48 protein-coding genes and 1 riboswitch (1 of these 49 only partly in view) are annotated in these 57671 nt (G+C 38.7%); of the genes, 39 read left to right on the top strand and 9 right to left on the bottom strand.

The annotated features are described in order from the left end of the window. The first annotated feature begins 642 nt into the window (after window positions 1-642). Genes BM192_RS02675 through BM192_RS02665 form a run of 3 tightly spaced genes read left to right on the top strand, consistent with a single transcriptional unit; the run spans window position 643 to window position 6390 of the window. Window positions 643-3639: a SusC/RagA family TonB-linked outer membrane protein gene (locus BM192_RS02675; RefSeq protein WP_037444872.1), complete on the top strand. Its 2997-nt coding sequence runs from the start codon at window positions 643-645 to the stop codon at window positions 3637-3639. Between the two features lie 2 nt (window positions 3640-3641). Then, window positions 3642-5087, top strand: a complete 1446-nt coding sequence (locus BM192_RS02670) for a RagB/SusD family nutrient uptake outer membrane protein (protein ID WP_037444871.1) — start codon at window positions 3642-3644, stop codon at window positions 5085-5087. Next, window positions 5077-6390 (top strand): TlpA family protein disulfide reductase, encoded by a 1314-nt coding sequence (locus BM192_RS02665; RefSeq protein WP_037444869.1) that lies wholly within the window; start codon window positions 5077-5079, stop codon window positions 6388-6390. Before BM192_RS02670 ends, BM192_RS02665 begins: the two co-directional genes overlap by 11 nt. A gap of 31 nt (window positions 6391-6421) precedes the next feature. Here the strand turns inward: BM192_RS02665 and BM192_RS02660 are convergent, their stop codons facing one another. After that, window positions 6422-6733: a hypothetical protein gene (locus BM192_RS02660; protein ID WP_139218391.1), complete on the bottom strand. Its 312-nt coding sequence runs from the start codon at window positions 6731-6733 to the stop codon at window positions 6422-6424. 654 nt (window positions 6734-7387) lie between these two features. Between BM192_RS02660 and BM192_RS02655 the strand changes: the two genes are divergently transcribed. The 3 genes from BM192_RS02655 (at window position 7388) to BM192_RS02645 (ending at window position 10542) form a co-directional block, all read left to right on the top strand. Next, window positions 7388-8260, top strand: a complete 873-nt coding sequence (locus BM192_RS02655) for a helix-turn-helix transcriptional regulator (RefSeq protein ID WP_037445133.1) — start codon at window positions 7388-7390, stop codon at window positions 8258-8260. Between the two features lie 75 nt (window positions 8261-8335). Continuing rightward, window positions 8336-9451, top strand: coding sequence for an FAD-dependent monooxygenase (locus BM192_RS02650; RefSeq protein WP_037444861.1), 1116 nt, complete (start codon window positions 8336-8338; stop codon window positions 9449-9451). A gap of 194 nt (window positions 9452-9645) precedes the next feature. After that, a complete protein-coding gene (locus tag BM192_RS02645) occupies window positions 9646-10542 on the top strand; it encodes a LytR/AlgR family response regulator transcription factor (RefSeq protein WP_037444859.1) in 897 nt (298 codons plus the stop codon). A 61-nt stretch (window positions 10543-10603) separates the two neighbouring features. Here BM192_RS02645 and BM192_RS02640 read toward each other — a convergent pair whose 3' ends face one another. After that, window positions 10604-12976, bottom strand: a complete 2373-nt coding sequence (locus BM192_RS02640; RefSeq protein WP_037444856.1) for an ABC transporter permease — start codon at window positions 12974-12976, stop codon at window positions 10604-10606. Window positions 12977-13254: 278 nt separating this feature from the next. Between BM192_RS02640 and BM192_RS02635 the strand changes: the two genes are divergently transcribed. Beyond that, the gene (locus tag BM192_RS02635; RefSeq protein WP_201771435.1) at window positions 13255-14472 is read left to right on the top strand and encodes a GAF domain-containing sensor histidine kinase; all 1218 of its coding nucleotides are present in this window, start codon (window positions 13255-13257) and stop codon (window positions 14470-14472) included. Window positions 14473-14481: 9 nt separating this feature from the next. Here BM192_RS02635 and BM192_RS02630 read toward each other — a convergent pair whose 3' ends face one another. Together BM192_RS02630 and BM192_RS02625 are read right to left on the bottom strand one after the other, a co-directional pair. Continuing rightward, complete coding sequence (locus tag BM192_RS02630) at window positions 14482-14895, bottom strand: hypothetical protein (protein ID WP_037444850.1); 414 nt, start codon at window positions 14893-14895, stop codon at window positions 14482-14484. Next, window positions 14892-15449 (bottom strand): RNA polymerase sigma factor, encoded by a 558-nt coding sequence (locus BM192_RS02625; RefSeq protein ID WP_037444847.1) that lies wholly within the window; start codon window positions 15447-15449, stop codon window positions 14892-14894. Before BM192_RS02625 ends, BM192_RS02630 begins: the two co-directional genes overlap by 4 nt. A 126-nt stretch (window positions 15450-15575) precedes the next feature. Between BM192_RS02625 and BM192_RS02620 the strand changes: the two genes are divergently transcribed. From BM192_RS02620 to BM192_RS02605, 4 genes are all read left to right on the top strand, one after another. Next, window positions 15576-15923, top strand: a complete 348-nt coding sequence (locus BM192_RS02620; protein ID WP_139218390.1) for a hypothetical protein — start codon at window positions 15576-15578, stop codon at window positions 15921-15923. A gap of 102 nt (window positions 15924-16025) precedes the next feature. Next, window positions 16026-18245, top strand: a complete 2220-nt coding sequence (locus tag BM192_RS02615; RefSeq protein WP_051760295.1) for an outer membrane beta-barrel protein — start codon at window positions 16026-16028, stop codon at window positions 18243-18245. A 179-nt stretch (window positions 18246-18424) separates the two neighbouring features. Continuing rightward, complete coding sequence (locus tag BM192_RS02610) at window positions 18425-19246, top strand: universal stress protein (RefSeq protein ID WP_037444844.1); 822 nt, start codon at window positions 18425-18427, stop codon at window positions 19244-19246. Window positions 19247-19431: 185 nt separating this feature from the next. Further along, window positions 19432-19854, top strand: coding sequence for a cupin domain-containing protein (locus BM192_RS02605; RefSeq protein ID WP_037444841.1), 423 nt, complete (start codon window positions 19432-19434; stop codon window positions 19852-19854). A gap of 21 nt (window positions 19855-19875) precedes the next feature. On the opposite strand, the gene BM192_RS02600 is transcribed toward BM192_RS02605, so the two are convergent. Continuing rightward, the gene (locus tag BM192_RS02600; protein WP_037444840.1) at window positions 19876-21081 is read right to left on the bottom strand and encodes an FAD-dependent monooxygenase; all 1206 of its coding nucleotides are present in this window, start codon (window positions 21079-21081) and stop codon (window positions 19876-19878) included. A 151-nt stretch (window positions 21082-21232) separates the two neighbouring features. Between BM192_RS02600 and BM192_RS02595 the strand changes: the two genes are divergently transcribed. Continuing rightward, window positions 21233-22507 (top strand): MFS transporter, encoded by a 1275-nt coding sequence (locus BM192_RS02595; protein ID WP_201771434.1) that lies wholly within the window; start codon window positions 21233-21235, stop codon window positions 22505-22507. Window positions 22508-22672: 165 nt separating this feature from the next. Here the strand turns inward: BM192_RS02595 and BM192_RS02590 are convergent, their stop codons facing one another. Continuing rightward, window positions 22673-23098 carry a lysozyme inhibitor LprI family protein gene (locus BM192_RS02590; protein WP_037444838.1) on the bottom strand — a complete coding sequence of 142 codons (426 nt, stop codon included), beginning with the start codon at window positions 23096-23098 and terminating at the stop codon, window positions 22673-22675. A gap of 366 nt (window positions 23099-23464) precedes the next feature. On the opposite strand from BM192_RS02590, the gene BM192_RS02585 reads away from it, so the two are divergent. The 8 genes from BM192_RS02585 to BM192_RS02550 all read left to right on the top strand — a co-directional run bounded on the left by BM192_RS02585 (window position 23465) and on the right by BM192_RS02550 (window position 31996). Further along, on the top strand, window positions 23465-25621 hold the full coding sequence (locus BM192_RS02585; protein WP_037444837.1) for a GH92 family glycosyl hydrolase: 2157 nt from the start codon (window positions 23465-23467) through the stop codon (window positions 25619-25621). A gap of 128 nt (window positions 25622-25749) precedes the next feature. Then, window positions 25750-26868 carry a Gfo/Idh/MocA family protein gene (locus BM192_RS02580; RefSeq protein WP_037444835.1) on the top strand — a complete coding sequence of 373 codons (1119 nt, stop codon included), beginning with the start codon at window positions 25750-25752 and terminating at the stop codon, window positions 26866-26868. 8 nt (window positions 26869-26876) lie between these two features. After that, window positions 26877-27227 carry a DUF2200 domain-containing protein gene (locus BM192_RS02575; RefSeq protein WP_037444832.1) on the top strand — a complete coding sequence of 117 codons (351 nt, stop codon included), beginning with the start codon at window positions 26877-26879 and terminating at the stop codon, window positions 27225-27227. A gap of 182 nt (window positions 27228-27409) precedes the next feature. Continuing rightward, window positions 27410-27868: a MaoC family dehydratase gene (locus BM192_RS02570; protein ID WP_037444829.1), complete on the top strand. Its 459-nt coding sequence runs from the start codon at window positions 27410-27412 to the stop codon at window positions 27866-27868. A gap of 119 nt (window positions 27869-27987) precedes the next feature. Continuing rightward, window positions 27988-29526, top strand: a complete 1539-nt coding sequence (locus BM192_RS02565; protein ID WP_037444827.1) for a sensor histidine kinase — start codon at window positions 27988-27990, stop codon at window positions 29524-29526. Beyond that, window positions 29519-29875, top strand: coding sequence for a response regulator (locus BM192_RS02560; RefSeq protein WP_037444825.1), 357 nt, complete (start codon window positions 29519-29521; stop codon window positions 29873-29875). Before BM192_RS02565 ends, BM192_RS02560 begins: the two co-directional genes overlap by 8 nt. Before the next feature lie 39 nt (window positions 29876-29914). Continuing rightward, entirely contained in the window at window positions 29915-30976 is a 1062-nt protein-coding gene (locus BM192_RS02555) for a sensor histidine kinase (RefSeq protein ID WP_051760293.1), read from the top strand. Window positions 30977-31066: 90 nt separating this feature from the next. Beyond that, entirely contained in the window at window positions 31067-31996 is a 930-nt protein-coding gene (locus BM192_RS02550; protein ID WP_037444819.1) for a DUF5996 family protein, read from the top strand. 14 nt (window positions 31997-32010) lie between these two features. On the opposite strand, the gene BM192_RS02545 is transcribed toward BM192_RS02550, so the two are convergent. Next, window positions 32011-32487, bottom strand: coding sequence for a universal stress protein (locus BM192_RS02545; RefSeq protein ID WP_037444816.1), 477 nt, complete (start codon window positions 32485-32487; stop codon window positions 32011-32013). Between the two features lie 138 nt (window positions 32488-32625). After that, window positions 32626-32817, top strand: a riboswitch (cobalamin riboswitch). 125 nt (window positions 32818-32942) lie between these two features. Here BM192_RS02545 and BM192_RS02540 point away from each other — a divergent pair. The 3 genes from BM192_RS02540 (at window position 32943) to BM192_RS02530 (ending at window position 36157) form a co-directional block, all read left to right on the top strand. After that, on the top strand, window positions 32943-33884 hold the full coding sequence (locus BM192_RS02540) for a hypothetical protein (RefSeq protein ID WP_037444811.1): 942 nt from the start codon (window positions 32943-32945) through the stop codon (window positions 33882-33884). A gap of 15 nt (window positions 33885-33899) precedes the next feature. Further along, on the top strand, window positions 33900-35003 hold the full coding sequence (locus BM192_RS02535) for a DUF5074 domain-containing protein (protein WP_037444808.1): 1104 nt from the start codon (window positions 33900-33902) through the stop codon (window positions 35001-35003). A gap of 260 nt (window positions 35004-35263) precedes the next feature. Beyond that, a complete protein-coding gene (locus BM192_RS02530; protein WP_074963873.1) occupies window positions 35264-36157 on the top strand; it encodes a bestrophin family protein in 894 nt (297 codons plus the stop codon). Between the two features lie 25 nt (window positions 36158-36182). Here BM192_RS02530 and BM192_RS02525 read toward each other — a convergent pair whose 3' ends face one another. Continuing rightward, on the bottom strand, window positions 36183-37025 hold the full coding sequence (locus BM192_RS02525) for a hypothetical protein (RefSeq protein WP_037444805.1): 843 nt from the start codon (window positions 37023-37025) through the stop codon (window positions 36183-36185). Window positions 37026-37397: 372 nt separating this feature from the next. Continuing rightward, window positions 37398-40601 carry a TonB-dependent receptor gene (locus tag BM192_RS02520; protein ID WP_081857579.1) on the bottom strand — a complete coding sequence of 1068 codons (3204 nt, stop codon included), beginning with the start codon at window positions 40599-40601 and terminating at the stop codon, window positions 37398-37400. 554 nt (window positions 40602-41155) lie between these two features. Between BM192_RS02520 and BM192_RS02515 the strand changes: the two genes are divergently transcribed. From BM192_RS02515 to BM192_RS02440, 16 genes are all read left to right on the top strand, one after another. Beyond that, on the top strand, window positions 41156-41338 hold the full coding sequence (locus BM192_RS02515; protein WP_037445124.1) for a hypothetical protein: 183 nt from the start codon (window positions 41156-41158) through the stop codon (window positions 41336-41338). A gap of 30 nt (window positions 41339-41368) precedes the next feature. Next, complete coding sequence (locus BM192_RS02510; protein ID WP_037444800.1) at window positions 41369-43072, top strand: fimbrillin family protein; 1704 nt, start codon at window positions 41369-41371, stop codon at window positions 43070-43072. A gap of 214 nt (window positions 43073-43286) precedes the next feature. After that, window positions 43287-44675: a S41 family peptidase gene (locus BM192_RS02505; RefSeq protein WP_157282960.1), complete on the top strand. Its 1389-nt coding sequence runs from the start codon at window positions 43287-43289 to the stop codon at window positions 44673-44675. Between the two features lie 46 nt (window positions 44676-44721). Then, window positions 44722-45648: a DUF5106 domain-containing protein gene (locus BM192_RS02500; protein WP_051760291.1), complete on the top strand. Its 927-nt coding sequence runs from the start codon at window positions 44722-44724 to the stop codon at window positions 45646-45648. A 54-nt stretch (window positions 45649-45702) separates the two neighbouring features. After that, window positions 45703-46863 (top strand): MraY family glycosyltransferase, encoded by a 1161-nt coding sequence (locus BM192_RS02495; RefSeq protein ID WP_037444798.1) that lies wholly within the window; start codon window positions 45703-45705, stop codon window positions 46861-46863. A 21-nt stretch (window positions 46864-46884) separates the two neighbouring features. Beyond that, a complete protein-coding gene (locus tag BM192_RS02490; protein WP_037444796.1) occupies window positions 46885-47844 on the top strand; it encodes an NAD-dependent epimerase/dehydratase family protein in 960 nt (319 codons plus the stop codon). A gap of 4 nt (window positions 47845-47848) precedes the next feature. Next, window positions 47849-49378, top strand: a complete 1530-nt coding sequence (locus tag BM192_RS02485) for a lipopolysaccharide biosynthesis protein (RefSeq protein ID WP_037444794.1) — start codon at window positions 47849-47851, stop codon at window positions 49376-49378. 7 nt (window positions 49379-49385) lie between these two features. Next, the gene (locus BM192_RS02480; RefSeq protein WP_051760290.1) at window positions 49386-50267 is read left to right on the top strand and encodes a polysaccharide pyruvyl transferase family protein; all 882 of its coding nucleotides are present in this window, start codon (window positions 49386-49388) and stop codon (window positions 50265-50267) included. A 21-nt stretch (window positions 50268-50288) separates the two neighbouring features. After that, window positions 50289-51212 carry a glycosyltransferase family 2 protein gene (locus BM192_RS02475; RefSeq protein WP_051760289.1) on the top strand — a complete coding sequence of 308 codons (924 nt, stop codon included), beginning with the start codon at window positions 50289-50291 and terminating at the stop codon, window positions 51210-51212. A 78-nt stretch (window positions 51213-51290) separates the two neighbouring features. Then, entirely contained in the window at window positions 51291-52235 is a 945-nt protein-coding gene (locus tag BM192_RS02470) for a glycosyltransferase family 8 protein (protein WP_088776011.1), read from the top strand. Between the two features lies 1 nt (window position 52236). Further along, a complete protein-coding gene (locus BM192_RS02465; protein ID WP_037444792.1) occupies window positions 52237-53094 on the top strand; it encodes a beta-1,6-N-acetylglucosaminyltransferase in 858 nt (285 codons plus the stop codon). Continuing rightward, window positions 53091-53963 carry a beta-1,6-N-acetylglucosaminyltransferase gene (locus tag BM192_RS02460; protein ID WP_037444790.1) on the top strand — a complete coding sequence of 291 codons (873 nt, stop codon included), beginning with the start codon at window positions 53091-53093 and terminating at the stop codon, window positions 53961-53963. Before BM192_RS02465 ends, BM192_RS02460 begins: the two co-directional genes overlap by 4 nt. Then, window positions 53956-55053, top strand: a complete 1098-nt coding sequence (locus BM192_RS02455) for an acyltransferase family protein (RefSeq protein WP_037444788.1) — start codon at window positions 53956-53958, stop codon at window positions 55051-55053. The genes BM192_RS02460 and BM192_RS02455 overlap by 8 nt, the downstream gene beginning before the upstream one ends. Before the next feature lie 5 nt (window positions 55054-55058). Beyond that, complete coding sequence (locus BM192_RS02450) at window positions 55059-56054, top strand: glycosyltransferase family 2 protein (RefSeq protein WP_037444785.1); 996 nt, start codon at window positions 55059-55061, stop codon at window positions 56052-56054. Between the two features lie 5 nt (window positions 56055-56059). Continuing rightward, complete coding sequence (locus BM192_RS02445; RefSeq protein ID WP_037444783.1) at window positions 56060-57343, top strand: hypothetical protein; 1284 nt, start codon at window positions 56060-56062, stop codon at window positions 57341-57343. Beyond that, window positions 57309-57671 carry the beginning of a glycosyltransferase family 4 protein gene (locus tag BM192_RS02440; protein ID WP_037444780.1) on the top strand. The gene runs 795 nt beyond the window's last position, so 363 of the gene's 1158 nt are visible here — the first part of the coding sequence; it begins with the start codon at window positions 57309-57311; its stop codon lies beyond the right edge, outside the window. Before BM192_RS02445 ends, BM192_RS02440 begins: the two co-directional genes overlap by 35 nt.

Genomic DNA, 57671 nt, shown 5'->3' with positions numbered 1-57671 from the left:
ACGTTCCAGTGTACATGTACGAATTTTTCTCTCAATGACCCAATCAATTTTCTGTAAAACTATGATTTATAACTATTGATATTAATGAGATCACAATAATCTTGGTTTCGGCCCGTCCAAATGTTTGCGATGCAATTAATACAGGCCAGGTTGAGGACCTATCTGGCTATATTAAACGCATAACTCAACTCGTTTTCCAAGCGTTCAATAAGTGCTAGACTTATATTTGAATTAGAAAAAATTGTTATAAATAAGAGTTTTGCAGATTCATATCTCACGCCGCTGATGCAAAACAGTAGATTTATTCCCACTTCTTGTGGTAGAATTGTACATAGCATATCTAGATAAGAGTTGGTTTCTACTGTAAATCCGTGTCAGCAATAAGGCGTGAGAACCAAATTGAATCTACGGTATGTGGGAACCCACTTTTGTCCTTAGGCTATATCCTGCAAAACTCGTATAAACCCATACGAGAAATGAACATAGAATTTCCATACCCATTCACTCACAAAACATCATTGCTGATCTGCCCACCTGGATAAAACTATTCAATGGCAAATCAATTTTGATATCGCCCTATAATCTTTCCTGTCTATTCCATCCAGGTTAACGTCTTCTTAAACCAAAACAACACAAGTAATCATGAAAAAAACGATAAAAATAATCGTAATGGCTGTGCTATGCCTGAATTTTCAGGTAATGTCGCAGTCGGTTCCCATACAGATTACGGGGACAGTCCTCGACAAATTGGGAAAGCCAATAGCGGGAGCTAACGTCGGTATTCCATTGAGCAAAGCATTCGCTGCTACAGATAGTTATGGAAAGTTCACTATTAGAGCCGATCAGTCAACTGGAGAGTTAATGGTAAGTAGTATCGGCTACAAAACAACCAAAATAGCTTACGGTCCTAAACCTAATCTTCAAATCATTCTGGAAGAAAGTACAGGAAGCTTGGATGAAGTGGTTGTGATTGCGTATGGTAAAACAACCAGGCGTCTCAATACTGGTTCTGTCGGTCAGGTAAGTGCTGCTGAGATAGCGTTACAACCAGTCTCTAATCCACTGAGCGCTTTACAAGGGCGTGTCGCTGGTCTAAGCATAACTCAGAACAGTGGAATTAATGGCGCCGGTGTGAAAGTACAGATCCGTGGGCAAGCATCGTTGATGCAAGGTTCAGACCCTCTATTCATCATTGATGGCGTTCCATTCGCATCGGGAAATAGCTCCATAAATTCCGTGACCAATGCAACAGGAACGGCTGGTATAAGTCCATTTAGTACAGTAAATCCCGCAGATATAGAAAGCGTGGAGGTTCTTAAGGATGCAGATGCAACTTCTATTTATGGAAGCAGGGGCGCTAATGGAGTAATCTTAATTACCACTAAAAAAGGCGTATCTGGAAAAACCAGATTTAGCCTTAATGGTTACAGTGGATTTAGTCAGGTTACCCGTACAATGGATATGCTGAATACGCAGGATTATCTTATGATGCGTAAAGAGGCATTTAAGAACGATGGCGCAGCAATGACCAATGCTAATGCACCTGACCTGTTACTCTGGGACCAAAACCGTTATACAGATTTCAAAAAACTACTTGTAGGTGGGACTGCCAAAACTAATGACTGGCAAGCCTCTGTGAGTGGAGGAAATGAAAACACAAGGTTTCTCTTTTCTAGCGGTTACCATGGTGAAACGTCTGTATTTCCTGGCGAACAACGCGATGATAAGATATCAGGCAGATTAAGCCTGAACCACCGTTCAAAAGACGAAAGGTTTACGTTGGATCTAAGTACAAGCTATTCGTATAATAAGAATAAAATGAGCGCGGGCGACTTGACTGGTTTTATTAATATGCCACCACATATGTCTCTTTATAAGCCGGGTGGAACTTTAAACTGGGAAGATAGCGGGGTATTCTTCGACGGGGCACTTACTAACCCGTTGGCGGCTACTAATAAAAGGTATACAGGGAAGTTTAATAACGCCAACACCAGCCTTAACCTATCTTATATGATTTTATTGGGGCTTAAAGCAAAAATAAATATGGGTTACAACAGCGTGAACGGTGAGGATCAGGCACTGAATCCATCCACCTCAATTAATCCAAATTCTGGTAACCTTCCATATGCAAATTTTGGCCGGTCTGCATTGAACAGCTGGATAGTTGAGCCCCAAGCTGAATTTAACAAAACTGTAGGAAGAGGTAAAATCAATATTCTACTGGGGGGAACGTTACAGAACATTAGTAGCAATAGTTTGAATATAATCGCTCAGAACTATAGAAACGATATGCTGCTTTCTTCAATCGCGGCAGCTGGTAACGTAATAACGAGAAATAGTGATTTTGCCTATCGTTATTCCGCGCTTTACGGCAGAATCGGTTATAATCTTAAGGACCGATATCTAGTAAATCTAACAGGAAGGAGGGATGGTTCAAGCAGATTCGGTCCAGGCAAACAATTTGCAGCATTTGGAGCAATTGGGGTTGCCTGGATTTTTTCTAGCGAGTCTTTTATTGCATCTACTTTACCGTGGTTAAGTTTTGGAAAGTTAAGGGGAAGTTACGGAAGCTCTGGTAATGACCAGATTGGAAACTATAGGTTTCTTGACACATGGACCAGTACTAACCAACCTTATCAAGGCGGTGCAGGACTACAGCCTTCCAGCCTTTATAATGCTGATCTTTCCTGGGAAATTAGTCGAAAGGCAGAGTTGGCTATCGAGCTAGGTGTATTGGACAATAGGTTTCTACTGACTACGGCATATTTCAGAAACCGTAGCAGTAACCAGTTAATCAACTATAAATTGCCATCACAAACTGGGTTTAGCTCAATTTTACGCAACTTCGGCGCACTTATCCAGAATTCTGGATTAGAACTGGGTCTTGAAAGTAAGTTCATCACCACCAGAGATTTTTCATGGTCCAGTGTAATTAATTTTTCGCTGCCACAAAACAAATTGGTGAAGTTTCCCGGTTTAGAAACATCGAGTTACGCGACCGTATATTTTCTTGGAAAATCACTTTCCACACAAAAAACTCTTGAATATCTTGGTGTGGACCCCGCGACAGGGATTTATACTTTTCGGGATGTCAATGGTGATGGACAATATGATTCTAAAGATCGTACTCAACTAATAAATACCTTACCCAAATTTTACGGTGGGTTGCAAAATAGTTTCACCTATAAGGGGCTGAAATTAGATGTTTTCTTAGAGTTCAAAAAACAGTTGGGTTATAACTACCTGTACACTCAGTCGGTTTATATACCTGGTTATTATTATTTGAATCAGCCGAAAATTGTTCTGCAACGTTGGCAGTCTCCGGGTGACATCACAAACATTCAACGGTTCGCAGCTACGGGAGACAGTCCCGCTTTTCTACCAGCTGGTGATTATCTCGCTGATTCGGATGCAATATTCAGTGATGCTTCCTTTATTCGTGTAAAGAATATATCACTTGCTTATACCTTCTCAGGTAGTTGGATTAAGAAGATGAAACTTGAAAAATTAGGGTTGTATCTGCATGCCCAGAATCTCTTTACAATCACAGGTTATGAAGGTGCTGATCCAGAGTCCCAGAACCTATTTATTCTACCGCCATTAAAGACAATAACGATGGGTATTCAAATAACCTTATAATTATGAAATTCAAAAATCGAAAAAAGTTGCAATTACATTCTATCGTGGTGTCTGCTCTTGCCATAGTTTTACTATTGAGTTCGTCAGTTTTCTTTGGTGCCTGTAAAAAACTGGTGGATGTGCCGAAATCAAGTAACCTCGTCCTGAGTAAAGATGTTTTTGCAACTAATGAAAAAGCTACATCGGCCGTCCTCGGTCTATACAATAAAATGGTTGCTCTTAATCTGAGTATGAGTAATGGAGGTTTAACCATTTATTCTGCACTTTCAGCAGATGAGTTATATAATCCTGCACCCCACACGAATTATGACCCATTTTCGCTTAATAATATCCCCTCTAATAACGGGATTATCTATAACAATTTTTGGAATACAGGATATAAAAACATTTATCACGCTAATGCTATATTGGAAGGCCTAAATAATTCGACTACACTTAATAATGTGGTGAAAAATCAGTTAATAGGCGAAACATTGGTGATTCGAGCGTTGTATCTTTTCTATCTGACAAATCTTTATGGTGACGTACCATTAGTGATGACAACCAATTTTGAAAGGAATGCTTTAATGGCAAGAACAGCAAAGGAAGTTGTAACGGAACAATTAATCACTGATTTGAAGACGGCAATAGAATTATTGCCGTCCGCCTATGCTAGTGCGTTACGAGCCAGAGTTAATTCTTTTACGGCGAGGTCATTATTGGCTCGGGTGTATTTGTACAAACGGGACTGGAATAATGCAGAAATTGAATCTACTGGAGTAATATCCTCGGGAATATACAGCCTGGAAAGTGAACTGAACAAAACTTTTACAAGTTCATCAAAGGAGACTATTTGGCAAGTAGTTCGGGAGAATTTGAATACAGCGGAAGCGGCAGTGCTAATCCCGGTATCTGCAACAGTTTTACCCGGTCTAGCTTTGCGAGAAAATTTGTTAAATAGTTTTGAATTAGGTGACCAAAGAAAAAGTAGGTGGACAGCAGTCAATATAGTAAATAACCAGAGGTATTATTATCCCTATAAGTATAAGATCAGAAGCGGTAGTACAGTAGGAGAGTGCCTTATAGTGTTCCGGTTAGCAGAGCAGTATTTGATCCGTGCAGAGGCGAGAGCTGAACAAGGTGACCTTCGGGGAGCTGTCTTAGATTTGAATATATTGAGAACTCGGTCCAGAGCACCGGTAACGGCTGAAATATCCAATCCTTTACCAGACCTTTCTTTAGACTTGGTCAAGTCGTCGGTTCTTGATGCAGTTTATAAAGAACGTTCAAATGAACTTTTTTGCGAATGGGGACACCGATGGTTCGATCTAAAACGGACCGCGATGGCGAACGCAGTGCTTTCAAAGTTGAAACCGACCTGGAAAGCCTATGCGCAACTATATCCTATTCCTTTTGAGGAAACTCAAATCAATATTTTTCTAACTCAAAATTCTGGTTATGCAAACTAATTTCCGACTATTTAATTTGATTATTTTGCTTGTGTGCGCTTTTTATGTGCCGACGGTTCATGCGCAAATTGCATTAAAAAAAGGCGATAGAGTTCCCGAAATGATACTCAGAAATGTATTTAATACGCCGAAAAAAGAACTTAATCTTTCGACTATTAATTCTAAGCTGATTCTATTTGATTTCTGGAGTCCTAATTGTACGGCTTGCCTGATGTCTTTTCCAAAACTGGATTCATTGCAAAGCCTTTTTGGCGATGAAATCAGTATTATCTTAGTCAACCAACAAAGCCATGACTCCACAAAAAGATTTTTTGATCAAAGGAAATTTCTTTACAAGCCCAATCTTGCTTTTATAACCTCAGACACAGTACTTAATCTTATGTTTCCAAATCTTGGAAACCCAGCCTACGCTTGGTTGGATGGTAATGGTAAGTTTTATCAAATGAGCGATGAACTAACCGCTGACGGGATTCGAAATTTTATCTCACAGCAAAATACTGGATTGGCAGATTATCGTGTCAAAAGGAGATATGTCTCTTCGCTTTTCGATGCTGAGTTTCGCAATCATCTTTTGAGTTATTCTTACTTGACAAGGGCAATACCTGGACTGAATTTATCGGGAGAAATTGATAGGAGAGGTATCTCTAAATCTAATTATTCCATACTGGATTTATACAAGGAAGCCTACAGCGGACAGCTTCAGCAGGACTTTAATAAGCCATGGAAAATAGAGCTAATTGTTAAGGACAGTAGCAAATATATCGAACCTTCCAATAGTGATTCTGCGTACCGCTGGAGACAGGGAAATCTTTATACTTACTCGCTGCTACTCCCCGAAGAGAAAGCTGGGGAGAAATATAGTGTGATGCAAAAAGACCTAGACCGTTATCTTAGTTTGGAATCAAAGGTTGAAAGTAAAATGGTGCAATGCTTGGCTCTAATCCGCACTAGTACTAGGGATAAATTGAAAACCAACACTAAAAATAAGTCAAAAGATATCAGTCTTTTGAAATTTGGTATGTCTGACTTACGGACCTCTAAAATCGATGCGAAACGGGAACTTATTAATCGCCCATATCATTTGTTTTCAGAATTATTTGGGGCTTGGGTTGAGTTTCGACTGCAAAAACCTTTCCTTGACTTGACGGGATATATAGGAAATATTGATATTTCATTCAAAGGCGAGGTGGTAGATCGTTTTGATCTGATAGAAATCAGAAAGGCATTGAAGTTATATGATCTTGATTTAATCGAAAAAGAGTGCAGTATAGATGTATTAGTTTTGCGAGAAGCAAAACAATAGCAGTTTTGTGCTGCTATTGTTTGACCTTAATTTATCTGCTGAATCTTATACTATGATCGTTAGCGACTGAACTCGGTATACTTGTACCCAAGGTCTGCTCGCTGTCATAACCGATGATACAGACTTTAGGAGTCTCATCTTTACAATTAGTAAGCGAATTAGCTCCATTCTCCATCGAGTCGTCTTTAGTTTGTGGACTGGTGTTCAATTGAGCTTGCAAGGTATTAGTTGGACTAATTGAGTACCAATACAGACTTGGCTGTACCTTTTTCTCAACCGCAGGTTTTGCTGGTTTAAAAGCAAAAGTTAAACCTAAAACTGCTACAAGAACGAATGTGAACATAGCTCCAAGCCATGTTTTTCTATTAAATGATTTAGTATTCATAATGGTGATTTTTAAATTAATAATGCTAATAATGTTCGTCCTTCAGGTGGACATTTCCGAAAAAGGTTGTCCACTACGGACAGCCTTTTTCATTTTGGCCTCGCGGCTTTCTTCTGAACACTGCAAATTTGCAATGATGAGGAGCAGGGGTAGTACCATCGAAATGGAAAACCAAAGAATGACTAATCCGGATAGTTATCTTCAGAACCCGTTCAATCTGTATTGCTGTGTTTAAGATTTTCATAGCCTTATCTTAATTAATAGCTGTTAGTTTTTTTAAGCTGAATAGCATCTGTTTTAGGTGTCACCGCCACATATTTCTGTCCTCGCTAAAATTTGTTTTCCCGTCTTAGCATAAATTTGCTTAACTAAAGCTAGCGCTAGATTCTTCATAAAAACAACACGCTTTGCGACACTTTTTGCTGAATTGTACGTTTTCACCTATTGAACTGCTCGTTTTAAATGCGAAATGCCTTTATATGTAATTTAGAATGTAAGTTGATCAGTAGAGCGTCCAAATTGGATTGGATAGCCGGCGATATTTGCTTCTTAAAATTCGCATATGTTAATCAATTACCATATGCTATCTTTACATTAAGCGCCGATAGAACTGTGTCTAAGAAAACGAAATTTATTCCCGTAAACACAATTGCTGCAAGTTTCGATATAGGAATTGCTATTGAAAGAACTTATTTCGGTAATTCGGAAGCTATAAGTTCAGATTCTCCGAAGGAAACCAAACAGTCACATAGGGAAGACCGCCATTCATTTTTTATTCTTGAAAGTGGTACCATCGCCCTGGAAGTTGATTTTCAGGAGTATAAAATTGAGTCCTCATCGGTTATTTATATGCATCCGGATCAGATACACCGTGTTCTTGAATTCAAGGAAATGACAGTCACCAGTCTAGGAATAAATAATGAAAATCTGAATCCAGAATATATAAAACTGTTGGAAAAACTTATTCCCGCAAGACTTTTAGTGTTAAACCAGGAAGCCTTTAATTTAATTGCTGAAACTTCATCACTCTGCATCAAGTTTTTCGAGCGTAAAAACGATAAGCTCTACCAATCTTTACTTAAAGACTGTTGTAACACCTTGGTCGCGCTGATCGTGTCGGAATACTTAGCAGCTGTCAAATCAACAGAAGTACATTCCAGGTTTAAGGTAATATCAGATGCATTTAAATCCTTATTGGAAAGTAATTTCCTAAGCATTAAGAGTCCCTCTGGCTTTGCTCAGAAATTAAATATAACCACTCCTTACCTCAATGAGTGTGTCAGAAATTCGACTGGACACCCTGTTTCATATCATATACATCAACGTGTTATTTTAGAAGCTAAACGTTTGCTTTACCACTCCAATAAATCGGTCAAAGAAATTGCAGCAGAATTGGGATATGATGACTATCCTTATTTTTCACGTCTGTTTACAAAAGTTACCGGAATGACCGCTTCAACCTTTAGAAAGAAAAACCTCGAATAGTCCAATAGCTACTTCGGATCGAGATTAATTATTACAGCTATAGTATCTTTCTTTGCGTTAAGAAAATGGTTAAATATGGATTCGATAAAAAATAAAAAAGTACTGGTTTCTGGTGCAAGTATGGCAGGTCTTTCAACCGCACATTGCATGACTAAATTAGGTTACAAAGTAACGGTAGTTGAACTGGCAAATGAACCACGGACTGCTGGAGGGGCTATCGATATAAAGGGGGCTACTGTTGAGGTCGTTAAGCGTATGGGGATTTATGAAAATCTAAAGGCAAACGCTTTAGGAGTGGAAATGATAGATTTTAAAAATGCAGATGATATAACTGAAAATAGCTTTTCTGTAGCGGGCGAAGAAGGAAACCTTGACGAGGAAATAGAAATCGAACGGGATAAATTTGTCAATGTTATCATGGACCGGCTAAAAGATGATGTTGAGTTTATTTTCAACGATTGCATTACTGCGTTAAATGAAACAGATGACGAGATACGTGTTATTTTCAAGAGTGGCTTAGATCAATCTTTTGACTTAGTCGTTGGCTGTGATGGTATACATTCAGGTGTAAGAAAAATCTGGTTTGGTCATGAAACTGAATATTCCCATTTTCTAGGTGCTTATTCTTCTATTATTATTCTGAATAAATTGCTGATAAATAAAAATTGCCTGCAAATATATAACGAGCCAGATAAGGCCGTTATGCTCAACGCTTATAAAAATAAGACTGATATAATCTTTTGCTTCAATTCAGAAAAAGAGATTTCTTACAATTACCGCGATTTGGAAGAGCAAAGAAAAATAATTCTGGAACAGTTTTCAGACGTAAATTGGAGAACTCCGGAACTATTAGAGGAAATGAAACAGTCGGAAAATTTTTACTTCGATAAATTCTGTCAGATAAAAATGCCCTCATGGACAAAGGGCCGTGTAGCTCTGGTGGGCGATGCTGGCTATTGTGCTTCTCCCGCTGCAGGAATGGGTGCCTCGTTAGCGGTAAGCGGTGCCGGGGCACTAGCAGATGCTTTACAAAAATATAATGGACATTTTGAATTGGCATTTCAGGATTATAATAAAAAGCTGAGGCCATTAATAGAGGAGGTTCAAGCTGAAGCCGTAAAGAATTTGCGGAATAATTATATCCCCAGAACTGAGGAGGCTATCCGCCGAAGAAACATTGAGGGCTTTTAGTATTTGAAAACTATTGTGTAGAGATTTAAATATTCCATAAGTCCTCTGATAAAAAACAATACGCAATGCGACCCTTTTTGCTGAATTGTACATATTTACATGCTGAAATGCTCATCTACAAACGTGAAATGTCTTTATAGTTAATTTATTATGTGGAAATATTTGTATTTTTAGAAAACTATTTAATTTCAAGAATGCAGAAATATAAAAACATAGACGATAAAACATTGCCTTATCTCGGTTTAGGGTGGTTTTTGCTGATTGCATGCTTTATTACGCTATGTTTAATTTGGCCAGCCGCCGATATTCATATCTGGAATATTTTGACCGAAGAATGGTTCCAGCGTGCATTTGTGAATACGCTGGTTGTCGTCATACTGATGATGAAAATAGTCGGCTATTCCGGCAGGTATCTCGATATGAAAAATCCCTGGGAGGAAAACCCCTGGGAAAGGTTATTGATGCAGCTGATTTTCGGCTGGGCACTATCTGCCGGAGCCGGCTACCTGGTTACCTGGTTTTTTTCGGCTCAGCTCCATATTGATAACCGGGTGGTACGGTCCAGAAGCCTTATTCTACTGATCTCTCTGCTACTGAACTCATTGTATATAGTTCGATATTTCATTCTTAGAGTTGTAGAGCCGAAATTTAGTGAGCTGGAACCGGTGCCGGAACCGTTACCAGAGCCGGCAATGGAAACAGAAAGGGAGCAGGAAGGATATTCTGTGTTTTTTCTGATCCCCGATGGGAAAGGGGAAAAGAAAGTTCTGGTTATTGATATTGCATATATATCCAGAGCTGAGAATAACACGCTTATTTATTCCCATGGGGGAGCGATTGATATTTGTTATTTGTCGCTTGACTTTCTGATTTCCCGATTAGATCCTGATTCGTTTTTCAGGGCCAACCGAAGCTACATTATAGCTAAGGAGGCTATAGAAGGTTATTCAAGACAAAGTGATAGAAAGTTGAGCGTCAATTTAATTCCTCCAAGCGATAATCCGGCGGTAGTCAGCAGGACTAAAGCAAAACAACTTATTTATTGGTTCAAGGCTGGGAAAGGAAGCATATCGATCTTACGTGATCAATAATATGCAGGTATATCCGTTTAGTCCTTAGGGATTAAATTGGTTAGGCCAGTGGGGTTGAAGGCTATTCATATTTTAATGCATCTACAGGGTTTGCTTTCGCTACTTTGAAACTTTGCATACTAATAGTTAGAATCGCAATAGTCAAAGAAATTCCTGCTGCCAGCATATATGGCCATAAGCCGGTGCTCACTTTATAATCATACGTTTGAAGCCATTTGGTTAAAAGAACATAGGCGATAGGGATTGCTATAAGATTAGATATCAGTACCAGTTTGATAAAATCTTTATTCAATAAAACAAGAATACTTTTTAAATCTGCGCCCAGGACTTTTCTGATGCTAATTTCCCGTTTCCGCTGTTCTGCCATATATAAGGCTAATCCGAGTAATCCGAGGCAGGAAATAACAATAGCGAAGCTTCCGAAAATATTGGAAAGCACGCCAAGTAGTTTCTCGGACTTTATTTTTTGTTCCATGCCTTCATCAATATATTTTAAAGCAGATGGGTATGCCGGATTCAGCTGCTGGCTAATTCTGTTTATTGTCTGGATAGCAACGTTCAGCGGCTGGCTGGGATTGAGCCTCAGCAATAAAGCGCCGCTCTTTTTAGGGCTATAATAAAATGCGGTAGGCTCCGCCTGATTTCTCACTGTTGCATTATTGTAATCATTGACCACACCAATAATATGCAGTTTTTTATCGCCCCAGCTAATGGGTGTGCCCACGGGATGCTGCAGTGCCATCATTTTTACTGCTGCCTGATTGACAAGAATCCCACTGGCAGTATCTGAGGCTAACAGTCTTAAAAAGTCGGCTCCCTCTATCATTTTAGCTCCAATGGTACTAACAAAATCGTATCCTACAGTGCGGTAATTAATAACATAATCGTCTTTTTTATTTTTTCCCGGCCAACTGAAGTTGCCTGTAATTGAGCCACCATTAGCGGTGAAATCTGCCGCATATTCTGAAGCCGATACAATTGCATTCTCTTTTTTTAGCGCCGCCTTCAGGACCTCTACTTTGCTGGGATTGGCAAATTCTCCCTCTAGGTTTAGCTGCACAAGGTTATTTTTATCAAAGCCCAGCGGTTTATTTTTCATGTACTGAATTTGAGAATAAACGATCGTAGCACCAACAATCATAACTATGGATAAGCTAAATTGAAAAACAACTAAAAGCCTCCTGATTGATAACGAACCTTTACCAGCTATTGTAAACCCTTTTAAAACCCTTATTGGCGTAAAAGATGAAAGGTAAAATGCAGGGTAGCAGCCGGCAAGGAAACCGGTAGTTAATATCAGAACAATAATGGAGCACCAGAATAGTGGAGATTGATAATTAATGGTGAGAACTATTTCCAACAAGTGATTAAAATATGGAAGTGTGAGTTCGATAAGTACAAAAGCAATAACCATAGCCAAAAAAGACAATAACATGGATTCCATCAGGAACTGGCTAATCAAAGCCTTTCTACTTGAACCCAAAACTTTCCTTACACCTACTTCCCTTGCCCGCTTTTCTGATCGTGCAGTAGAGAGGTTCATATAATTGATACTGGCAATTAGTAATACGCAAAAGGCAAGAAAAAAGAAAAGTCGTACCTGATCTATTCTACCACCTACCAGTTTGCCGTTTTTAAACTCGTCATATAGCTGATACTTGCTGAAAGGGAAAAGAAAGACTTCCATCTGTGTGTCTTGCTGATGTGCTTTAATCAGCTTCCTCAACGATGCGTCGGCTGCACCGAAGTCTGCATTCTCCTTGAGTTTGAAAATAGTTGAGCAGTTAATACTTCCCCAGCCGCCATTTATTTCATTAGGATATTCCTGGTCATGAAAGGCCCAGGTTTGCAACGCCTCGAACTGCATACTTTGGTTTTTAGGCGGGTCTGCAATTACAGCGGTTACAGTCAGAGGTTTGCGGTTGTCCCACATCAAACTCTTTCCTAAAGGTTCTTCACTGCCAAATAACTTTCTGGCAGAACTTGCGGTAAGTATAACAGAATTGGGTTGTTTTAATGCTGTTGCAGGATCTCCCTTAAGGAAAGAATAATCAAAGACCTGCAGAAACTCCGGGTCTACATAGCTATAAGTTAACTTGATTTTATTTTGCTGGTAAGTAAAGAGCTTATTTTCTTCATCACTCATTCTGGTCGCAAGCTCAATACCAGGGATTTCCTGAGCAGCAGTATGGGCAAGTTGGTTTGGTGTAGCCTCTAAAGTAATAGTGTTACTGCCCAGCTTTAAGTTGAGCTTCGCAAAATATATGCGGTCAATATCTTTAAATTGTTTATCGTAACTCCACTCGTAATTAACGTAAAGCAGCAGTATCAGACAGGAAGCAAGTCCAATTGCTAGTCCACCTATATTGATAATGGTGAACCCCGGATTCTTACGAATGTTTCTTACCGCTATTTTGAAGTCAAGTGCGAGCATATTTTATTATTTTGCTGGCTTAAGCGATTAGTATGCCAATACAATTGTAGGTTTGTAGGACGCTAAAAATAAGCAAAATACATAAAGTATCCAGCTTGTATGTCCAATACTGAACAACTATTGTACGCTAACGCACATTAATCGGTAGATCGCAAAGACGAGCGTCAAAATCTAAATAATCAAACTTAAACATTTGCATAATGAATAAATACTTGGAGATTATACACCTAAAACTTGCTTAGTATCGTTAAGTGTAATAATATTGTACGAAGTATTAAATGATGTTAGAAGAAACTTTCCCAGTACCACAAGACGAGATGCAAAGATTGTTGAGCTTATCTGAGCTTGACCTGGATTATTCCGAACTTTCTGATGAATTTAAAGATCTGGCTATGCTTGCTGCAAAAATAGCAGGAACGGACATTTCCCTGATTAACCTAATTGATTCCTATACCACATGGACTATTTCCGGCCAGGGATTGGATATAGAACAAGTGCCCAGAGAGGACTCTCTGTGTCAATATACCATAATGGGACAACCACAATTTGAAGTTTCAGATCTGTTGTTAGACAAGCGGTTTAAAGATATGGATTTTACAAAAGCGCCATTGGCACTCCGGTATTATTTTGGTGTACCGCTTACAGATACTGAAGGGCACCAGCTGGGCGCCTTATGTGTGGTAGATAAGCAACCTAAGCATCTGAGCCCTGAGAAAATTGAAATGCTGAAAATTATCGCTGATCAGGTGATAAACCGTATCCATACTTACCGGGTTATAAGAGACCTGCAATGTCAGGTGAAAGGCGCTAATGAAACAAAAAGTAAAGTGGCCCATGACATTCGCGGACCGCTGGCCGGGATTATTGGCTTGTCTAATATTATTGTTCAGCAAGGTAACAGCAATAATCTTGGTGAAGTACTGGAATTTATCCAGCTGATAAACAAAAGTAGTAAATCACTGCTAGAGCTGGCCGATGAGATTCTTACCGAAGATCAGAAATGTGCGAAACTTGCGGAAAATGAAATGAATCTTAGTGTGTTTAAATCCAAATTGGAAGATCTCTACAATGCCCAGGCTAAAAACAAAGGTATCAATCTGCAAATACAAACTAACGACGGCAATACTTTATCTCCTTTCCCAAAAAATAAATTGCTGCAGATCACAGGCAATCTGATATCCAACGCGATTAAGTTTACACCCGAAAGTGGAACGGTTAAAGTTGATTTGAGTTTAATTGAACAGAAGCAGGAGTATATGCTCAGTTTAGTGATCTCAGATAATGGTGCAGGGATTAGTGAAGAGGCACTCAGGCACCTGAAAGATGGTGGCAATTCAAGTACGGACGGCACATATGGAGAAAAAGGCTATGGGTTCGGACTCGCATTGGTTAAGCATTTGATACACGGTTTAGGTGGCACTCTGGAGGTTCATAATATGACAGAATCAGGTGCTTGCTTTAACGTGCGCATACCTTTTCTAAAGCAAGTGGATTAACCGCTTGCTTTAGTATTCCCTTTTTGTCAGCTGCTGGTCTGTTAGCAGTATTCCAAAAAACAAGCAGGTTAGTGATAACAGCAACCATTTAAACTCTAAAACCATACTCCAGACCAGATCAGCGGCAGTTTGACTGATTAATTGTAATAATCCATAACCCAGCAATAGGCACAGTATAAAAATGCTCGCCGCCATCATATTGAATCGCATATCACTTTTACGGTTAAGGCGTCCTTGTAGTTTTCTTCTTACGTTTGACGCAAAACTAAAAGATAGGCCTTGTGCAGGCTCAGTCTCCAGGATTTTAAATAAATTTTGGTAGGCTAAAAGGTTATCGGCTTCTTTTACACTCAAGTTATCCTCATTTGAGCTTAGGTTGTTACTCAATAACTCCTGCAGGGCATCATCATTTAACTTTTTCATGTATTTTCTCTTTTAAGATCTTTTTCAATTTTCTCTTTCAATAATTTACGTGCCCTGAAGAGATAGCTCTTCGCTGTGCCTTCGGGAATTCCTGTTATGTCCTTAATTTCAGCTAATGAAAACTCGTTCAGATGATATAAGGTTAAAACTGTCTTATAGTGATGTGGCATTTGTGAGATAAGGTGGTTAACATAAGCCGACGTATTCTTTTTTATTAGCTCCCTTTCCGGATTTTCATCTGTGAAATGATAATTGTCGATATTTTCAGGGTACTCATGAGATAATCTGTTTTTAGTGCTCTTAACATAGTTTACAGCAGTTAAATAGGTTATCCTCGCGATCCATGTGGATAGTTTTGACTGAAATCGGAATGACGGAAGGCTTTGATGTATTTTAATAAAAACTTCCTGACAGATATCCTCTTTGTTCTGCTTGTCTTGAACCAAACGGTGGATGACAAAGAAAACGAGCTGCTCATATTGCTTTACCAATAATTCAAAGGCACGTAGATCTTTGTTTAATACCCTGTTTACGATCGCATTCTCATCAAACATATTACAGTAGTCAAGATATGTACATTAGTGGTTGCAAAATCAAGAAATAAAATATTTATTAAAATAATTGCAACCGTGGTAGTGGGTATGCTGACTACTGTAGCAAATAACCTAATCAATAACGTCATGAAACATTTAATGCCATTTATAATTGTCATTGTATTTTTTATACTTATCGCCATATTCATCCTTGCTCTTTACAACTACAAGTTGAAGAAACGGATTATCGATGCAGGCCCATTAGATGAAACAGGTCTTAAGTTTCTGGCTCAATTATCAGGCTCTGGAAATGAAGCCGTAAAATGGGGTTTACTTTTGCTATTTGCAGGGATTGGGTTTGTCGTTCTGGAGTTTGTACCCTTTAGCGCGGAGGATTCACCTCTGCCATATGGTATAGAAATGATCTTTATTGCTGCGGGATTTCTGCTTTACTACCTCTTTTTAAAAAACCAAAAGAATAGCGATAGGCTATAGGTTTTCTAACTGAATACCATTCTTCTTCTAACCAATACTAAAGGATAAATACGCCTGATGGGATCGTTATGTCCAATATTACACCAATTTACACTTTCTATTATGAAACTTAAATATGCTATCATACAGTTGGCTATGATCAGTACTGTACTCCTAACTCAAACCATCGCGACCTTTGGCCAGACCGTAGTGAATTCCCGTAGCAACGCAGTCAAAGCTGATTCTTTAACGAAAAATGACAGTATAGTTGGCTTAGAGGAAGTGGCCATAACTGCTGGCCGACCAGTGATCCTGCGAAAGGCCGACAGGGTAATTTATGATCTGAAAGCGGATCCTGAAAGTAAAAGTAATAATGTGCTTACGATGATGCGTAAAATCCCATATCTCTCAGTAGATGGTGATGATAATTTGCTGATGAAAGGAAATTCAAGCTTTAAAGTGCTCATTAACGGAAAACCATCCGGTAGCCTGGAAGGTAATCTTAAAGCGGTATTGAAAAGTATCCCTGCGTCTACGATAGAGCGAATAGAGGTTATTACGACCCCGCCATCTAAGTACGACGCGGAAGGGTTGGCTGGCATCATTAATATTATTACGGCTAAAAAAATAAACGACGGGTTCAACGGCTCGGTAAATATTAATGAAAGCTTCCCGGTTGGCGGTCCGGGTATTGGAGGAGCATTTACGGCTAAGAGTGGTCGTTTCGGGATGTCTGCTTTTGGAGGCGGCGGTATTGACCATTCGCCAAAGACCTTTAATCGTAATAAAAGGATTGATGCTACTGGTACCACACTAGATCAGCAAGGCAATCAGCACTCCAATAACAAGACTGTATATTTTGGGACAGAACTGAGTTATATGATTGATACCTTGAACTTATTGACAGCACAAGTAAATTACAATGGCAGCCTTGTAAACGGTTATACTGCACAGGCATCGGACCTGATAGAATCAGAGGGATCTTTACAGCGATATATTGCTGAAAACGATAACAGGGCAACTGGTTATGGTACAGATGCAGGCCTTAATTATGAAATGGGCTTTAAATCGGTAAAAAACAGGTTACTTACATTCTCGTATCTGTTTAGTACTAATCTGAACGACAGGAGGGGCAGTGTGGCTTTTGGTGACCGTATGAATTTTACGACTCCAGACTTTGTGCAAACAGATCGCCAGCGATTTAAAGAACACACGTTTCAGATTGATTTTGTTACACCAGTTAAAAAACTGAGCATTGAGGCTGGGATAAAAGGAATACTGCGGAAAAATGATAGTGATTTTGACTATAGTCAATTAAACCCGATATCGGGTTGGTACCAAAAGGATCAGGCAATTTCCAATTCGTTTAGCAACACCCAAAACGTGTTCAGTGCATATAACTCTTACCGGCTGAATTTAAGCACCTGGAATATCAATGCAGGTATTAGGCTTGAAGAAACGATAATCCGTGCCGACTTCTCTAGTACAACTTCAGTTGCCGACCAAAATTATTTAAACGTCATTCCCTCTGTAGCTGTTGGTAAGGGGTTTAAGGACGGCAGCAGTATCAACTTCGGCTTTTCGCAAAGGATCAGGAGGCCGGGTATCAATAGGCTTAATCCATATGTGGACCGTTCAAACCCAAACTACGAAGTGACCGGGAATCCTGAACTAAAGCCGGTTCTGTTAAATGATATCCAGTTCGGGTATGGCAGTAACAAAAAACTGGCGGTGAATATTGGACTCAATTATTCGTTTATGAACAACTTGGATTTGCAGGTGCTCAGCTTTAATCCAGTTACGCAGATTACACGGATAACTTACGCCAATACTGGAAAATCTAGTAGCATAGGAAGTAACTTTAACTTAGGCTACCCAGTAACCAGCATATACAACCTGAACATTAACGGAAATGCGACATACCTTTGGCTTAGCGGAGAGGATAACGGCCAGCCGGTAAATAATGATTTGTTGATGTATGCTGTCACCTTGTCAAACGTTGTACGTCTTAGCCATGGCTGGGCTTTAAATGCAGACCTGGGTTTAAACAGCCGTAATCCGACGGGCTTACAGGGGTATACGAATGGCTTTTTTTACAGCGCATTTAATTTCAATAAGAATATCATTAAAGACAAATTCAGTATCGGTGGTGGAGTTAAAAATCCTTTTACTAAATACAGGAATAGTGTAAATACGAGTTTTGGTCCGCAGTTTACTCAGGTAAATGAGACACGTAATTACTTCAGATCATTCAACATCAGCCTAAATTACAATTTCGGAGGTCTAAAGGATCGCATCAGTAAAATCAGAGGGGGAATAGAAAATAATGATTTAGCGCGCTAAATTGACTGGGCGTAACTTCCAGGTGGTGTTGGATCTAAAATATAAAAAAAGGAGCTTTAGACATATATTAACGACTTTTCACTATTTTATCTAGAGGTCTGAGTGGTGATATTTACAGTACTTATGCGAGTTATCACATAAGTACTCTCTGATTGAACTTATAAAAATATAAATCCTCTATGATCAAGATCCTCGTTGCGACAGATTTTTCAGCTATTGCTGATAATGCTGTTGAATATGCTGCGGCTTTATGTCGGCAGTTTAACGCAAAATTAATAATATATAACGCATTTATTGTTCCTGTTCATGCCGCCAATACATTGCTGACTGCTGAAAGTTTTCAGGAAATGCTTGAAAAAAATCAAGGTAAATTGAAAAAATGTGCGGAGACAGTTAGTGTAAATTATGGTATTCAGGTTGCTTATGAAGCTAGTTATTCATTCGTTGAAGATGAATTGAAAAATCTTTTACTAAAATATGAGGCGAGTCTGGTGGTACTTGGTATGTCCACAAAAAGTTTGGAGCAGGATCTAATGGGCAACACGACTACTGCTGTAATTAAGAAAATGAAATTCCCTGTTTTGGCTATACCATCAGGTGCTAAATTTACAGGAATGAAAAAGATACTATTTGCCTGTGACGTGCTGCAGGGGGTACCCGCTAAGGTACTGGAGCAGGTCAGAAATCTATCCTCAGATTTGCATTCACAGATCGAGGTGTTTTTCGTTGATGAAAAAATAGAAGAGTTAAGAAACAGTGATTCGGCAACGCTGGCTATTGATATTATTAACGATGGTCTTGAGGGTGTTACATATTCTCATAAAAACGTTCGTTCCAGTGCCGTCATAGAAGAAATTGGTAAGGAAATTATAGCTTTCCAAGCAGAGCTTTTAATTATGGTTCCTAAGAAATACGGTTTTTGGGCATCTCTCGTACACAAAAGTAAAACGCGCATGCTAGCTTCTGGTCTGGAAATTCCACTGCTTTCTATTCCACTTTAAGTCGGTTGTTAAGCCTCTTATAGGTGTTTTCGTTATTCCTAATTCTTGCAAATACGGCTAATCAGTAAAAATGGTATGATTAGCCGTTATTTATATAACAATATATAGTCTAATGTTTCCGACGTTTGTGATGTCATCAGGAAATAAAACAAATGTTATATAATACTTAAAATAAGGAAGAAAACATGGAAATAACAGATAGTGAAAATGAAACAATCTTTCCACTTGGAAACCGAGGACCTGAGAACTGGTTCAGTGGTGAGGTGCATGTTCAGACTTTAGTAAGTCCTGAACAAATTGAGGGCTTATATACTGTTGGGCAGGTGACATTCAGCGCTGGCGGGAGAACATACTGGCACACACATCCAATTGGTCAGGTTTTGCTCGTTATCGAAGGAAAAGGATGGTATCAGGAACGTGGTAAACCAGCACAGGTGCTCCAAAAAGGGACAGTAGTCGCTATCCCTAAGGAAGTAGAACATTGGCACGGAGCGTCTGCAGATCATAAAATGGTACACATCGCAGTGTCCAATATTGCTGATGGTAACAGTGTAACCTGGAAAACTCCGGTTACGGGAGATGAATATGCAGAAGTGAATAAGCAATAATCATCCAGCGATTAAACGAAACTATTGACTCGTAAAATCAGGTAAGTCTATTTTGTCTTTTGTAGGGTCTTCGTCTTTACTGGCAAATAACTTACTGATTTTTCTTGCCGGGCGACTTGCTAAAATTCCGGCCATTGTATTAACCACTTTTACGCCAAATTTAGATTTCGGATGGGCAAGCCATGGAACTCCTGGCGGCAGCTTTTGAACGTTATTTACGAAAGGACGCATGCGTTCTTCATAAGCCGCAAAAGCGTCTTTATGCTTCTCATGCCGGGATAGTTCTCCCGCCAATAAGTAAGCACCTACAATTGCTAGCGTAGTACCCATACCTGTAAGGGGTGTAGGGCAATATGCAGCATCACCAATCATGCCTGCACGACCGTTAAACCATCTTGGTGCATGTACCTGGCTAACACCATCAAAATATACATCATCATTTTTTTCAACTTCTTTCATCAGTCGGTTTTCTTCCCAGCCGGCGCCGGAAAGTTTTTCTTTTAATACCTTTTTCTGTTCGCTGTTCGATAGGTTTTGATAACTCAAATTATCAGAAAGAAAGCTAAATGATGCCCGCACGGTACCCTGGTTATCGGGACGGATTACCATAACCCTTGACCCCGGTGCTGTATACCAACGGGCCCACTTTGTATCTGTATCGTTTTTAGGGATTGTGTACCATGCATTATATAGTCCGACGAATTTAATTTCCGGTTCATCTCCAAATAGGAGATATCTTGTTGTAGAACGAACGCCTTCTGCGGCTATCAGCAAATCAAAAATATCTATTCTTCCGTCGTTAAAAGTTGTGGTGACTCTGTCATCACCCTGGTCAATGGCTGTGATGTGTATCCCAAAGACATACTTCACTTTCTTTTTTGTTGCGTTGTATAATATATTTACCAGGTCACCTCTTAAGATTTCTGCCTCACTTGTAAACCCATTGGCGCCGTCTATTGGGAATGCAGCTTCTACCTGGTTGTTTTTGTTTACAAACTGCAGGCCTATCTCGCCTGTATTAGCTGCAAGGATTTCGTCTTCTAAACCCATTAGTCTGGTTATAGAGCGACCAGCACCTCTTATATCCAGATTCTGGCCACCTAGTCTTAATGATTTGGAACGTTCTATTACAGTTACATCGAAGCCATATTTGGCTAACCAGAAAGCCAGGGTTGGGCCTGCAATACTTGCTCCGGACACCAGAACTTTTTTATTTCCACTTTTCATATTCTTGATTAATTAAAGGTAACCGTTATATGATTTTGCTCATTAATATCATGGTGATGGCAATCCCGTGTGATGCGCAGGCCGGCCCTGATAATCAAACCTGCAGAACATTTGAATCGGTTAATCGTTATTTTAAAACAAAATAAGTCTTATGAGTCCAAATCTATTGACGCAACCTCTGGAATCCACAAAAAAAATACTTCCTATTATTCTAGGTACCGCCATTTTCATGCAGATGCTCGATTCGACGATCCTGAATACATCATTACCGGCCATAGCTAAAGATTTTAATGAGTCGCCATTGAATATGCAGAATGCGATCATTAGTTATGTGCTGACTCTAGCTGTATTTATGCCGGTTAGCGGATTTCTTTCAGATAAATTCGGCACCAAAAAGGTCTTCATTTTTGCATTGGTCTTATTTAGTGCAGGCTCTCTGTTTTGTTCACTTTCTCATAATCTGATACAGTTGGTAATTGCAAGGATGATACAGGGGGTGGGTGGTAGTTTAATGATTCCCGTCGGAAAACTGGCGCTAATCAAAACTTTCCCAAAAAATGAATTATTAAAAGCAATGAACTATGCTATTATTCCTGCGTTAATCGGTCCAGTTCTAGGGCCATTGGTGGGTGGCTATATGGTCGATTACTTATCATGGCACTGGATTTTCATAATTAATATACCTATTGGCCTAATTGGAATTGTTTTGAGCATTCGTTTTATGCCTGACTATAAATCTCCGATTATTGATTTTGATCTGAAAGGTTTCCTCATTTTCGCTGCAGCTTCCTTGCTATTATCGGTAGCCCTTGAGTTATTTGGTAATACGCTCTATGTTACGCCGGTGTTACTAGTCTTCTTATCTGGATTTTTAATGTTGTATTTCTATTATCGCCATGCTTCGACGGATAACAATCCTATCTTTCCTTTGAACCTGTTTAAAGTGAGAACATTCAGAGTTGGTATTGTAGGTAATCTGGCTACGCGCCTGGGAATTAGTGCTATTCCACTTTTACTCCCTATGATGATTCAGATTGCTTACGGAAGATCGGCGGTAACTTCTGGATGGATAGTGGCACCAATGGCTATCACAGCCATGTTCGGCAAATCTGCGGTAATTGGAATTTTAAATCGGTTTGGTTATCGGTTAACCTTAATGACTAACACTTTTATTATTGGCATTTTAATTTGTTGTATGGCTATACCGGGGGTAAACGCGTCGATCTACTGGTATATGCCTATTATTGCGATATTGGGGTTCTTCAACTCGATCCAGTTCACGGCAATGAACACCATTTCTATTGCCGACTTGCGCCAATATCATACCAGTAGCGGGAATTCGTTGATTTCAGTTAATCAGCAATTGGCCATTGGTTTTGGTATTGCCTTTGGACTCATCGTGCTGAAGATTTTCAGGGCGATGTAACACTAATAAATGACGAGATTCATAATGCGTTCAGATATACTTTTTTAGTAGTTGGACTATTAACTATCATTTCAGGATTAATTTTTAGAAGGCTTCATTTTAAAGATGGCGATAATATGAAATCTGAGGATAAACAATAATAGCCGATTCTTATGAATATTATTCCTAACGGGTTTTCACCGATCCATTACAAACGTCTCCTTCAGGAATACCATCTACCCAAACTTTAAGAACTTTGATGCGATCTCTGGTTAATGATGTCAGGTAGGTCGCCCTACATAATGATTCCGCAGTTCCATACTGTCCTTTTTCAGGAAATCTGGCCTCTAGATCGGCGTCTCGAAGTTTGAGCCAAAGACGTTGAGCAGTCTTTATATTTTTTATAAACTTAGTCTTTGATGCATATTCTTTAAGTATAGTTTGATATACCTTGTTGAGTTCATTATCGGCCTGTTTATAATTAACGGCGGCGGAACTATTCATTCCAAACTGTGACTGACCAAATGAATTACTGCAGAACAGCGTTAGGCTTAATGCTACAGATAATAAAAGAGTGAAATGCGTAGAGAGTTTGCTTTTGTTAGTTTTCATAGCTTGGAGTTATTTAACAGATCATTGTACCTGTCCCGAAGGCTTGAGTCAAATACTTGTTCACTACATTCTGAGACCGGAAATTGTTTGGTTTTCTACCTGTTTGCGTTAATTTGGATTCGACTCAGTCAAGGGAGCGGTAGTTAATTATGTCACGTATACCGTACTCTTGGATTTTTGTCATCATTGTTATGCTTTTTCATAATGTCAGTTGCAAATTTCGTGCTGAATATGCTGAAACCTAATTCATTTTCTCAGCGTACCGGTCGATAAATATCTATTGTTAATAATTATATGTTAATTGATAATTATCAAAAGTTCTTTTTAAGTATTTTGTGCGACCAAATAGAAGCTAAATCGTTTAATATGAAAAAAAGATGCACGAGTTTGCTGTTGATAATCCTGTTTTTATCTACCGCAGTTAAGAGTCAGACGAGCAAAACAAATACGAAGTATGTAAATACTTTTATCGGAACAGAGGCAGTTACAGATCCAAAGATTCTTGGATTTGAGTTGCCAGAAGACTGGAGAGCTTGGTCTGGACTTACTTTTCCAGGTAGTTCATTACCAAATGCAATGGTTCAGCTCAGCCCTATGACAAAATACCAGCCGGCGGGTGCCGGGTATGAATATGAAGATTCTGTAATAGTCGGGTTTACTCATACGAATAAAGGACATTGGAACTTAGGAAATATTCCTGTACTGCCTATGTCAAATCCAGGCTCAAAAGCAGGTTCCCGTTTTTCTCATAAAAACGAAAGCGCCGAGCCAGGTTATTATCAGGTATATCTTGAAGATTATAAGGTGAATGTCCGTCTGACATCAACATTAAGAACTGGTTATCATAGCTATGAGTATACTAATAATCATAGCAGACAGGTATTGTTCGACTTATCAAAAGCACTTAGTGGCGTAAATAACTGGAATATTGAGCAGGTAAGTAAATCTGCTCTAAAAGGATTTCAAGGGGGAGAGAACGTCTACTTTTACGCAGTTCTGAATACAGATATTGAAAAGCTGGAAATCAAATCCACAGGCGAAAAAGACGGCTATGCAATAGTGCACTTGGCGGATGGAGGAAAAGGCCCGGTAGAGCTTAAAATAGGATTGTCATTTGTAAGCACAGCCAATGCAAAAGCGAATCTGGATAAAGAGATCGGTAATAAATCGTTTGAGTCCATTCGTAGTGAGGCACACAAGACCTGGGAGAAAATGCTGTCGGCCGTTCAAGTGAAAGGTGGAACAGAGAAACAAAAGGTGATGCTTTATTCTTCTTTGTATCGCTCACTTCTGTGGCCTGCACTGCGTAGTGATGTGAACGGTGAGTTTAAAGATGCTAAGCATACAGTTGTCAAAGCAGATAATTACAAATACTATACCGAACCGTCTTTATGGGATACTTACCGCAATAAGGATGTTCTTTTAGGGTTAATGTCTCCGCAGGTTACTACTGACGTGATTAAATCAATGAAGGACGTCGGAGACAAGACTGGATTTATTCCTACCTTTTTTCATGGTGACCATGGAGCTTCCTCCATTGCTGGTGCTTATCTGAGGGGGATCGATAATTTTGATGTTAAAGGTACCTACGACATTCTGTTAAGAAATGCAAATGTATCACCCGGAGCGCGTCCTTTCCTGGATGAATATCTTAAAAAGGGTTTTATATCTGATCCGGATGTCGATAATCCTCATGTGGAAACCAAGGCCAGAGCGGGAGTATCTAAAACCCTGGAGTATGCTTATGATGATTATTCGCTTGCGCAGATGGCAAAAAAGCTAGGTGATACAGCCAATTACAGAATCCTGATGGCAAGATCTAATAATTATAAAAATATGTTTGATCCTTCTACACGGTTTATGAGGGGCAGACTGGAAAATGGAGACTGGATCACACCTTTTAATCCACAATATCCCTACTATGAGTACATGTATCGTGAGGCTAATGCCTGGCAAGTATCATTTTACGCACCTCATGATATGAAAGGTCTGATTGCGTTATACGGAGGAGATAAAGGCTTTGAGTCCAAGCTGGATTCGTTATTTACCCTGCCGTGGAATCCAAAGTATATAGCCAGAAATGTGGAAAGTATGATCGGGCAGTATTGCCACGGTAATCAGCCCGATCATGAAGCACCATTTTCTTATCATTTTATTGGAAAACCTGAGAAGTCCCAGAAAGTAATTGATAACATCCTGAATAATTTATATGGTATAGGTGAGCATGGTTTAGCACTTTGTGGTATGGATGATGCTGGAGAATTGTCCTCCTGGTATGTATTTACTGCATTAGGTTTTTATCCATTTTCGGCCACCGATGCCGAGTATATCGTGACTGCCCCACTATTTGACGAGGTTAAATGGACAACGCCAAATGGGAAGGTACTAACGATCACAAAACCTGAAAAGGGAAGGGCTATTACCGAAATAAAAGTTAATGGAGAAAAAAATAAAGGCTATTTTATCTCTCACGATCTGTTTAAAAACGGAGGTAAAGTAGAGATAATCACGGAAAAACTTTAGCGGCAGGCAGGCTGACGTGTTTGTTTAATTTTTTCCTGTATTGTGTTGTACTATAATTAGTTGAAACTGTACGGAGTGATATTTGTTCTTGATAAAACTTATATTACAGACTAAATACATTTAAACTTATGAATTCACGTCGGGATTTTTTACAAAAGTTAGGCGGATCCGCCCTGGCCTTACATCTGGCATCCGTTAATAGTTGGGCTGCCGGTAAGAATGAATATAATGAACTTTATGACGGGCCAGTTTTGCGGGTAGCGATAATGGGTTTGGGCGGGTACGGTAGCCGTGTTGCCGAAGCGATGCAATCATGTGTTAAAGCTAAACTTGTCGGTGTGATTAGCGGTACGCCTTCGAAAGTCAAAGACTGGCAAAGCAAGTATGGGATTTTAGAGAAGAACTGTTACAATTATGAGAATTTTGACAGAATCATCGAAAACCCTGATATTGATGCCGTATATGTGATAACGCCTAATGCTTTACATCATGACCACGTAATACGTGTAGCTAAAGCGGGTAAACATGTAATTTGCGAAAAGCCAATGGCTTTGAATGCAAGAGAAGGACAGGAAATGATTGACGCCTGTAGAAAAGCAAACGTTAAACTGCTGGTTGGCTACCGTATGCATTTTGAACCCAAAACACTTGAAATTATTAAAATGAGAAAGAATGGAGATTTTGGGAAAATTACATTCTTTCAGGGCTTGTGTGGTTTTAAAATTGGTGATCCTAAACAATGGCGATTGAATAAACAAATGGCTGGTGGTGGAGCGCTTATGGATATTGGAATATACGCTATCAACGGTGCGCGTTATATGGTTGGTGAAGAACCTGTATGGGTCACCGCACAAGAAACCAAAACAGATCCTGTACTATTTAAAGAGGGGGTTGATGAAACTATTCAATTTCAATTTGGGTTTCCCAGCGGCGCGACAGCTTCTTGCTTATCAACATATAACATGAATAATCTGGACCGGTTTTTCCTGAATGGCGATAAAGGATTTGCAGAACTGCAGCCCTCTACCGGTTATGGTCCAATTAAAGGCCGTACAAATAAAGGTGAATTAACCCAGCCTGTAACCACTCATCAAACCGTACAGATGGAAGAAATGGCTGGGATCATTCTAGAAGGAACCCCCCCAGTTGTGCCTGTAGATGGCGAAGAAGCTTTGAAAGATTTAAAAATCATTGACGCGATCTACCTGGCGGTTAAAACGAATAAAAAGATTACCCTTAATCTTTAGGATGGGATATGGAAAATACCCGAGTATTTAAAATGCCCTTCGCTGGGGTTTACCCGCATTATATTCAAAAAGCGGAAAAAAAAGGACGTACAAAAGATGAAGTAGACGAGATTATATTTTGGCTTACGGGATATGATGCACAAACATTGCAACAAAAACTAGATAGCAGAATAGATGTTGAAACCTTTTTTGAGCAAGCACCACAGATAAATCCTAATACTTCAAAAATCACTGGTGTAATCTGTGGCTACCGTGTCGAAGAAATTGAAGACCCGATAATGCAAAAGATACGCTATCTGGATAAGCTGATTGACGAATTGGCGAAGGGTAGGGGAATGGAGAAGATTTTAAGGAAGTAGGTCGAGTATTCTTTAAACTAAACGGTATACTTTAATGAATTTTTATGCCGCACAGAAATTTGTGACCAGATGATTTGGGACATCAATTTCAATTGCTATATTATGATACTATCACGGCACGGATTTGGCGTGTAGCAAATGGGAACTGAAACAACTTAAATCGATAAAAAAGGAATATAAATATGTTAGTTATTAGAAATTTTGAAGAGTATAAATCTTATTTAGGCAAAGAAATAGGGGTTTCGAAATGGCATAAAATAGATCAACACCAAATAAATAAGTTTGCCGATGCGACTCTCGATCATCAATGGATTCATGTAGATAAAGAAAGAGCTGAAAAAGAGGGGCCATTTAGTGCGACTATTGCACATGGATACTTAACCTTATCACTCATTCCATATTTATGGAAACAAATTGCTGATGTTCAGAATATTAAGATGGAAATAAATTACGGGATTGAACAGTTTAAATTCGGTCAGGCTGTAGTAGTAGATAGTGAAGTGCAGTTAAAAGCTAAGCTTAAGTCGATAGTAAATCTTAGAGGTACCACTAAAGTGATTATTGAAGCCACACTTATCATAAAAGATCACGCCAAGCCTGCCTATACAGGAGACGTTATATTTTTATATCATTTTATTTAGTCAATATCTCTAATCCAAATTGAGAAAAAGATCGTATGTAAACAATTAATTAATATAGGCATACAATTGTTTTTACAAATGATATAAACAAAATGAGCTTTATAATGTAGTGTATTTTAATGAATTCAAATATCAAACCCAATTTAACTGATCAGGTGCTTCTGGAAAAAGTAGTGGAAGCAGCGAATACCGGGATAGTAATTACCGATAATCTATTGCCTGATAATCCTATCATTTATTGCAATCCGGCATTCGAACGGCTTTCTGGTTATAGCCGTGAAGAGATCATTGGGCATAATTGCCGTTTTTTGCAAAATCAGGATCGCAAACAGGAATCCCGAAAAACGGTGCGTGAAGCAATCGCCAGAGGAGAGAGCTGTATGGTTGAATTTAGAAACTACAATAAGAGTGGTGAGCTATTTTATAATGAACTATATCTCTCTGCCGTGAAGGATGATAAAGGATGCGTAACCAATTTTATTGGAATCCAGAATGATATCACAGACAGAAGAAAAGCTGAACAGGCCTTACAATTATATTATAATGAGACAGACCGTAAAGTCGTAGAGCGAACCCGGATGTTGAAAGAGAATGAAGAATACCTGTCCAGTATTGTAGAAACTATAAGAGAGAGCTTACTGGTGATGGATAAGGATTACCATATTCTGAGTGCAAATAGTCATTTCTTGAATACATTTAAAGTATCTATTAGTGAAACTAAGGGTAAAATGCTGTATGAATTAGGAAACGGACAATGGGACATCCCTGAACTTAGAAAGATGATGCTGGAAATTCTTCCTACAAACAACCCTGTACTGGATTATGAAGTGGAGCATGAATTTCCTCATATCGGAAAGAAGCTGATGTTGCTGAATGCACATCGGATTGAACTGGAGGGGCAGTTTAAGGATAGAATTCTACTGGCTATTGAAGATATTACTGAGCGTAAAGCTATAGAACAGCGCAAAGATGATTTCCTGTCTATTGCGAGCCACGAACTGAAAACCCCTTTGACTACCGTGCTTGGCTACGTACAAATGATGCAACGCCTGATGCCCGAAACTGTGAGTGATAAGTTCAGATCAGTGGTCGATAAGACTGGGGTTTATGTAGACAGGTTGAACCAATTATTGGCGGAACTGCTCGATGTGTCCCGGATACAAACCGGTAATCTGGAATTACATATGGAATCTTTTGATTTCGATAAGATGGTCATTGATACTATTGACGGGCTAAAGGCTGCGACACCGGGTTATAACATAATTTTAAAAGGTAAAGTTGAAGCCGTTTTTAATGGCGACGAAATGCACTTAGTCCAGGTTCTGACCAATTTAATCAGTAACGCAATTAAATATTCGCCTGAATCACATGAGGTCGAGGTCTACGTATCTAAAGTAAGTAACTTTGTTAAAGTCTCCGTAAAGGATAAAGGTATGGGGATTAAAGAAGGTGAATTGAAAAAAATATTCGAGCGGTTCTACCGCGTTGGTGAGATACAAAAACGCTATCCTGGTATGGGAATTGGTTTATATATCTGTGATCAGATCGTTAAAAACCATGGAGGTACGTTATGGGCTGAAAGCAAAATAGGAGAGGGCTCTGTTTTTAGTTTTACTTTACCAATAAAGGATTATACGGGAGAGGCGAGCAATGGTTAAGAAAATTATGATTTGTGACGATGATAACGGGATATTGGAAATGATGGAAATGATCATTGAAGAGTTTGGTTTCGATGTGTTTACAGAAGCAAATAGTGTAAATGTTTTAAAACGGCTGGAGTCAGAAAAACCTGATCTGTTATTATTGGATATATGGATGCCTGTTCTTTCCGGAGACCAGGTTTTAAAGACGATTAAAGCGGAGCCGAAGTTTTCATCTTTACCGGTAATTATGTACTCTGCCAGTGCAGAAGGTCATATCATTGCAGAGAAATCAGGTGCCTCTGATTACATCGCAAAACCATTTGATATGAATGATCTGGAAGCTAAAATAATAGCCCTGTTATAAAATATTTTATTCGTTTGCTACTGCTTATTTTATACTTAAATGGAAATCGAATTACAATCATCTGCCACTTACCCTTTTGGTTCAAATGTTCATTTTGCTTATCAGGTCGTCACTGCCGAACTTCTATATCTGCATCCTGATTTTCATTGGGTTATTGATCAGCAAGCTAATCTGAAACTGCATGATGTACTGATGTCCGCCATTCACCCCGATGATTGGGCAGAATTAAAAAATGTTTTTGACAAAGCCATTGGAGGAAAATTCAGCGGCAGCGTGAAAATAAAGTTTGATACGACCCTGGGGTTTCGTTGGCTCCAGATCTGCCCGTTTATAGCCAGTCAGCATGGAAATCTTATTTTACTGGGAAGCATAACCGAGATTACAGATGAAGTTGCTAATCATGAGATTATTGCCCGTTATACAAATAAGAAGAACTCAATATTACATATGCTTGCCCATGACCTGCGGGGACCACTGAATATCGCCAAGTCGGTTACCAAGCTAATAGATGGTGAAATAGAGGAACCCCAAATACAGAAAAAAACGCAATACATTGCAGGGATTCTTCAGCAGGCAATTGATCTGATAGCAGACTTATTGAACAGAGAGTTTCTGGAAACCACCGAAGTGATTTTAGTTAAGAAAAAAGTAGACATCGTATGTAAACTCAATGAATACCTGGAGGAATGCAGACGATCGGAAGATCTTGCCAAACTCAGTTTCAGATTGCTGAGATCAAATGAGGAAATATTTATTGAACTGGATGATGCAAAATTCATGCAGATTATAAATAATCTGATTTCCAATTCATTGAAATTTACCCGGCCACCTGGAGAAATCATTTTAGAAGTGATAGATGCTGGAGATCAGGTTCAATTTAGCTTTTCTGATAACGGTATAGGTATTCCTGAAAATCAGCTAGACGAAATCTTTGAGGAATTTACTGCCTCACGCAGGCCTGGCCTGAATGGCGAGCCTACTTTAGGACTCGGCCTGTCAATAGTTAAAACCATTGTCGGTTGGCATGGCGGAACTATTTGGTGTGAAAGTGTGGAAGGTTCCGGTACTACTTTCCATTTTATACTTCCAAAAAGCCATTGATGCATTATCCATCTGATTTTAACTTTGTCTTATTATTTAAATTCCCTTGAGCATTGCTTATCTTGTATCTGAACCTCAGATAATTCGATCATGAAAACTACCACTCAATCCTGGCCGGTACTAGATTACGAAAAGTATAATAATACACTCGCAACAGTCCATTTATGGACACAGATTGTTGGTAAAATCAGGCTGTCAAATTCTCCCTGGGTCAATCACTCCTGGCATGTAACACTCTATGTCTCTTCGAGAGGCCTCACTACCGGAAGCATTCCTTATTCCAATGGTATATTTCAATTGGATCTTGATTTCATATCGCATGAGTTGATCGTTTCTTCGAGTGACGGCCAGCGAGAGATCATATTGCTTTATCCGCGCACTGTAGCTAGTTTTTATAAGGAGCTTTTAAGTAAACTTGAACTCATGGGAATTGAAGTAGCCATTTATGCTTCTCCCAATGAGGTTGACCCTGCAATTCCTTTTATGCAGGACGAAATACATAAAAGTTATGACGCAGTTCAAATGAACTTACTTTGGATGGCTCTAGTTAAAATAGAAAAAGTCTTCACCAGGTTTCGGGCCGGTTTCACGGGGAAGGTAAGCCCTGTGCATTTTTTTTGGGGTGCCTTTGATTTGGCTGTGACCCGTTTTTCCGGTAGGGAGGCACCAATCCATCAGGGCGGAGCACCAAATATGCCAGATAGGGTCATGCAGGAAGCATATTCCCATGAGGTCAGTAGTTGTGGCTTTTGGCCAGGTAGTGAGCTGTCTCCGTCACCGGCATTTTATTCTTATTGTTATCCGACTCCTGAAGGGTTTGGAAAGCAATCTGTACAGCCCGCCGAAGCATTTTATAGTGAAGAAATGGGCGAATTTTTCCTTACTTATGATGTAGTGCAGCGCTCAGGAAATCCCGAGGAATTACTAATGCAGTTTCTGGTATCAACTTATAAAGCCGCGGCTATTACAGGGAACTGGGACAAGGAGCTGGAGTGTAATCTAAGACATTTTGAACGATAGCTAATCCATATTGATTAATCTGTTAAAAATGCAAATTCGGGTACAATGACTGCCGGACATCTAGCGTTACCAAGTATGTCGCTGATGACCGTTCCATACTGGAAATCATCATTGTTACGTGCACGGTAACCTCCCATAACGACCATCAAAATATTTTCTCTTTCGGTAATCAGATTGGTAATATTGTCTGCAAGCGACCCTCCTTCGACAAGACATTCTATCTTTGGTTGATATACATTCTCTGATGCAGCTGTAAGTTGATTAAGGCGTTCTGCTTCCCTTTTCAATTTGGATAGGCTATTTTCCCGGAGTGCAGGGTAATCAGTGTCAGGCCAGTTGTCAAAGGTAGAAACTGGTATGAAATAGGAGTGGAACAGCAACAGGTTAGCCTGAAACTTACCGGCTAATACCAAAGAATATTCAGCTGCATTTCGTGCACAACTGCTGAAATCGGTCAACACAATTATAGTTTTAAGATCTTGATCACTCATAGAATTGGTTTGATTAGTTGAGTTATTAAAGTTACTGTGTTATTACGATATGAAAATGATAATACTCACCTAATTTACTGATAACGAGCATCTTTTTTATCAGACAAACATATCAGTTTTTTTTCTACATTATTTCATTACATTTGCGGCGCTTTTGGTTCCAGGAATAACGCCCAGGATTAAAAGGGAATACAGTGAAAATCTGTAACTGTCCCGCAACTGTAAGCGCCATAACGATTTTCTAATCTAGCCACTTTTCTGCTTCGACAGAATGGGAAGGCTTGAAAGTCGGGCGTGAGTCAGGAGACCTGCCTTTAGCAATATGATTTCATAGCTTCCGGGGATTGAAGCTAGGATGAGACTTAAAATATTGTATTTCATTTCCTTGTTTAACTGTTTGCTGTGGGGTTGCAACTCATATTTGCATTTCGTCAGGGATAATACTTTCGCTTCCTATGAGAATAAAATTAATTCCAGCGCTCTTTGTGCTATCAATCGTTACTTTTTCCTGTAAGAAAGAACAAACGGAAGGAGAGAGAGAATTACCTCCTGTGGTAAACCAATCACCTTATCTAAACAAAATTTATGAGTTTAGACCCGCTCCCGGACAATTTACTAATGAGGGAGGTAATAATGACCTTGCCAAAACAGATATTCTTGTAGGTGCTGTGGGCAATGGGCTGGTATCATTAGGAGGTTATGGTGGTTATATCGTCTTTGGTTTCGATCACGCTGTTACGAATGGACCTGGTGTTGATCTGGGGATTCATGGCAACCCCTTAATTGGGTTAGGGGTGGAGTTTTCGGAACCTGGCATAGTGAGCGTGATGCAGGACAAAAATAAAAATGGCTTACCAGATGATGAATGGTTTGAGCTGGCGGGAAGTGATTATAATGCGTCAACAACCATTAAAAATTATAAGATCACTTACTACAAACCAGCAAGCCTGACTGATGATATCCGTTGGACTGACAACCAGGGTAAGGACGGTCTGGTGCTGAGAAATCAGTTTCATAAACAGGATTATTACCCGGGCTGGGCAACTACCGATGAAATATCTTTTACCGGTACCTTAGTTCGTAACACATTAACGCCAGGATCTATTATCACAAATAAACCTTTGGGTATCGGATACTCGGATAATGGATCGAGTGAATATTTAAGCCTGCAGGAGCAGTTTGGACGCGGTTACAATACTTTTGACATCGATTGGGCTGTAGATAGCAATGGAAAGAAAGTTGCGTTAGATGCGATCGATTTTGTTAAGGTTTATACAGGACAGAACAGTAATGGAAATCCTTTTAGCCCTGATAATAATAATCCGAGGTCCCGTTTTGTCGGCGAAATATCAACAGAATTTGCGGGCGCCGCAGACCTCAAATTACTAAAGAAATAAACAACAAACTATACAATGAAACAATTTAACATCAGACAACTACTTTTTGCTGCATTAATTGTCACTACAAGCTTATACTCTTGTAAAAAAGACAATGTTGATAGTCCGGAAATTGATCCCTCAGGGGCCAAATACGACAATGGGTTTTTCGTTATCGGAGAAGGTTCATATGCAAGAAATGCCGGAGCAATTAATTTCTACAGATACGGGGATGATACGTTGAGCATAAGGGCTTATGAAAAAGAAAATCCAGGTAAAATACTAGCAAATAATTCGCAAAGCAGCACGCTGCAATTTGCTTCAGTAATTAATAACAGCATTTACTTGATTAGCAAAATGAACGGGCCGATTGTTAAAGTAAGCGCGTCGACTTTAAAAGAAGAAGCCAGATATGTTCAGGAAACCAGTAATTGGAGAAGTATTATTCAGGTAGACGGAAACCGCGGACTTTTAAGTGCGGGTGATGGTGTTTACCAAATTGATTTAAACAATCTTGCTATTCAGAACAAATTGATTAACGTAAGTGCGGTAAACACAGGTGACATGTTGAAGAATGGCGATTATGTTTATGTATTGCAAAGTAACGGTGCTAAAATCTTGTCTGCCAGTAACTATTCATTCGTGAAAAGTTTTTCTAACCTGAGCCGTGGTTTTGCAGAGACGCCAAATGGTAAAGTATGGGCCTCGACAGGTAGCCGCTTAATTGCAATCGATAGTAAATTGGATACTGTAGGAGTGGCTATTCCAGTAAGTCTAGGGTCATCTGGTTTAGATGCACCTACAAGAATAACCGCTTCAACGAAAGAGAATGCTGTTTTTTATCATTCTGGCAAATCAATCTATAAGTATATTGACGGTAATGCATCTACATTGGCTAAGCCTTTTATTACCATTACTGAAGATCCATTTATGGTTTATGGCGCTATCCGGTACGATAGAAACAAAGATTATATTGTTGTTAATGGAATTCAGGGCTACGGCGCTGCTTCAACAGTTAATTACCTGTTAATTTATAATGCTTCGACTGGTGCTTTAGTTAAGAAAATAAAATACGGTGGAGACGGCGTTACAGTAGATTTTAGTAAGATCTTCTTTCCTGATCTGACTGTATTTCACTAAGTCTTACTAAATCAACGTATTAAATGCTTAAAGCGGGCGTGTCACATACGATGACACGCCCGCTTTTTGGAATCGATAAAAAAAGATGGAGGGAAGAATCTTCAATTTCCCGATTTTGAGGTAAAAAATAGGCAGTAATATCATCATGGTCGTAGAATTACAGATGTCTGCCAGTCAGACATTTACAGGTGCTATAGCAAATAAATTAAACGACTTGTTCTATAATGGATTCAGATTTGCTAAGCTGTAAAAAACGATATATGTTACTTAAAAAGCGGATTCCTTTTAGTTATATCTTCAATAAGGTAAAACTCGAATTATTTCATGTACTAATCATTGGACTTGTTGTCTATTATCTTACGACCAAATTCAGAGAATTTATTCCGGTGATGCCCTTAGGTATTCCTGCATTTCTGGGTACGGCGATATCGGTTATACTTTCCTTTAAGCTCAATCAATCCTATGACAGATGGTGGGAAGCGAGGAAGATATGGGGGAGTATTGTAAATGATAGCAGAAGTTTTATACTGCAGTTGCAGTCATTTGTTATCAAGCCTAATGCAGATGATATAAAGAAAATTGCATACAGACATATTGCGTGGTGTTATAGCCTGAGTCAATCATTAAGAGGCCAGGACGGTGCCGCAAATCTGAATGAATATTTATCCGTTGAAGACGTAAACAGCTTGGAAAAACATCACAATAAGCATTTAGCTATTCTCCAGTTGAATGCGCAACATGTCGCAGATCTAAAAGAGCGTGATAAGCTCCATGTTTTTAATCATGTTCAGATAAACAACTCCATGGTTAATTTTTCTAATGCTATGGGAATGGCAGAGCGGATTAAAAGCACTGTGTTTCCGTCCACTTACAGGTATTTTTTACATTTAATTATCTACCTCTTTTTGATTACACTTTCTATCTCGCTCCGCGATATTAAAAGCTATTTTGAAATACCACTTTTGCTGGTGATTTCTGCAGCTTTTTTTCTGCTGGAGAAGACCGCAAGCCACCTTGAAAATCCGTTCAGTAATTTGCCTACCGATACTCCAATGACGACGATCTGTAATACCATTGAAATTAATATCAAAAACTTACTGAACGAAGAAGTGAATACTGCGCCCGCGGTTTCTGAATCTTTTTATATTTTGTAAAGATCGTAGGACTGTAAATGAATCCCTATTTCACATTTACAGTTACATAAGCCTTGTTGCCAGCTTTGTCTTGTAATGGAATAGTAAATATGCCTTTAGACTCATTTTCCGATGTGGCTATATTTAAAATGTCGTATTTTTTGTCCTTGTCGCCTTTTGCTATCATAGTGAGTTTCTTGAAAATAGGAGATGATTGTTCTCCAACTATTTTCCACTCACCAGCTCCCTGCTTGATGATGACAGAGATGATTTGATCATTTATCGCTGTTATTTCAAGGGTTCTACCGTAGAAATCATAAGCAGTAGTCACATAGACTTCAAACTTCGCTTTAGCACCTCTTTTATCTACTATTTTATAATAAGAATTTCCTGGCTTTAATGCATTAACTTTCAGTTCGTCATTTTCAACGACTATTACCTCGGCAGAGGTGCCTTTTATTTTTTCAATAGTGTATCCTCCCTCTCCAAAGTTGATATCCTTCATTGTATATGAAGTTCCATTATCAATGAATATCCCATATGCTGATGGGGTGAGAGATTTTGCAGACGAATTGATTACAACCGATGCACTTTGACTGTCTTTATCTGTGACTGTGATGCTCGCTGTATTTTTGAGCAGATTTACTTTTACCTTATTTCCTTCGACTGTCGCTCTGGCATCCTCATCGTCGGATACACTTACGGTATAGCCTCCATTCCCGTCCAGAATTTCAAATTCGAAATCTATATTACTGGTGTAAATATGTCCCGGTTTAATTGAAAGGGAAAGTTCCTTTATTACCGCTTCGGGTTCTGCAATTAAATCATCTTGTGAACTACAGCCGGCAAAGACACTAGTTATAAGTAACAGGATTAAAACTTTTTTCATACAGTCTGATCAGTAAATATATTTTGGATAATACAATATAGAATTAAGAGTTGTGGTTCTTCCAACTGAAACTGTATTTATCGTGTTACTTTTAATCTTAAACGAATAATAAGTCTTTTGAATAAATGAAACATTTGAACTGTATCCCCTGGTCTGTTTGTTGTAGTTTCAGGAAACTATTTTTCTAACATGAACGAACAATGAAGGAACTTTGAATTGATTGTGGACTACACAAGCACATAACTGATCGTTAACTAAAGGTTAATTGTGTGTTTTTGTTAACATAGAATTAGAAATTGCCAAATAAATTTCGATAAAAAAAGGGGGATCCGTCCAGATCCCCCTTAAGTATATTAAGCACCAACCCAAAGGTTAAAACCCGTATCTCAAACCAATTTGAAATTGATAAGGATTACCTGAAGGATTAACAATACCAGCATTGTTTACTCTGTAATTGAATGACTTAGTTGTTGCATCGTAATTTGGAACTGCGGGCACTGCTGGAGAAGTAGCTGTTGCTGGCTTCTCAGCGCTACCATTTAAAGCATATAGTGCCTGGGTGCCTAAAGATTCATTTACGCCCCATTTTTTGTTCAGTAAGTTTGCAAAGTTGAAGATATCTCCAGAAACTTCCAGGTTATGGTTTTTGTATAGTTTGAATTTCTTACTGACTCTTAAATCTACAATACCAAAGAAATCATTCACGCCACCATTACGTTGCGCAATTTGTCCCGAATATTTGTTGATATATTCTTTCAAGCTCTGACTTGCATTAGGATTATCTAAGATTGCTTGTAAACCATTGCGGACATTCTGTGGTATAGCAGAATTGTTTTTATCAAAGACGAAAGCCAGGTCATTGGTGGCTACAAAATCACCGTTGTTGTTAGTACCCGATAGCAAGCTATAACGCGTACCGCCAATTCCAGAATAACGTACCCCAACTGTTACACCGTAGAAAGTTGGAAGCGTACCATAGATAACGATCTTTTTTCTGAATTGATTATCAGAATAAGTCATGTTGCTCAAGTTTCTCGGGTCATCTTTTACCGGTAAAGATAAAGTGGCAGAATTTGCTACGTTACCGTTATAAGAGGTATTATCTTTTGCGTCATTCCAAGTATAACTTGCAGATATTTCACCATCTCTGAAATACTTCCACGTTGCGTCTAAAACTACTGCAAACTGATTTACTTTACCCTGACTGTTCAATTCCAGGACACGGCCGAATTTATTGCTGATACGGCCGGTTTTCCAGTCCGGAGAACCGTTGCTTGGCATTTCAGGTACGAAAACGCCGCGGTTATCTTCGTTAGGTAAGGTAAAGTATGGATCGGCAGACATATTCCTGTCGACATACATATAATTGTTGCGCCCTAATGTTGCATAACCTGTAATTCCAACTTTTAAGTTATCGCTAATTAGTCTGCTATATGATAAGTTAGCTTTATATACCACTGGTATTTTTGCATCTGCGGCATAAGTATTGATCGTTGGTAATTGTAAAGCTGTTAACGTAGGAGCAGAAACCGAACCATCTCTGTATCCCGGGAAATTAGGTGTAGGAACGTCTTTATTAAATACATCTACAGTGGCAAGATGTTTACCGTCAAAAGTTAAGTTGTTAATCGTTACATAGTTGTTTACATCTGAGCCAAAAATTCCTGCCCCAAAGCGAAGAAAATCAGTTCTGTTCTCATTAATATCCCAGTTGAACTGAATTCTTGGCTGAATTAAAAACTGCTTCAATTCATGATCAGTTCTAACACCCAGCTCGCTAAATAAGGTTTCGTTTAACGGTGATTTTGGATAAGAGCTATAATCAAGGCGTAAACCTCCAACGAAGTCAAGGCCTCTCGCTAATTTCGTTTGCATCTGACCGTAAAGTGCTGTATTCCAGATTCCGGCTTTAACTGTTGGGTCTGCAACTAAAGGTACTTCACGATAAAATCTGTTTGGAACCAGGTTTCTAAAGTTATCCAGGGAAGAGCCGGCAGTTGTGTTGGTATATTCAAACCTTCCGTTTACCTCACTACCATAAAGTGATTTGGCATTAGTATACATTACATCTACACCAAATGTGTATTTGACTTTATCTGTGTTATAATAGAAGTTATCGACTAACTGGAAAACGTTATTGGTAAAACCTTCCTGACCAAAACGGTGTCCGCCTATTTGAATTGCTGTATTTGCTGCCGTACCATCCGATAATGTTGACTGAACGTTTCCGACTACTGCTCTTGGAATAGCGTATTTAAGCTCGTCATTTTGCGTACTTGCCTGGAATGTATATAGATGCTGTACTTTCAGCTCATTGGTTATTTTGCTGCTAATGGTGGAGCGTAATGTCGCCAGTAAGCTATTATCAACGTTTTTATCATTTCCATAACTTTCGTAGAAGTTGATCGCAGTGTTATCTCCTAATCCTAATGGATTTCTGTCATTCGTATAATTATCGCGAATGGTTAAGAGGTTTCTGTCGTTGATCTGCCAGTCTAAACGGGCAAATGCAGCATCAGAACCACGTTTCTTATCGAAGGTGCCATATTGTGGGGTATTTGCGACACCATATTTATTTCTCGCGATCGATAAAAAGTCTGTTAAAGTAGCATTGGTAATTCTAAATCTTGCTTCATCGGCAGGACCATTGATGTCGGCAATAATTAATGGACGTGAATCTTTCTGATGATCCAAACCAATGAAGTAATGGAGCTTATCTTTAATGATCGGTCCACCTAAAGTAAATCCATACTGATAAGTAGAGAAATCATTTTGACGTCTGATACCTCTAATATCATAAGGGCTGGATAACCAGTCTGCTCTTCCGTACATGAATGCACTTCCGGTAACAGTATTTGTACCGGATTTAGTTACCGCAGTAACTGTACCGCCACCAGCTCTTCCTAATGTCACATCATATTGGTTTGTAACTACTTTGAATTCGCGCACAGCCTCTATAGAGATAGAGTAGGGGGCACCACTACGACTGGTTGTACTACCTGAAGATGTAGGGTTTTTAGCACTCATACCATCAATAGTATAGTTAGTGGATGAGCCTAGTTGCCCAGAAATACCGCCGCCGCGGCTTAAAGGAGACAAATCCATCAGATTTGAGAAGTTTCGGCCGTTAACAGGGAGCTGATTCATAGTTCTCGCTGAGATCTCAGTTGATGCGCCGAAATTCTGGACTTTATTTTTCAAACCAGATGCGACAACCTGCACTGCTTCCAAATCCTGAGATGCTTCCTGCATTGAAATATTAACTCTTACGACGTCACCCAGGTTCAAGTTATAACCGTTTCTGGTCTGTTCGCCGTAACCCATAAAATTGGCTTTTACTGAGTATGGTCCACCTAAAGGGAGTTCTTTAAAAGTGTATTCACCTTGCGCATTAGTAGATGTTCTGGTCGTGAAACCAGTGGAATTGTTTTTAACCTGGACAGAAGCACCTGGAACGGGCTTCTTTTGTTCATCAGTTATGATACCTAAAATAGATGCTTGTGTAGTTTGTGCATGTAGGGAATTTTTTACACAAAAACACAGCAATAATACCGCTAATAGTAGATTTCTTACCATAATTAGTTTGTTTTTTTTTGCTACAAAGATGTTGCTGCAGTATTAAGTGAAGTTTGATTTTAGATTAATAAATGGTTGTGAAATTCTCCTTTTCAGGACCTAATGTTAAGATAAAAAATGAGTTAAGACTGCCGATATAGTAAGAAGTGTCCGGTCAGTTCAGGTAGGAATTTAACTCCGTTAAAATGTGAATTTTTTATCCTCCATGTAAATCTAAGTGTTTCTTGTTATGGTTTGTATACCAGTGTTTTATGTGTTTTTTTCTTTGTGCAGGCTATTTGATGTAACATCAAAATGTGTCTTTCTCGCTGGACCGAACTTCTGGCAATTGGTTAAATTTGTAGGTAAATAATATTTCTTATGAAAAGAACCTGGCGAATATTCTTTGCCATTGCTGCAATATTTAACATGTAGCCTGCCATTGACCAAATGGTATTTCAGAACTAAATATTCATCAGGATATGCAGAACATGCTCTTTGTGATTTGCAACACAAATAAGAACATCGTAAGAGCGGGGAGAAATGAGGAAAAAAATAAACATAAACATATACCAATGAAAAAGGAAAAAAAGATCAAATACGAAGCACCTGCTTTAGAAGTAGTGTTCGTAGAGCTGGAGCAGGGAATAGCTGCTGCTTCTGTAACGGTTTCCGGAGGAAATTCGGGTGCTCCATATCAACCTCAGGTTGACGATTGGGGAGATGGTGGCGGAACTACCTTTAATGGAGACCTATAATAAAGATCACGAACTTTTTAATGAAAAAATATGAAATTACTATACAAAAATTCTATCCCTAAAATAGCGGTAGCTGTTTTATTTGTATTTGCCGCGCAGCTTTTCCAGAGTTGCTCGAAAAATAAGGCTGAAGATGAAGTGCCAGGAGAGACCAGACTAGACGGTAAAATCTCGGTGAAGGTTCTTGGTATCGACGATGATGAAGGCGTTACTCTAATTAATCCAAAAGCTAATGTTGGAAACAAATCAGTAGCCAGAGAGACTGGCACTACACCGAGAAAAATCATTACATATCCTGGGTTTGATGCCGTTGTTTCTGTAGAGCGCGACGTGTTAAAACAACCGAATATAGCTATTGGAAATGTACCGAAGGGAATATCAACTACGAGCGATTTACTAGCTGTCTCTGCTATGGCGACAGATGTTAAATACCGTCTTTTATTATATAAAACAGATGGAACGTTCGTAAGCTCCACACCATTGGTATCGGGAACTGCCGGTGCAGTGGATGTTGCTAAAGGAACTTCATATAATTGGTATGCAATTTCATATAATAGTACAGATGCCGTGCCAGATGTAGATCCGGCAGCCCCAACTCTTGCTCTGCCTGGAGGCAAAGATGTGTTATATGCAAGTGGAACAATCGCCATTCCTGCAAACGGACCGGATGGTAATAGTCCATTGGGCATAACTTTTAAGCATAGCCTTGCCCGTATTGCAGTGGAACTGAATACCATGGGAATGTTTGCAGATATAAATACAGCTGCGGTTAGTGTATCCGGGATAGTTTTAAAGACAGCTACGATCAATCTTAAAACTGGTGCGCTATCTGATTTAGTGGATTATACACAGGTTGTTAATTATGCTAGTTTTTCAGATGTGCTGGCCCCATATCATGATGCGAAAGTAGCCTATATATACACCGCGGATGCAGCTACTCCAGCTGCGCTTACAGTTACGTTAACGAATTTGGCGCTTGACATAGATAATTCAACAATAAGATCTTTTGCTACTTTATTAGGTGCAACTCCGTCGGTTTTTACATTTAATGTGACGCCTCAATTAGGCCGCAGTTACAGGGCCTTAGTTAATTTGGTTGAATCACCGTTGACAGTTGCAGGCGTAAGATGGGCGAGGGCCAATTTGTATAACCCTGGTGGGCACAACCCTTACCGTTTTCATCATACTTATGCGAGTACAAATCGACGAGACAGCTACTTTTCTTTTAAAGGGATTGTTTCCGCCGATTATGGTACAAATGGCGATCCTTGTACACTGGTTTATCCGGCTGGAATATGGCGTCAGGCCAGTGAACCTGATTTTAGGTTGTTAGTAGGTGGCTTATTGGGACCTCCCGCTCAGCCGTTTACAACCGGAACTGTCGGAGCTCTCCGTTTTCTTGAATATACAGCGACAGGAACTGCCGCACCTTATCCAAGTAACAGACTGCATTTTAACTATAATGGAGAAGGTGTTGGACTTTCTTTGGTAGAAGGCATTATTCAACTGAATTTTAACGATACTTATGGAAACAGCGCGCAAATATGGACAAGTACTGCCGGTCTGGACTTACTTGGATTAGCTGGTGTAGGAGCCTGGGATTATTCGGCAAATACAGGTATTCTGGGTACTAGTGCAGCCCTTGGGGTTTCCCTTCTGAACGTATCTGCTATTGGTCTGGATGTTATCAAGACGAATTTCAAGAACGTTCGCTGCGTACGTGCAGCCATCTAATTATAAGCTGTCCATCTAGGGTAATTAAATGATAATGAAAGCGGTTTGATGCTGCATCAAACCGCTTTTTCACACCCAAATTGGGGTTCAGCAATGAGACAAGATCGATTTTATGTTTTACTGGAAAATCATAAGCGTGATGAGGGGCCTGGGTTATAAGTTTTTTTTAGTAAATGGATTCTTTCTGCTGTTTTTTATATCCTGTAAAAAAGAAATGTTACCTATTTCCGAGGGCACTGAAAGGGCGGCCGACCAGCAGTTGAAAGACAGTATTTTCCATTATTATAAGCTTTATTCCTTATGGAGTGATAATATAATGTCAGAAGATAAAGCTCTGTTTTCATTTACAGATTCGTATGCGTCACCCGTTGATCTACTTACTGCCTTAAAAAGGACAACCCCATTTCACGCAGGTTATAATGCGAGTATCGATCGGTTTTCTTATCTGGAAGACATAAGTAAGATTGGAAGTTCACCTGATGACATAGAAGTGAACCGGGGTTTTGGTCTTTTTGTATCATTAGGAGCAGTGAACGAAAACTTTGCTTACCCGATAATATATTATGCAGAAGGGGGCTCTTCGGCGGCTCAATCTGGTATCAGACGGTCGGATGTGATTTTGGGAATAGATGACGATCAGGATTTCAGTGTTCCGGTTTCCTGTGAGTCAGGGAGCTGTAAGTTTACGGACGAGAAGATTCGCCAGGCAGTTGTGAATAAGTTGCTGGCAGCCATGCAACAGAGCAGCATGCGAATCAAAGTTCGTCACACTGATGGCAATGAGTCCACTAAATCGATCTCATCAACACCATATGAAGTTAATCCAATAATCAAAAATAAGGTGTTCTTATATCCTGCTAAAGCTATTGGTTACCTGGCGCTTTCGTCTTTTGAAGCCGTACCCGAGGGAAAAGCCAACCGAAGCCGGTTAAATCAGGTGTTTGACGATTTTGAGCAAAACCAGATCAGGGACCTCATTTTTGATTTGCGTTACAACACAGGAGGACATGTTAGCACTGTAGAATATATGGCTAACAAAATAATTGGTGCTACAGCTGACAGGGCTTTAATGTATAAATACATACTAAATACATACCTCTCACAACCTAATAATTTACCTGGGGAGTCTTTTGACGATGTGAATTTTCAACGCCGTAATAATCTGAATCTGAGTACTGTCTATTTTTTAGTAACAGACGTTACAGCTTCTGCCTCGGAATTACTGATCAATGTTCTTCGTCCTTATATGAATGTAGTAATCATAGCAGAACATAATGGTACATATGGCAAACCTGTTGGTTTTTTCAGACAGGAAATTATGGGAAAGAAAGGGCTTTGGGTGGCATCTTTTAAATTGACTAATGCACGGAATCAGACAGATTACTGGGATGGTATCGGTGGAGATCAGCGGAATGTGAGAGACTATATCTTTCGGGATTTTGGAGATGCAGAAGAGGATATGCTATCTGCAGCGCTCAATCATTCACTGGGTAAAGCAGGCTCGTCTGCCCGGGCATCAGCAAGATCAGACAGGGGGCAAGCAGTAAAAATGACCAGGATAGAAAATGTGAATATCGTTAGTCAGGGTTATATGCGGAGGTAAGAATCCTCGGATAATAAATATGATAATATTAGATAGATAGTTAAATATGAATAAGGTGCTTTTTTTTAGATCTGTTGTATTGTCTTGCATTATTTTAAATGTATTGTTTAGCTGTGCCAGGAAAAATGAGAAATTACCCGATTCTGCTAAAGTAGATACCGGCACTAAACTCTCTGTAGAGACCTCTCCTGAACGTCTGTTCTTTCATTATTGGGATAATTTTGATTTTAAGGATACCATCGCCTTAAGAGATCCCGCTATAGGTGAACAGCTCCTGGTCGATTTCATTGCCAGTCTCCCTAAATTTCCGGATACGATCAGCTCAAGGGCAATAAAACATATGCTTTCAAAAGCAAAGCCATTTCCTACCAGTTTTGAATTTTTCAAAAAGCAGTATGAACACTATTTGCACGATCCGAATTCGCCGGTACGCAATGATTTATATTATAAACCTGTCTTGGAATTTCTATTGGACTCATGTAAGCTCGGTGAGGCCGATAAATATATCTACAATGCACAACTGGCACTGGTCAAAAAAAATAACGTGGGTTCAGCAGCAGTGGATTTTGAATTTCAGATCCCTACAGGTGGAAAAAGGAAGATCTCTTCTGTCCATGCACCTTTTGTCCTCTTATTCTTTTATGAGCCTGGTTGTCCGCATTGTGAAACAGCAATTGCGGAACTCCAAACTAGCACGAGATTCCGCCAGCTTGTCGACAAAGGAATACTGAATGTATTAGCAATATATGCACTCGGTGATCATAACGTCTGGAAGGCATATCAATCGCATATTCCGGCAACCTGGACGAATGGATTCGATAGTGGTAAACAGGTGCTCGCTAAAGGTTTATATGACATTCGAGCCTCGCCTACAATTTACCTGCTGGACATAAACAAGAAAGTTCTTTTGAAAGACACAGACCTGTCAAACGTAGCCCTATTCTTAAACGCCCAGTCTACCCTTAATATATAATTAATAGTAACGAATACTTGAGTGTGGTTTATGTTTCACTTAATGAATTAAAAGATGACGACCGTAAAAATTTTAATTATCCTGATCCCTTTTCTATTAGCATTTTACCTTGGAAGGTCTATTATCCGTTTCATTTATCTTGTAAGCTACAAGAAGAGACTTTTTGACCCGGTTAATAATCGAAAAACACATGAGCATATCATACCCAGATTGGGTGGTGTGGCATTTGCACCAATCCAATGTTGTTTGATGACATTAGCAGTTGTAATCTTTCATAAGTACAACTTTTTAAATGACCTGCATTTAAATACTGGTGAAATATTACCAATGTTCCTGTTACTTACAACTGGTCTTGTAATCTTGTTTATTGTCGGGCTTGCAGATGATCTGATAGGTGTTAGTTATAAGTTTAAATTTTTTGCGCAGTTGGTTGCTGCAATGCTTTTACCACTTTCCGGTCTGTGGATAAATGATATCTACGGTGTGTTTTTTATCGATTTTATACCTGCCTGGGTAGGTATGCCACTGACGGTTTTCGCGGTAATGCTCATTATCAATGGCATCAATCTTATTGATGGAATTGATGGTTTATGTTCCGGACTGATAATGGTCAGCAGCTTGATTCTTGGTATTTTGTTCGCTGCAGAAGGTGCATGGTTACACGCTATTTTCGCTTTTATTACAACTGGCCTGTTAATTCCTTTTTTTTACTTTAATGTATTTGGTGCATCAAAACGGAAACGTCGCATATTCATGGGGGATACCGGCAGTTTAACCCTTGGCTATTCAATCGCTTTTTTAGCAGTTAGTTTTTCTATGAATAATCAGGATATCAAACCATTCTTTGATGGTGCTATTGTGTCAGCATTTACAACCTTGATTGTTCCTGTCTTAGATGTAGCCAGAGTAATGTGGGTACGATTTAGAAACGGAAAGTCAGTTTTTGAGCCTGACCGGAACCATATTCATCATAAATTTTTGGACCTCGGCATTTCCCATCGTACTGCCATGATCTATATCATATTGCTCGCGCTATTTTTTAGTGTCTTTAATATTGTCAGCGTACAATATATCAGTAATAACATTGTACTGGCTTTAGATATTGTCCTTTGGGGTCTATTTCATTTTGTATTTCACCGGATTGAGGCGGGGAGAAGAGCCGATACTGCAATTTCATTAAGTAAGAACGCACAAATCAGCTATAGCGAAGTATAAATTTTATTTAGAATTGAAGATATGAAAGTTGCCATCATTGGAGGGTCAGGTTTTGTCGGAACCCGACTAATAGAGACCCTGAAACAAAATCAAGGATTTGAATTTCTTAATATAGACAAACAGCAAAGCAGCAGTTTTTCAGCTATTACCCACATTGCAGATGTGCTAAGAAAAGACACGTTAGTCACTTTATTAAAAGGTGTGGACGTAGTTGTGTTATTAGCGGCAGAGCATCGTGACGACGTTACACCTGCTTCTTTATATTATGACGTAAATGTTCAGGGGATGAAAAATACCCTGGAAGCAATGGCCCAAAACGAAGTAAGACGTATCGTATTTACCAGCACCGTAGCAGTGTATGGATTAAATAAAGTCAATCCGGATGAACTTACTCCGGCCAACCCATTTAATGCTTATGGAAAAAGCAAATGGCAGGCGGAACAAGTTCTGCAGCAATGGTACGACTCGCATCCCGACTGGAATATTAATATTATCCGTCCGACGGTGATTTTTGGGGAAGGTAACCGGGGGAATGTATACAATCTACTGAACCAAATTGCTTCTGGTAAATTTTTGATGATCGGAAAAGGTAATAACGAGAAATCAATGTCTTATATTGGTAATATAGTTGCTTTTATGGAATTTCTGATCCGCGAACGAAAAACAGGGTATGAGGTATACAATTACGTAGACAAACGTGATTTTACCACCAATGACCTCGTTCACCATACGGGAGAAGTATTGGGTAAGAAAATCCCAACTATACACATTCCCTATACATTAGGGATATTGGGCGGATACGGATTTGATATCCTGGCTTGGATACTTCGTAAAAAATTAACTATAAGTTCAGTGAGAGTAAAAAAATTCTGCGCAGTGACCCAGTTTGATTCGAAGAAAGCTATGACAACCGGATTTGTACCTCCTTACTCTATCGAAGAAGGATTGAAAAGAACGCTGCGAGCTGAGTTCGGTAAATAAATATATGTCAGATACAACGAATAGCAAGCGAATTGCTAAAAATACCCTAGTGCTTTATATACAGATGTTTGTCAGCATGCTCATTGGGTTGTATATCTCCCGCGTTGTGCTGAACGTATTGGGAGTAGAGGACTTCGGTTTATACAACGTTATTGGAGGTGTAGTGGCCATGTTTGGCGTGCTAAATTCGGCAATGGCATCATCAACCAGTCGCTTTATAACATTTGAGTTGGGGCGGGGAAATAATGACAGGCTGAAATCGGTTTTTAGTGTAAGCTTGCTTATTCATCTTTTGATTGCACTTTTAATTTGTGTTTTAGCAGAAACTGTAGGATTATGGTTTTTGAAAACGCGTATGCAGATTCCACCATTACGTATGCAGGCCGCGGTATGGGTATTTCATTTCTCTATAATCAGTGCATTTATTTCTATTATTAATGTGCCATATAGCGCAGTGATTATTGCACACGAAAAAATGGGTGTGTTTGCTTACTTCTCTATACTGGATATGGTCTTGAAACTAGTTGTTGTTTTCTTACTCCAGTCGGTTGATTTTGATAAATTAAAAATCTATGCAATGATGTTGGTTATTGCACAGGTTATCATGCAAATTATTTATTGGGGTTATTGTTTCCGTAAATTCGACGAGGCGAGAGGTGGAATTAAATGGAACAAGCCTTTATTTAAAGAGATGGCTTCTTTTGCCGGTTGGAGTATGTTTGGTGATTCAGCGTTTTTATTATTCACTCAAGGTATAAATATATTGCTCAATATATTTTTTGGAGCGACAGTCAACGCTGCGCGTGGAATAGCAGTTCAGGTCCAAGGGGTAATATCACGTTTTATCAGTGGCTTCCAAACTGCGCTGAACCCACAGATTACAAAAAGTTACGCCGCAAATGACCTAACTTATATGCATAAGTTGATTTATGTAAGTTCAAAATATTCGTTTTTTTTACTGCTGCTGTTATCTCTGCCCGTTTTTTTGGATATAGAGAACTTACTTATTTGGTGGCTCAAAATTGTCCCGGAGCATACTGTTAATTTCGTTCGTGTCATGCTGCTCATTTCACTGGTTGACAGCTTAGCCAATCCACTGGTTTTTGCAGCTAAGGCGACCGGAAGAATTAAGGTTTATCAATCTATCTTAGGGAGTTTGCTTCTCTTGGTTGTACCTCTGGGTTATGTAGCCTTGAAATTTGGATTACCTCCGGAGTCAGTTTTTATTGTACACCTGGTTATTGTAATAATTGGGCAGATTGTGCGGGTATGGTTAATCCGTAATATGATTGAGCTTCCATTGAAAGAGTATTTGGTGCAGGTTGTTTATAAGTGTTTTATTGTTTTGCTTATTTCACCAATTGTTCCATTTATTCTTTACCATTTGCTCGACGAATCTATCTACCGTTTTATTGTAATAGTTTTTACTTCTTGTATTTCAATCTTGACTATCGGATATGTTTTAGCTCTAGATAAATCGGAAAAGCTTTTTTTAATAGATTCAGTGAAATTAATTGCAAAAAAATATAAATAGTGTTTGAATGTTAAAGAGAAAAATAAATCTGATATATTGGGATAGCGATAATTTCGGTGATGCCTTGAGTCCGTTATTAATACAGGAGCTGTCTGGAATCCAAACACAGCATAAACTCTCACCTCTATCCAGATATAATGTCAGAGTACTTTTTAAAAGATTAAGTAAGTATGAGCTTTATCGATTAAAATCTATCATATTTCCCTGGCAGAAAACGTTGCTTTGTGTGGGCTCAATTATGAGCTGGGGAAAAAGAAAATCAGATATATGGGGTTCCGGTTTTATGAATAAATGCGATTCTTTCAAGGGAGGGAAGACATTCGCTGTTCGTGGAAAATTGACTGACCGGAAATTAATTGAAGAAGGATTTAACGGTTGTAGTGTATATGGTGACCCTGCACTTCTGCTACCCTTGTGGATTGAACCCAAACACGAAAAACACTATAAATTAGGCATCGTTCCACACTGGCACGAAGTAGATTATTTTCTGGAAAATTATAAAGATAAGTACCATATCATAGATTTACGTACCCGTGATATCGAAAAAGTAGTGAAGGAGATAATGGCTTGCGAATATGTTTTATCGACATCATTACATGGAGTGATTGTCGCTCATGCTTACAATATACCCTCACTATGGATAAAAAAAGGATATATTGATACTGATGGCTTCAAATTTAACGATTATTTTAGTTCAGTAGATATACCGTTTTACGATGGGTTATCAAATATTGAAGAGATCCTCGATAGTGAGGACAACTGGAAGTCTTACTTTGAAGAGCATAAAAGTAAGATGCTTATCAATAATTTGCTTTCTGAAATTCAATCCGGCTTGCTGAAGTCTGCTCCATTCCCTTTAAAAGCGAAGTATAAAAAAATGATTCTATAATTTTTCAATATCAATCAGAATATGCATCTAGTTTCATTTGTTTTACCAGCTTATAAAGCAAAATTCCTCAGTCAGGCTATCGATAGTATTCTGAATCAATCGTACGCTAATTTCGAGTTAATTATTGTGGATGATGCGTCTCCGGAAAATCTGGAGAAAATAGTTGATTCTTATCAGGATGCACGTATTAAATATTACCGTAATGAACAGAATATTGGGGGGGTAAGTTTGGTTAAACAATGGAACTTTAGCATTCAATATGCCAAAGGAGAATATGTAATATTGGCTGCCGATGATGATATTTATCATACACATTTTTTAGAAAGATGTTTGGCCCTCGCTGATAAGTATCCGGATATAGAATTAATCAGGTCCGGAGTAGAACAGATCGACGAGCAGAACAGGCTAATTGGAATTGATGGTGTTTTACCAGAGCGCTGTAGTAAATATCAATTCCTTTACTATTGGGTTAAGGGTACTGCGTTTACCTGTATCGGTAATTATATGTTTAAAACTTCTGCTTTACTCCAAAAGAAGTTCATTGATTTTCCTTTTGCATTTTGTTCGGATGTTGCGTCCACTATTATGATGGCAGAAAAAGGAGTAGCAAACACGGCAGAAATGTTGTTTCAATTTAGGATATCATCTATTCATCTTTCCAGTAATAAGAATCATCTAAAATCTAAACTTGAAGCAACTACCATGTTCTATAATTGGCTAATGAATTTAGGATATGAAGTACCTGACGATAAGCTTGACGAGTTTTGTTATAAACATACTCAGAGGAATTTGCTTTATATAAAGTGCAGGTATGATTACTACAATCAGGTTATAAAACATTTACCTTTTAGTGATTTTTATTACATCAGAAAGTGTACACTGCTGTCTTTCAGGGATAAAATCGTAATGTTTTTACGGTTTTCAGCCGAGAAGATTATAAAATAATATGTTGTGTCAAACATAGGGACATCAACTATAAAATTGGAATAAAACGGGAAACATATAAGCTTACTAATTAATCATATGAATAAGATTGATACGAAGATTCCATTGGTAATTGCATTTACGCCTAATTATTTCGTGCCGGCATCAGTATGTATCCTATCGGTATTGGAGCATGCTGAATCAAGGGATTATTTTCATATTATTTGTCTGTTAACTGAACCTTTGTCAGATCAGATGCAAAGGAAGTTAGAGCGGCTTGGTGGCGACCGTGTTCAGTATTCATTTATCAATCTTGAAGGTAAATTAACAGGAATTTATGTTGATGAAAAGTATACCATTGCGGCTTCCTATCGATTACTTCTGTCTGATCTTTTGCCGGAGTATGAGAAAGTTATGTATATAGATTGCGATATCGTTGTTCGGAATAATTTAGCAAAGTTATTCAGAGAAACCAATCTGGGAGATAATTATCTGGCCGGTGTATATGAAGCAACTTTAGATTTTCAACTGTCTCATATGGACTCCATAGGTTGTAAGCCAGGGTTTTATATCAACTCAGGATTTCTGATTATGAATTTGGAACTGTTGAGAGCAGATAATATGACCGTTAAATTTATCGCTGCTTCCAATTCGGACCATCTGGAGTTTCCCGATCAGGATGTGCTGAACCAACTATGCCAGGGACGTATTATAGGATTGCCTCCATTTTATAATAGCATTCGTACATTTTTTCTACCTCAGTATAAATCGGCTTTTCTAAGGTACTATACAGAGGCGGATTGGAATGCCGTACAGGAGCACGGAACTATACACTATACAGGAAGCAAGCCCTGGGATGTTTTTACTGTGAAATTTGAGCACTGGTGGCGTTTTTATAAGACGCTGCCTTTGGAAATAAGACAAGAAGGCGTAGTTAATGGAAAAATATACCAGCTTTTCAAAGTTTACGATACTTTTATGGGCAGATGGTTAATTAACACCGCTCAGGTATTGTATCGGACATTAAAGTATAAGCAAAACTAATATGAGACACGCTTATTTAATAATAGCGCATAATGAATTTGAGGTACTTCAGCATCTGCTGAACGCACTTGATGATAAACGAAATGATGTCTTTATTCATATAGATAAGAAGGTTAAGACCCACCCAAACTTACATATGAGAGAGGGGCGACTTTCTATACTTAAAAATACTCTGGAAGTATATTGGGGGCATATTTCGCAAATTGAAGCTGAATATTTATTATTTGAAACTGCGCATAAAAATGGCTCGTATGCTTACTACCATTTGATTTCCGGAGTACATCTTCCACTGTACAACCAAAGTTACTTACATGCTTTTTTTGATAGGTTGAAAGGAAAAGATTTATTAATGAAAATGGATATACCTGTTGAAGAAGTAACTATTAAGGTTAGAAAGTATAATTTTTTCATAAAGAGCTATTTCTCCTCCCAAGGTTCCACGCGTAAGATAAGTCAGTTTTTGTGGCGCGCGTCAATTCGATTTCAGAAGATATTCGATATCATAGCGAATAAAAAAGAGACTTTTTATAAAGCGTCTAATTGGTTAAGCCTTAGTCAGAAATCAATGGATTATGTATTAAAGGAAAAAAGTAAAGTGTTGAAGAAGTATCGTTATTCCTTTTGTGGAGATGAATTTTTTGTGCCTTCGATTTTAGAAAATATGTCTCTTAAATCGAATGTTGTCTACTATGATAAATTATTAAAATGTGATTTTGAAGGCGGAAATACTAAAACATATAGTTTGGCGAATTACGATGATATAATAAACTCAGGATGTTTATTCGCGCGTAAATTCAGTGTTCAGAATATAAATGTTGTCGAAAAAATTCTTACTAATCTCAATTCTCGTACAGAATGAAACATGCCTACCTTATTATAGCGCACCACGAGTTCGAGATCTTAATCCGACTAATTGAGGCATTAGACGATCCACGTAATGATATATATATTCATTTCGACAAAAAGCTGGCAGAACTACCGTTAGTAAAAGCTCACTATTCGAAATTATATATATTGGAGAACAGAATTGATGTGAGGTGGGGTGATGTATCGCAGATAGAATCGGAAATGATTTTATTTGAACAAGCTGTAAAACAGGGGCCATATGATTATTATCATATTTTGTCGGGAGTCGACATGCCTTTAAAATCACAGAATTTTATCCATGACTTTTTTACACAGAATAAGGGAAAGGAATTCATTGGTTTTAATCAGGAGGATAATTATAAGTCAATAAGCAGAAAAGTTCAGCGCTATCATATATATCCAAAGCATTTCCGTTCGGGTCGGGGTATCAGGGATATTTCGATACGAGCATTGAGATATTCTTTTTTAAGAATACAATTTCTTTTTTTTCCCCGCAGGAATAAGCAAACCTTATTTCGAAAAGGGCTGAACTGGGTAAGTGTAACTCATGAATTTGTTTTATTTCTACTTGAGAAAAAAGCTGAGATTGTAAAAAACTATCAGTATACCTTTTGTGCAGATGAGATTTTTCTACAAACCGCCTGCTGGAATTCTTCTTTTCGTGAAAACCTGTTTGATTCAGATAACGAAGGACGTGGTTGTATGCGTTTAATCGGCTGGAAGAATAATGAGTTAGTGGATTGGGAAGATATGGACTTCGAAAGGCTGATGAACTCAGATGCCCTATTTGCCCGGAAATTTAACACAAAACATGTAGGAGTTGTAGATAGAATACTAAATGAAGTAAAGGCATATGTTTAAAAAATTGACTGTTAACGCTAGTTTTGATGTTATCGAAGTGCTTCGATTCCCATTGATGATTCTGGTTGTATTTATTCATGTAATTCCCTCTGAAATACACCCTGTCAAGCTAAATTTTGATCTGAATAGTATTTACAGTTTGTCTTCTGAATTGATTTCGCATCACATAGGTAGAATTGCTGTTCCTTGTTTTTTCTTATTTTCTGGATATTTTTTCTTTTTAAAAATTGAGGCACTTGACCGTCGTGTTTACACTACGCAGATGGAAAAACGACTGTACACTTTGCTTATCCCATATTTATTATGGAATCTTCTTTTTGTCATTGTGGTGCTTTTAAAAAACTACATTTTTACGGAGCTCGGGCGGAGTTCCGATGAAATGTACTCACAGATATACAGCAGTTCGTTTTACGACATATTCTGGCGAGGTCCTTTCGTTTTTCCATTATGGTATCTGCGTGACTTGATTTGTATGGCGATTCTTTCTCCAGGTTTTTATCTGCTTTTTAAGTATACTAAAGGCTTTGGACTTCTTTTTATAGTACTTCCATATCTTTTGGTCTGGGAACCTAATATTCCAGGATTGAGCAGTACTGCATTCATGTTTTTTGGAATAGGGGCATTTGCGGGACAAAACCAGCTTGATTTGGGCGCAATAGCTCATAATCATAAAATACAGAAATTCCTTATAGCTGCCTTGTTCTTAGGCTTGGCAACTTATTATGCAGTTACACCTTATTATGAATTTTATATCCGTTTATTTATTCCATTTGGTATCGTTGCTGCGCTTTGTATTGGTGACTTGTTAGTTAATCATAAATTGATAAAGATCTCTTTGCTGCGGTTATCGTCATCTGTTTTTTTTATATACGCTATTCACGAGATGTATATAATAAACTGGTTAAAGGGTGGCTTTTCAAAATTGCAACTTTTTTCAACTGGTTGGGGAAAACTAATAGCCTATTTTACTATTCCTGTTCTATGTCTTCTAATATGTCTGTGCTTTTATAAACTTGCGAAGATGTTTCTTCCTGGTTTATTAGCGATTTTGACAGGTGGAAGAAAAACAATTAAAGTCATCAAAGAATAATTTCTATGGAGCGCGAACTAATAGTCTCGGTTATAATTCCTGTTTATAATGCGGAAAGTACCATTCATATTGCACTGAAATCTCTCATTGAGCAAAGCTACACGAAAATAGAAGTAGTAATAATCGATGATTGCAGCACTGACCAATCCTGGACGGTGATACAAAAGTATATTCCGATTTTGGAAAATAAGGGAATGTCCACAAAAGTTATCAGTCATAATAAAAATGGGGGTGTTGCTTCAGCAAGAAATACCGGTCTGGAAAATGCTACAGGAGAATTTATTTATTATGTAGATGCAGATGATTATTTGGAGATAAATGCAATTGAACTATTAATTAATGAGGCTGTTTCGAAAGATGCAGATATTGTAGGATGCAATTGGTTTTTGACTTTCGGGAAAAATGAACGGCGAATGAATCAACCTTCTTTTGCCAGTTCCAAAGAGGCAATTCAAAAAATGCTGAATGGGTCTATGCGATGGAATTTGTGGTTGTTTATCGTGCGGCGGTCTTTATATGTAAATGAACAGATTCAATTCACTCCGGGGATGAATATGGGAGAAGATATGATGGTCATGGTTAAATTGTTTACAAAGGCAACCCGTGTCATCTATTTGGATAAGGCGCTGTATCATTACGGGCAATCCAACAATCAGTCACTGACAAAAATTTATTCAGATTCACATATCCGTGAGGTGACACTGAATGTCGGAGAGATCGAACGGTATCTTTTTAACAGCAGGTTCTCAGATCCAGAAGAGTTTAATTTAAATTTTCTTAAACTGAATATTAAACTGCCCCTTTTGATATCCGATCAGGAAGAGCAGTACAAGCTGTGGCTAAACTGGTTCCCCGAAAGTAATGGTAAAGTAATGACTAATAAAGCTCTTCCATTTCGAACCAGATTTTTACAATGGTTAGCTGTCAAAAAGCAGTTCTGGGCAATTAAGTTGTATTACCGTGTGGTGATAGGTTTTATCTACGGCAGAGTTTATAAATAGTAATTATGGGACGTATTTTAAAAATTCTCGGAATAGGACTTGTTGTCAGTTTATTTTACTTTTCTTTTGGGGTAACATTTTTACCTCCAAATATTAATACTAAAATGATAATTGCGCTGTTCGGTATGCTTACTGCAGTTTATCATGCTATCCAGAACAGGTCTGTGAAAATAAGCCGCCCGTTATTAGGCGCTATTGGCTTTGTAGTTTTGTTTTCCATAATTTGCTTTGTTTCTTCTGATTATAATCATACAGATGATCTCTCTTACGCGACTTATTTTGTAAGTTTCGCAGTTTGGATTTTTGCTGCTTATGCTGTTTGTACATTAATAAAATGGGGCCACGGTGTGATCAATTTGACTTTGCTGACTTTCTATTTAGCAGGCGTATGTTTCACACAATGTGCTTTAGCCCTTCTGATTGATTCCATTCCTGCCTTTCAACAGTGGGTAAATCAGTATATAGACCAAGGGCAGGATTTCCTTCTTGAAGTTAATCGCCTCTATGGAATTGGTGCTTCATTGGACAACGCCGGAGTTCGATTTTCAATAGTATTAATTATGATGGCCGGAATACTTTCGAAGGAACAGGCTATTCGAACAAGTAGTTGGAGCATAATAGTTTTACTTACCGGATTCTTTACCATTATAATCATTGGTAATATGATTTCTAGAACCACATCAACCGGAGCCGGGTTGGCGATACTATACCTGATGTGGAATACCGGCATTGTCCGGATGATTATCAAACCGAATTTTTTCAAATTCCACCTTATTTTCGGCTTCATGCTAATATTGGCATTGCTTATTACAACTTACTTTTATCAAAGCGATAGCATTTTTCAAGGTCAGATTCGATTTGCTTTTGAAGGCTTCTTTAACTGGATAGAGTACGGGGAATGGCGTACTGGCTCAACCGATAAATTGAATAACAATATGTGGGTATGGCCTACAGATTTGAAAACCTGGATTATTGGAACAGGTTTGTTTGATAATTGGGTGTTCGGTACAGATATAGGCTATTGTCGCTTAATCATGTATTCCGGGTTAGTTGGATTTAGTGTTTTTTCATTGTTTTTTATTTATAACGCAGCAGTATTTGCGCGTAAGTACCGGCAATACTCGCATATGTTTTTCCTTTTTTTTGTACTCACCTTCGTAGTTTGGATAAAAGTGTCCACAGATATATTCCTGATCTATGCGTTGTTTTATTGCATGGACATATTAAGAAACAATAAAACATTAAATCAACAAGATGAAAATCGTCTATTGCATACTCGGTACATTTAATTCTGGAGGGATGGAACGGGTATTAGCTAATAAAGCTAATTACCTGGCCACACAAGGGCATGAGTTAATAATTGTCACTACTGATCAAAAAGATAGAAATTCTTACTTTGAAATGGACAATAGAATTTCGATGTATGACTTAGCAATTAATTATGCCGGTACAGAAAAGAACACTTTAGGTAGGTTATTAAGCTACCCTGGAAAGCAATGGATGCATCGTAAAAGGTTGTCGACTTTATTAAAATCTTTAAAGGCAGACGTGGTGGTCTCTATGTTTGATCATGATGCTTCGTTTTTATATAAGTTAAAGGACGGGAGTAAAAAAATG

It is taken from the genome of Pedobacter antarcticus (genome assembly GCF_900112985.1).
Lineage (GTDB): Bacteria > Bacteroidota > Bacteroidia > Sphingobacteriales > Sphingobacteriaceae > Pedobacter > Pedobacter antarcticus.
The sequence above is the reverse complement of the archived record's forward strand: the minus strand, read 5'-3'. Positions and strand labels throughout refer to the sequence as shown.

Excerpts from the sequence above, each read along its gene's own strand:
- BM192_RS02490 (WP_037444796.1), top strand. The coding sequence starts at position 46,885 with ATGAAAGTTGCCATCATTGGAGGGTCAGGTTTTGTCGGAACCCGACTA.
- BM192_RS02550 (WP_037444819.1), top strand. The coding sequence starts at position 31,067 with ATGAAAACTACCACTCAATCCTGGCCGGTACTAGATTACGAAAAGTAT.
- BM192_RS02605 (WP_037444841.1), top strand. The coding sequence starts at position 19,432 with ATGGAAATAACAGATAGTGAAAATGAAACAATCTTTCCACTTGGAAAC.
- BM192_RS02640 (WP_037444856.1), bottom strand. The coding sequence starts at position 12,976 with ATGCTCGCACTTGACTTCAAAATAGCGGTAAGAAACATTCGTAAGAAT.
- BM192_RS02525 (WP_037444805.1), bottom strand. The coding sequence starts at position 37,025 with ATGAAAAAAGTTTTAATCCTGTTACTTATAACTAGTGTCTTTGCCGGC.
- BM192_RS02445 (WP_037444783.1), top strand. The coding sequence starts at position 56,060 with ATGGGACGTATTTTAAAAATTCTCGGAATAGGACTTGTTGTCAGTTTA.
- BM192_RS02585 (WP_037444837.1), top strand. The coding sequence starts at position 23,465 with ATGAAAAAAAGATGCACGAGTTTGCTGTTGATAATCCTGTTTTTATCT.
- BM192_RS02495 (WP_037444798.1), top strand. The coding sequence starts at position 45,703 with ATGACGACCGTAAAAATTTTAATTATCCTGATCCCTTTTCTATTAGCA.
- BM192_RS02505 (WP_157282960.1), top strand. The coding sequence starts at position 43,287 with ATGTTACCTATTTCCGAGGGCACTGAAAGGGCGGCCGACCAGCAGTTG.
- BM192_RS02535 (WP_037444808.1), top strand. The coding sequence starts at position 33,900 with ATGAAACAATTTAACATCAGACAACTACTTTTTGCTGCATTAATTGTC.
- BM192_RS02455 (WP_037444788.1), top strand. The coding sequence starts at position 53,956 with ATGTTTAAAAAATTGACTGTTAACGCTAGTTTTGATGTTATCGAAGTG.
- BM192_RS02590 (WP_037444838.1), bottom strand. The coding sequence starts at position 23,098 with ATGAAAACTAACAAAAGCAAACTCTCTACGCATTTCACTCTTTTATTA.
- BM192_RS02650 (WP_037444861.1), top strand. The coding sequence starts at position 8,336 with ATGGATTCGATAAAAAATAAAAAAGTACTGGTTTCTGGTGCAAGTATG.
- BM192_RS02510 (WP_037444800.1), top strand. The coding sequence starts at position 41,369 with ATGAAATTACTATACAAAAATTCTATCCCTAAAATAGCGGTAGCTGTT.
- BM192_RS02635 (WP_201771435.1), top strand. The coding sequence starts at position 13,255 with ATGATGTTAGAAGAAACTTTCCCAGTACCACAAGACGAGATGCAAAGA.
- BM192_RS02515 (WP_037445124.1), top strand. The coding sequence starts at position 41,156 with ATGAAAAAGGAAAAAAAGATCAAATACGAAGCACCTGCTTTAGAAGTA.
- BM192_RS02560 (WP_037444825.1), top strand. The coding sequence starts at position 29,519 with ATGGTTAAGAAAATTATGATTTGTGACGATGATAACGGGATATTGGAA.
- BM192_RS02540 (WP_037444811.1), top strand. The coding sequence starts at position 32,943 with ATGAGAATAAAATTAATTCCAGCGCTCTTTGTGCTATCAATCGTTACT.
- BM192_RS02555 (WP_051760293.1), top strand. The coding sequence starts at position 29,915 with ATGGAAATCGAATTACAATCATCTGCCACTTACCCTTTTGGTTCAAAT.
- BM192_RS02665 (WP_037444869.1), top strand. The coding sequence starts at position 5,077 with ATGCAAACTAATTTCCGACTATTTAATTTGATTATTTTGCTTGTGTGC.
- BM192_RS02610 (WP_037444844.1), top strand. The coding sequence starts at position 18,425 with ATGATCAAGATCCTCGTTGCGACAGATTTTTCAGCTATTGCTGATAAT.
- BM192_RS02580 (WP_037444835.1), top strand. The coding sequence starts at position 25,750 with ATGAATTCACGTCGGGATTTTTTACAAAAGTTAGGCGGATCCGCCCTG.
- BM192_RS02575 (WP_037444832.1), top strand. The coding sequence starts at position 26,877 with ATGGAAAATACCCGAGTATTTAAAATGCCCTTCGCTGGGGTTTACCCG.
- BM192_RS02645 (WP_037444859.1), top strand. The coding sequence starts at position 9,646 with ATGCAGAAATATAAAAACATAGACGATAAAACATTGCCTTATCTCGGT.
- BM192_RS02470 (WP_088776011.1), top strand. The coding sequence starts at position 51,291 with ATGAATAAGATTGATACGAAGATTCCATTGGTAATTGCATTTACGCCT.
- BM192_RS02570 (WP_037444829.1), top strand. The coding sequence starts at position 27,410 with ATGTTAGTTATTAGAAATTTTGAAGAGTATAAATCTTATTTAGGCAAA.
- BM192_RS02500 (WP_051760291.1), top strand. The coding sequence starts at position 44,722 with ATGAATAAGGTGCTTTTTTTTAGATCTGTTGTATTGTCTTGCATTATT.
- BM192_RS02530 (WP_074963873.1), top strand. The coding sequence starts at position 35,264 with ATGTTACTTAAAAAGCGGATTCCTTTTAGTTATATCTTCAATAAGGTA.
- BM192_RS02520 (WP_081857579.1), bottom strand. The coding sequence starts at position 40,601 with ATGGTAAGAAATCTACTATTAGCGGTATTATTGCTGTGTTTTTGTGTA.
- BM192_RS02465 (WP_037444792.1), top strand. The coding sequence starts at position 52,237 with ATGAGACACGCTTATTTAATAATAGCGCATAATGAATTTGAGGTACTT.
- BM192_RS02460 (WP_037444790.1), top strand. The coding sequence starts at position 53,091 with ATGAAACATGCCTACCTTATTATAGCGCACCACGAGTTCGAGATCTTA.
- BM192_RS02545 (WP_037444816.1), bottom strand. The coding sequence starts at position 32,487 with ATGAGTGATCAAGATCTTAAAACTATAATTGTGTTGACCGATTTCAGC.
- BM192_RS02625 (WP_037444847.1), bottom strand. The coding sequence starts at position 15,449 with ATGTTTGATGAGAATGCGATCGTAAACAGGGTATTAAACAAAGATCTA.
- BM192_RS02615 (WP_051760295.1), top strand. The coding sequence starts at position 16,026 with ATGAAACTTAAATATGCTATCATACAGTTGGCTATGATCAGTACTGTA.
- BM192_RS02450 (WP_037444785.1), top strand. The coding sequence starts at position 55,059 with ATGGAGCGCGAACTAATAGTCTCGGTTATAATTCCTGTTTATAATGCG.
- BM192_RS02565 (WP_037444827.1), top strand. The coding sequence starts at position 27,988 with ATGAATTCAAATATCAAACCCAATTTAACTGATCAGGTGCTTCTGGAA.
- BM192_RS02620 (WP_139218390.1), top strand. The coding sequence starts at position 15,576 with ATGAAACATTTAATGCCATTTATAATTGTCATTGTATTTTTTATACTT.
- BM192_RS02600 (WP_037444840.1), bottom strand. The coding sequence starts at position 21,081 with ATGAAAAGTGGAAATAAAAAAGTTCTGGTGTCCGGAGCAAGTATTGCA.
- BM192_RS02480 (WP_051760290.1), top strand. The coding sequence starts at position 49,386 with ATGTTAAAGAGAAAAATAAATCTGATATATTGGGATAGCGATAATTTC.
- BM192_RS02630 (WP_037444850.1), bottom strand. The coding sequence starts at position 14,895 with ATGAAAAAGTTAAATGATGATGCCCTGCAGGAGTTATTGAGTAACAAC.
- BM192_RS02595 (WP_201771434.1), top strand. The coding sequence starts at position 21,233 with ATGAGTCCAAATCTATTGACGCAACCTCTGGAATCCACAAAAAAAATA.
- BM192_RS02670 (WP_037444871.1), top strand. The coding sequence starts at position 3,642 with ATGAAATTCAAAAATCGAAAAAAGTTGCAATTACATTCTATCGTGGTG.
- BM192_RS02660 (WP_139218391.1), bottom strand. The coding sequence starts at position 6,733 with ATGTTCACATTCGTTCTTGTAGCAGTTTTAGGTTTAACTTTTGCTTTT.
- BM192_RS02475 (WP_051760289.1), top strand. The coding sequence starts at position 50,289 with ATGCATCTAGTTTCATTTGTTTTACCAGCTTATAAAGCAAAATTCCTC.
- BM192_RS02485 (WP_037444794.1), top strand. The coding sequence starts at position 47,849 with ATGTCAGATACAACGAATAGCAAGCGAATTGCTAAAAATACCCTAGTG.
- BM192_RS02675 (WP_037444872.1), top strand. The coding sequence starts at position 643 with ATGAAAAAAACGATAAAAATAATCGTAATGGCTGTGCTATGCCTGAAT.